Annotated in this window: 51 protein-coding genes, 5 tRNA genes and 1 other RNA gene (1 of these 57 cut by a window edge); 23 read left to right on the top strand and 34 right to left on the bottom strand. The window is 42.6% G+C overall.

All coding sequences use genetic code 11. From position 1 onward, the window contains the following. Positions 1-328 precede the first annotated feature (328 nt). Positions 329-511 carry a hypothetical protein gene (locus BM232_RS03470; RefSeq protein ID WP_007145450.1) on the top strand — a complete coding sequence of 61 codons (183 nt, stop codon included), beginning with the start codon at positions 329-331 and terminating at the stop codon, positions 509-511. Positions 512-539: 28 nt separating this feature from the next. Here BM232_RS03470 and BM232_RS03465 read toward each other — a convergent pair whose 3' ends face one another. The 3 genes from BM232_RS03465 to BM232_RS03455 form a co-directional block, all read right to left on the bottom strand. Beyond that, positions 540-1,064 (bottom strand): hypothetical protein, encoded by a 525-nt coding sequence (locus BM232_RS03465; protein WP_091711791.1) that lies wholly within the window; start codon positions 1,062-1,064, stop codon positions 540-542. 3 nt (positions 1,065-1,067) lie between these two features. Further along, a complete protein-coding gene (locus BM232_RS03460; RefSeq protein ID WP_091711790.1) occupies positions 1,068-4,817 on the bottom strand; it encodes an EAL domain-containing protein in 3,750 nt (1,249 codons plus the stop codon). Positions 4,818-5,206: 389 nt separating this feature from the next. Further along, a complete protein-coding gene (locus tag BM232_RS03455; protein WP_091711789.1) occupies positions 5,207-5,506 on the bottom strand; it encodes a hypothetical protein in 300 nt (99 codons plus the stop codon). A 463-nt stretch (positions 5,507-5,969) separates the two neighbouring features. On the opposite strand from BM232_RS03455, the gene BM232_RS03450 reads away from it, so the two are divergent. From BM232_RS03450 to BM232_RS03440, 3 genes are all read left to right on the top strand, one after another. Next, positions 5,970-7,010: an SIR2 family protein gene (locus BM232_RS03450; RefSeq protein ID WP_091711788.1), complete on the top strand. Its 1,041-nt coding sequence runs from the start codon at positions 5,970-5,972 to the stop codon at positions 7,008-7,010. 21 nt (positions 7,011-7,031) lie between these two features. Further along, complete coding sequence (locus BM232_RS03445; protein WP_091711787.1) at positions 7,032-8,747, top strand: ATP-binding protein; 1,716 nt, start codon at positions 7,032-7,034, stop codon at positions 8,745-8,747. A 120-nt stretch (positions 8,748-8,867) separates the two neighbouring features. After that, positions 8,868-10,151, top strand: a complete 1,284-nt coding sequence (locus BM232_RS03440; protein WP_091711786.1) for a YiiX/YebB-like N1pC/P60 family cysteine hydrolase — start codon at positions 8,868-8,870, stop codon at positions 10,149-10,151. A gap of 142 nt (positions 10,152-10,293) precedes the next feature. Here BM232_RS03440 and BM232_RS03435 read toward each other — a convergent pair whose 3' ends face one another. After that, positions 10,294-10,746: an LAGLIDADG family homing endonuclease gene (locus BM232_RS03435; RefSeq protein ID WP_091711785.1), complete on the bottom strand. Its 453-nt coding sequence runs from the start codon at positions 10,744-10,746 to the stop codon at positions 10,294-10,296. Between the two features lie 99 nt (positions 10,747-10,845). Between BM232_RS03435 and BM232_RS03430 the strand changes: the two genes are divergently transcribed. Beyond that, positions 10,846-11,082, top strand: a complete 237-nt coding sequence (locus BM232_RS03430) for a hypothetical protein (RefSeq protein ID WP_091711784.1) — start codon at positions 10,846-10,848, stop codon at positions 11,080-11,082. Positions 11,083-11,218: 136 nt separating this feature from the next. On the opposite strand, the gene ssrA is transcribed toward BM232_RS03430, so the two are convergent. Continuing rightward, positions 11,219-11,556: a transfer-messenger RNA gene (ssrA, locus tag BM232_RS03425) on the bottom strand. A gap of 63 nt (positions 11,557-11,619) precedes the next feature. Continuing rightward, positions 11,620-12,099: an SsrA-binding protein SmpB gene (smpB, locus tag BM232_RS03420; RefSeq protein WP_091711783.1), complete on the bottom strand. Its 480-nt coding sequence runs from the start codon at positions 12,097-12,099 to the stop codon at positions 11,620-11,622. Between the two features lie 129 nt (positions 12,100-12,228). On the opposite strand from smpB, the gene BM232_RS03415 reads away from it, so the two are divergent. Genes BM232_RS03415 through BM232_RS03405 form a run of 3 tightly spaced genes read left to right on the top strand, consistent with a single transcriptional unit; the run spans position 12,229 to position 14,357 of the window. Beyond that, complete coding sequence (locus BM232_RS03415) at positions 12,229-13,596, top strand: sodium-dependent transporter (RefSeq protein ID WP_091711782.1); 1,368 nt, start codon at positions 12,229-12,231, stop codon at positions 13,594-13,596. A gap of 22 nt (positions 13,597-13,618) precedes the next feature. Further along, positions 13,619-14,059, top strand: a complete 441-nt coding sequence (locus BM232_RS03410) for a type II toxin-antitoxin system RatA family toxin (RefSeq protein WP_091711781.1) — start codon at positions 13,619-13,621, stop codon at positions 14,057-14,059. Further along, entirely contained in the window at positions 14,046-14,357 is a 312-nt protein-coding gene (locus BM232_RS03405) for an RnfH family protein (RefSeq protein WP_091711780.1), read from the top strand. The genes BM232_RS03410 and BM232_RS03405 overlap by 14 nt, the downstream gene beginning before the upstream one ends. Here BM232_RS03405 and BM232_RS03400 read toward each other — a convergent pair whose 3' ends face one another. Next, a complete protein-coding gene (locus BM232_RS03400; protein ID WP_091711779.1) occupies positions 14,358-15,179 on the bottom strand; it encodes a ferritin-like domain-containing protein in 822 nt (273 codons plus the stop codon). Beyond that, positions 15,172-16,152 carry an ABC transporter permease gene (locus tag BM232_RS03395; RefSeq protein WP_091711778.1) on the bottom strand — a complete coding sequence of 327 codons (981 nt, stop codon included), beginning with the start codon at positions 16,150-16,152 and terminating at the stop codon, positions 15,172-15,174. The genes BM232_RS03400 and BM232_RS03395 overlap by 8 nt, the downstream gene beginning before the upstream one ends. Positions 16,153-16,416: 264 nt before the next feature. On the opposite strand from BM232_RS03395, the gene BM232_RS03390 reads away from it, so the two are divergent. The 4 genes from BM232_RS03390 to BM232_RS03375 all read left to right on the top strand — a co-directional run bounded on the left by BM232_RS03390 (position 16,417) and on the right by BM232_RS03375 (position 19,182). After that, a complete protein-coding gene (locus BM232_RS03390) occupies positions 16,417-16,758 on the top strand; it encodes a rhodanese-like domain-containing protein (protein WP_091711777.1) in 342 nt (113 codons plus the stop codon). A gap of 17 nt (positions 16,759-16,775) precedes the next feature. Further along, positions 16,776-17,528 (top strand): hypothetical protein, encoded by a 753-nt coding sequence (locus BM232_RS03385; protein WP_245752804.1) that lies wholly within the window; start codon positions 16,776-16,778, stop codon positions 17,526-17,528. A 63-nt stretch (positions 17,529-17,591) separates the two neighbouring features. Then, complete coding sequence (locus tag BM232_RS03380) at positions 17,592-18,440, top strand: HvfB family MNIO-type RiPP peptide maturase (RefSeq protein ID WP_091711776.1); 849 nt, start codon at positions 17,592-17,594, stop codon at positions 18,438-18,440. Then, positions 18,433-19,182 (top strand): HvfC family RiPP maturation protein, encoded by a 750-nt coding sequence (locus BM232_RS03375; RefSeq protein ID WP_091711775.1) that lies wholly within the window; start codon positions 18,433-18,435, stop codon positions 19,180-19,182. The genes BM232_RS03380 and BM232_RS03375 overlap by 8 nt, the downstream gene beginning before the upstream one ends. Before the next feature lie 49 nt (positions 19,183-19,231). Here the strand turns inward: BM232_RS03375 and BM232_RS03370 are convergent, their stop codons facing one another. Both BM232_RS03370 and edd read right to left on the bottom strand, forming a co-directional pair. Continuing rightward, complete coding sequence (locus tag BM232_RS03370) at positions 19,232-19,864, bottom strand: bifunctional 4-hydroxy-2-oxoglutarate aldolase/2-dehydro-3-deoxy-phosphogluconate aldolase (protein ID WP_091711774.1); 633 nt, start codon at positions 19,862-19,864, stop codon at positions 19,232-19,234. 21 nt (positions 19,865-19,885) lie between these two features. Further along, a complete protein-coding gene (gene edd, locus BM232_RS03365; RefSeq protein WP_091711773.1) occupies positions 19,886-21,709 on the bottom strand; it encodes a phosphogluconate dehydratase in 1,824 nt (607 codons plus the stop codon). 341 nt (positions 21,710-22,050) lie between these two features. Here edd and trmB point away from each other — a divergent pair, with 341 nt between their 5' ends. The 3 genes from trmB to BM232_RS03350 all read left to right on the top strand — a co-directional run bounded on the left by trmB (position 22,051) and on the right by BM232_RS03350 (position 25,860). After that, positions 22,051-22,740: a tRNA (guanosine(46)-N7)-methyltransferase TrmB gene (trmB, locus tag BM232_RS03360; RefSeq protein ID WP_091711772.1), complete on the top strand. Its 690-nt coding sequence runs from the start codon at positions 22,051-22,053 to the stop codon at positions 22,738-22,740. A gap of 81 nt (positions 22,741-22,821) precedes the next feature. Continuing rightward, the gene (locus tag BM232_RS03355; RefSeq protein WP_091711771.1) at positions 22,822-24,054 is read left to right on the top strand and encodes an OmpP1/FadL family transporter; all 1,233 of its coding nucleotides are present in this window, start codon (positions 22,822-22,824) and stop codon (positions 24,052-24,054) included. After that, entirely contained in the window at positions 24,055-25,860 is a 1,806-nt protein-coding gene (locus BM232_RS03350; RefSeq protein ID WP_091711770.1) for an AMP-dependent synthetase/ligase, read from the top strand. A 1-nt stretch (position 25,861) separates the two neighbouring features. Here BM232_RS03350 and folC read toward each other — a convergent pair whose 3' ends face one another. The 14 genes from folC to BM232_RS03280 all read right to left on the bottom strand — a co-directional run bounded on the left by folC (position 25,862) and on the right by BM232_RS03280 (position 41,479). Beyond that, positions 25,862-27,169, bottom strand: a complete 1,308-nt coding sequence (gene folC, locus BM232_RS03345) for a bifunctional tetrahydrofolate synthase/dihydrofolate synthase (RefSeq protein WP_091711769.1) — start codon at positions 27,167-27,169, stop codon at positions 25,862-25,864. A 6-nt stretch (positions 27,170-27,175) separates the two neighbouring features. Further along, complete coding sequence (gene accD / locus BM232_RS03340; RefSeq protein WP_091711768.1) at positions 27,176-28,033, bottom strand: acetyl-CoA carboxylase, carboxyltransferase subunit beta; 858 nt, start codon at positions 28,031-28,033, stop codon at positions 27,176-27,178. Positions 28,034-28,052: 19 nt separating this feature from the next. After that, complete coding sequence (gene trpA / locus BM232_RS03335) at positions 28,053-28,874, bottom strand: tryptophan synthase subunit alpha (RefSeq protein ID WP_091711767.1); 822 nt, start codon at positions 28,872-28,874, stop codon at positions 28,053-28,055. Between the two features lie 10 nt (positions 28,875-28,884). Next, on the bottom strand, positions 28,885-30,105 hold the full coding sequence (gene trpB, locus BM232_RS03330; protein ID WP_177207241.1) for a tryptophan synthase subunit beta: 1,221 nt from the start codon (positions 30,103-30,105) through the stop codon (positions 28,885-28,887). Further along, positions 30,098-30,712 (bottom strand): phosphoribosylanthranilate isomerase, encoded by a 615-nt coding sequence (locus tag BM232_RS03325; protein ID WP_091711766.1) that lies wholly within the window; start codon positions 30,710-30,712, stop codon positions 30,098-30,100. Before BM232_RS03325 ends, trpB begins: the two co-directional genes overlap by 8 nt. A gap of 36 nt (positions 30,713-30,748) precedes the next feature. Further along, positions 30,749-31,528, bottom strand: a complete 780-nt coding sequence (gene truA / locus BM232_RS03320) for a tRNA pseudouridine(38-40) synthase TruA (RefSeq protein WP_091711765.1) — start codon at positions 31,526-31,528, stop codon at positions 30,749-30,751. A gap of 16 nt (positions 31,529-31,544) precedes the next feature. Continuing rightward, complete coding sequence (locus BM232_RS03315) at positions 31,545-34,112, bottom strand: motility hub landmark protein FimV (protein WP_177207240.1); 2,568 nt, start codon at positions 34,110-34,112, stop codon at positions 31,545-31,547. Positions 34,113-34,145: 33 nt separating this feature from the next. After that, positions 34,146-35,168: an aspartate-semialdehyde dehydrogenase gene (locus BM232_RS03310; RefSeq protein WP_091711763.1), complete on the bottom strand. Its 1,023-nt coding sequence runs from the start codon at positions 35,166-35,168 to the stop codon at positions 34,146-34,148. Positions 35,169-35,188: 20 nt separating this feature from the next. Then, entirely contained in the window at positions 35,189-36,259 is a 1,071-nt protein-coding gene (gene leuB / locus BM232_RS03305; protein ID WP_091711762.1) for a 3-isopropylmalate dehydrogenase, read from the bottom strand. Positions 36,260-36,302: 43 nt separating this feature from the next. Beyond that, positions 36,303-36,941, bottom strand: coding sequence for a 3-isopropylmalate dehydratase small subunit (leuD, locus tag BM232_RS03300; RefSeq protein ID WP_091711761.1), 639 nt, complete (start codon positions 36,939-36,941; stop codon positions 36,303-36,305). Between the two features lie 15 nt (positions 36,942-36,956). Beyond that, positions 36,957-37,547 (bottom strand): YceI family protein, encoded by a 591-nt coding sequence (locus BM232_RS03295; RefSeq protein ID WP_091711760.1) that lies wholly within the window; start codon positions 37,545-37,547, stop codon positions 36,957-36,959. Positions 37,548-37,560: 13 nt separating this feature from the next. Beyond that, complete coding sequence (locus BM232_RS03290) at positions 37,561-38,454, bottom strand: flagellar motor protein MotB (RefSeq protein ID WP_091711759.1); 894 nt, start codon at positions 38,452-38,454, stop codon at positions 37,561-37,563. A gap of 20 nt (positions 38,455-38,474) precedes the next feature. Further along, on the bottom strand, positions 38,475-39,239 hold the full coding sequence (gene pomA / locus BM232_RS03285) for a flagellar motor protein PomA (RefSeq protein ID WP_091711758.1): 765 nt from the start codon (positions 39,237-39,239) through the stop codon (positions 38,475-38,477). Between the two features lie 89 nt (positions 39,240-39,328). Further along, the gene (locus BM232_RS03280; protein ID WP_218153286.1) at positions 39,329-41,479 is read right to left on the bottom strand and encodes an ABC transporter substrate-binding protein; all 2,151 of its coding nucleotides are present in this window, start codon (positions 41,477-41,479) and stop codon (positions 39,329-39,331) included. A gap of 128 nt (positions 41,480-41,607) precedes the next feature. Between BM232_RS03280 and BM232_RS03275 the strand changes: the two genes are divergently transcribed. Beyond that, positions 41,608-42,396 (top strand): enoyl-ACP reductase FabI, encoded by a 789-nt coding sequence (locus tag BM232_RS03275; protein ID WP_091711757.1) that lies wholly within the window; start codon positions 41,608-41,610, stop codon positions 42,394-42,396. Between the two features lie 74 nt (positions 42,397-42,470). Beyond that, positions 42,471-43,673, top strand: coding sequence for a dicarboxylate/amino acid:cation symporter (locus BM232_RS03270; RefSeq protein ID WP_091711756.1), 1,203 nt, complete (start codon positions 42,471-42,473; stop codon positions 43,671-43,673). A 47-nt stretch (positions 43,674-43,720) separates the two neighbouring features. Here the strand turns inward: BM232_RS03270 and BM232_RS03265 are convergent, their stop codons facing one another. The 8 genes from BM232_RS03265 to BM232_RS03230 form a co-directional block, all read right to left on the bottom strand. Further along, positions 43,721-45,604 (bottom strand): SurA N-terminal domain-containing protein, encoded by a 1,884-nt coding sequence (locus BM232_RS03265; protein WP_091711755.1) that lies wholly within the window; start codon positions 45,602-45,604, stop codon positions 43,721-43,723. Between the two features lie 93 nt (positions 45,605-45,697). After that, positions 45,698-45,774 (bottom strand) — tRNA-Asp (locus BM232_RS03260). A 9-nt stretch (positions 45,775-45,783) separates the two neighbouring features. Continuing rightward, positions 45,784-45,859 (bottom strand) — tRNA-Val (locus BM232_RS03255). 12 nt (positions 45,860-45,871) lie between these two features. Continuing rightward, entirely contained in the window at positions 45,872-46,144 is a 273-nt protein-coding gene (locus BM232_RS03250) for an HU family DNA-binding protein (protein ID WP_091711754.1), read from the bottom strand. A gap of 207 nt (positions 46,145-46,351) precedes the next feature. Continuing rightward, positions 46,352-47,161 carry a 16S rRNA (adenine(1518)-N(6)/adenine(1519)-N(6))-dimethyltransferase RsmA gene (gene rsmA, locus BM232_RS03245; protein WP_091711753.1) on the bottom strand — a complete coding sequence of 270 codons (810 nt, stop codon included), beginning with the start codon at positions 47,159-47,161 and terminating at the stop codon, positions 46,352-46,354. A 7-nt stretch (positions 47,162-47,168) separates the two neighbouring features. Then, positions 47,169-48,155, bottom strand: coding sequence for a 4-hydroxythreonine-4-phosphate dehydrogenase PdxA (pdxA, locus tag BM232_RS03240; protein WP_091711752.1), 987 nt, complete (start codon positions 48,153-48,155; stop codon positions 47,169-47,171). Further along, complete coding sequence (locus BM232_RS03235) at positions 48,152-49,417, bottom strand: peptidylprolyl isomerase (protein WP_091711751.1); 1,266 nt, start codon at positions 49,415-49,417, stop codon at positions 48,152-48,154. The genes pdxA and BM232_RS03235 overlap by 4 nt, the downstream gene beginning before the upstream one ends. A gap of 88 nt (positions 49,418-49,505) precedes the next feature. Then, on the bottom strand, positions 49,506-51,761 hold the full coding sequence (locus tag BM232_RS03230) for an LPS-assembly protein LptD (RefSeq protein ID WP_091711750.1): 2,256 nt from the start codon (positions 51,759-51,761) through the stop codon (positions 49,506-49,508). A gap of 285 nt (positions 51,762-52,046) precedes the next feature. Between BM232_RS03230 and BM232_RS03225 the strand changes: the two genes are divergently transcribed. The 3 genes from BM232_RS03225 to BM232_RS03215 all read left to right on the top strand — a co-directional run bounded on the left by BM232_RS03225 (position 52,047) and on the right by BM232_RS03215 (position 52,363). Then, positions 52,047-52,122, top strand: a tRNA-Ala gene (locus BM232_RS03225). 23 nt (positions 52,123-52,145) lie between these two features. Continuing rightward, positions 52,146-52,221, top strand: a tRNA-Glu gene (locus BM232_RS03220). A 66-nt stretch (positions 52,222-52,287) separates the two neighbouring features. After that, positions 52,288-52,363: transfer RNA gene (locus BM232_RS03215), tRNA-Glu, on the top strand. A gap of 59 nt (positions 52,364-52,422) precedes the next feature. Here BM232_RS03215 and lptG read toward each other — a convergent pair. After that, positions 52,423-53,487, bottom strand: coding sequence for an LPS export ABC transporter permease LptG (gene lptG / locus BM232_RS03210; protein ID WP_091711749.1), 1,065 nt, complete (start codon positions 53,485-53,487; stop codon positions 52,423-52,425). After that, positions 53,487-54,563, bottom strand: a complete 1,077-nt coding sequence (gene lptF / locus BM232_RS03205; RefSeq protein ID WP_245752803.1) for an LPS export ABC transporter permease LptF — start codon at positions 54,561-54,563, stop codon at positions 53,487-53,489. Before lptF ends, lptG begins: the two co-directional genes overlap by 1 nt. Before the next feature lie 144 nt (positions 54,564-54,707). Between lptF and BM232_RS03200 the strand changes: the two genes are divergently transcribed. From BM232_RS03200 to BM232_RS03190, 3 genes are all read left to right on the top strand, one after another. Next, on the top strand, positions 54,708-56,201 hold the full coding sequence (locus tag BM232_RS03200) for a leucyl aminopeptidase (RefSeq protein ID WP_091711747.1): 1,494 nt from the start codon (positions 54,708-54,710) through the stop codon (positions 56,199-56,201). A gap of 2 nt (positions 56,202-56,203) precedes the next feature. Then, the gene (locus BM232_RS03195) at positions 56,204-56,629 is read left to right on the top strand and encodes a DNA polymerase III subunit chi (RefSeq protein WP_091711746.1); all 426 of its coding nucleotides are present in this window, start codon (positions 56,204-56,206) and stop codon (positions 56,627-56,629) included. 146 nt (positions 56,630-56,775) lie between these two features. Then, a protein-coding gene (locus BM232_RS03190; protein ID WP_091711745.1) for a valine--tRNA ligase crosses the window boundary here: on the top strand, positions 56,776-57,671 show its 5' end (the start). 1,927 nt of this gene lie beyond the right edge of the window; 896 of the gene's 2,823 nt are visible here — the first part of the coding sequence; it begins with the start codon at positions 56,776-56,778; its stop codon lies beyond the right edge, outside the window.

Here is a 57,671-nt window from a genome sequence, read left to right as displayed (position 1 = left end):
TGTTCTCAGACTATACACCGGTTTATAACGGGAAATATGCCCGTTAAGTTATTCTTTCGAAACTATAAAAGTGTTATTCAGCTCATACACTGGTTCTGGTGTTTCTTCAGAGATATTGCTGCCTTTGATGACATAAACTCAGTAAATGATAGAGAATTTTGAGTAAGCTTAGATGGTATTTCTGTTCAGCGAGATTAGCGTCTAACTATGATTAAGCAAATGATTTCTATAGTTCTTCTGTACTATGCCGATATAAGGATTATGTGAACTATTTATCGTAGAAGATAACTAAGGTCATGTAAGATGACCAAAAAGTAGGAGGAAAGAGATGAGTATTTCAGCAACACAAGGCAGTCCAAAAATTAGTATTGATGATTATCTGATGGTTAAAAGTGCCCAGATGAGCAATAACAAAGCGAAACTAGATGGTGCCAATGCGTTAAAACTAATTGAATCTGCTGTCCCTGCCCCTACCGCCACGCAAGGCAATAATCTGAATGTAAAAGTCTGAGTTTTCTCAGACTTTTTTTGCCTGTCATTTAACAAGGCAATTCAATCTCACTGTAAAAATCTTTATATACAATTTCCACCCTCAGCCTGTCGCCTTCTGACATCAACACTTCTGGCTGACTGATTTCTTCTACCCACTGCTCTGCCTGCGACTGTTTTACCAAATTGCAAATATCACCAATCGGCCAGTGAAAATAGACTTCATGCTGTTTTTTTATCGCTAATACATCTTTGTCTGTAGATTCAGGTATCGGTAAATAAGAACTGAATATCTCCAGACCACCTTGTTGCTCAGGATCATGAGCAAAATATTCGACGCTCACATCCCAGCCGCGAACCAGTCCTTGTTGTTCATCACCCCGTTCAACACTAAAACCAAACATCGCTAAGGTACCATCATTAATTTTTGGCAATTTACTCAATACATCCTGTATTGCTAGCAACGCTTTTTTGTCATCAGCCGATAAAGCATCCAGACTTAATAACCATTTAGCTAGTTCTGTCGCTGATTGGATGAGTTTTTTATGTGCTTTATCAAGAAGAATATTGGCCATTAATTACTTACCTTGTTGTTCACTTTCATACTGTTTTATCCAGTCATACACTTCATCAGCAGGCATCGGCTTAGCGATAGCATAACCTTGTGCAATATCGCAGCCCATGTCTAGCAAATACTGGAAGTGCTCAGTAGTCTCCACCCCTTCAGCGATGATATCTCGTTTAAAAACCTGTGCCAGTTCAATGATGCCTTTGACAATGGCCATATCTTCTTCATTTTCCAGCATGTCGCGAACAAAACTCTGGTCAATTTTTAGTGTTTTAACTGGCAATTTTCTAAGGTAGGTCAGAGAAGAATAGCCCGTACCAAAGTCATCCAACGCAAATGGCACGCCAAGATAATCGCTGGCAGCAGCCACGACCTGAGAAGTTTGCACCGTTTCTAATGCCGACGTTTCCAATATCTCAAGTTCAATCGACTCTGGTGCTATCGTTTTATGTTGTTTCAGTAAGGTTTCCAGCTTCGTTAGAAAATCAGGGTGCTGAATTTGTTTCGCGGAAACGTTGATACTGACCTGAATATCAAGCGCCTGTTCTTGCCACTTTTGCAGCTCATGTAACGCTGTTTTTAAAACCCAATCGCCTAACTCAACGTTGAATTCATGCCCTTCAATAATCGGCAAAAATTCCATTGCACCTAAGAGACCTCTTTCCGGATGTTGCCAGCGGATAAGTGCTTCCAGTCCGACTACTCGGCCATGACGAAGGTCCACTTTGGGTTGATAATAAAGACGGAACTCCTCTCCAATTAAAGCCAGATGTAATCGCTCTAACTGGCTGTGATATTCATGCATTTGCTGATCAAGCTTAGCATCGAAAATATGATAGCCGTCTCTACCTGCCTGTTTAGCTTCATACATAGCCAAATCAGCATGACGAATCAATGTATCGCCATCCACATTATCAATAGGATAAATCGCCACACCGATGCTGGCTGTAACATGATGTTTACGATAATTAATCTTAATAGGTTCAGCTATTTTCTGGCTGAGTCGGGTCAAAATCGGTTCAAGCTCATCCAGACTATTAATGTTGCTGATCAAGATAATAAACTCATCGCCCCCCATCCTGGCTGCGGTATCACCTGAACGCGTGACTTGACTCAGTCTTTCAGCGACAGCGACCAGAAGCTTATCACCCGTCTCATGACCAAACTCATCATTAATAGGTTTAAATCCATCTAAATCAAGGAAGCAAACGGCCAGAATTTTCTCAGTACGCCTAGCAATAGAAATAGCCTGCTCAAGGCGATCGGAAAGTAATGTGCGATTAGCCAACTGGGTCAAAGCATCATAGTGAGCCATATTCACTAGCTGACGTTCGGTCTTTTTGATTTCAGTAATATCAACAAATAAGCCAAGGTAGCTGGTGATCTCTCCTTGAGGGTTTTTGATTGCACTAATAGTGAGGATTTCTGCAAAAAATTCTCCGTTTTTCTTACGGTTCCATATTTCACCACGCCAGCGTCCTTCGGTATTAATGCACTCCCACATGTTCTGATAAAAGTCAGCCTGTTGTCGGCCTGAAGCTAAAATTTTAGGGTCTTCACCAATGAGTTCTTCTTCGGTGTATCCGGTAATTTCCGTAAAAGCACGATTGACACTAATAATTCGGTTTTCTTTATCAGTGATAAGAATCCCTTCCCAGGCATCATCAAAAACACTGGCATGCAGACGCAGCGCTTCTTCATTTTTCAAGCGATCGGTAATGTCGTAGAACCAGCCGATATTGCATTCTTCACCAGCATATTGGATGGGTAGATAGGAAGCCAACGTCCATTTCTTACCTTGCCCATCAATATCCAGCTCTGTCAGTTGATTGTAAATTGTCTGACCTTTTGCAACTTGCTCGAGATAGCTTTCATGTACATCGGAGTTCGCATAAAAGTCGGAAGGATTCACCTCGCCCAGTGTATCAACACTCTGATTCACCAGTTCGGTATAGCGCTTATTAGCAAATACAATTTTCTTACTGGCTTTTGTCATAATCCGAACGGCGATCGGGCTGTATTCCAGTAATTCCCTCAGTTTTGAGGTACTGGTGCGTAACTCATCCTGTATTTTTTTGAAATAAGAAATATCGGTCGTAGTACCGATAATTCGTATCGGTTTTAAGTTCTTATCACGCTTGATGATCATGCCGCGAATCATCACCCATTTCCACGAACCATCGCCACATAAGAGACGTAATTCATCGTAATAAGTCGTATATTCACCAGTGATATAACCTTCCAGGCGCGTAACCGAGCGCTCTCTATCCTCTGGGTGAATATAATCTATCGATTCATCTAACGATTCTGGAAATTCATCATCGCCATAACCCAAACTTTTCTTCCAGCGTTCCGAGAAATTCACATGACCGGTTTCAATATTCAAATCCCAGACACCATCACCACTAGATTCCAGAGCTAACTTCCAGCGGCTTTCACTCTCTGCAAGTGTTTTTTTACTCTCAGCAAGGCGTGTCATATACGAATCAATACGCTCAGCCATAGAGTCAAAGGCTCTAGCTGCCGATGTAATTTCATCATTCCCTTGCAGCTGTGCTTCCATTAATACTTTTCGACCAGATTCAAAACGGGTCATTTCTTTAGTCAGACGCGTGATACGTGAAATGACATTTTTATTAACCGCTATAGTAATCAGCCAACCAGAAATGATAGTCACCCCAAACAAGACAATCATCAGAATCACTAACAATCGATTAACAGGCTCAACCAAATCTGCCACAGGAATGAGCTTAAAATAGCGCCATCCAACAGGCTCCACCGACATGGAGATCGCAATATAATGCTTTTTGTTGACGACGATATCTTTTGCAGCCAGTTGCGGTTTATTCTCTATAACCGCGCCTGATAACAACGCATTAAGTGCTTTTTCTTTATCAAGAAAATCTGTGACCTGCTTCTCACCACCCGACTCAAGCTGTTTCTGCCAATGACCGGCGAGAATAAAGTTACCCTGCTTATCCAGCATAAAATGTTCAGTATTGGGATATAACTGTTGCTTACTGAAAGTAAACCCCAGGACATTATTCAACGGCATATCTTCGCCAAGTGACCCCAACCACTGACCATTCACATAGAGTGGATATAGGGCACTCACCATCCAAACCTGATTAACAGGGTCAAACAAAGGTGGTGTGAACGTAAATTGTTTTTCAGGATTGTGAGCGGGTGAAGTGAAACTGACCCATGGCTTTTCTGTGTAATCATTATCAGCAAGCTGATCAAACACAAACTCAGGATAATGAGGATCAAAAATGACCTCACTTCGTAAATCAGGTGACAGATACCACACATTTTCATACAAGCGACTGGCCGACGAGCCAAACACTTGCATCACTTGCTTGATGCGTAAATGCATCACTTTCTGTTTTTCAGTTAATTCAGCAGAGTCAGGTAAGAAAATACCGGCGTTGACGTGCCCATCATATTGGTCTTTTTTATTACGCCAAATGCCATCATTATCGAGCGTCATCGTCTGAGAGAAGTCTTTAATGTCCTCATCCGTGACCGGCTTATTCAGTTCTTCTTGTAATAAGCGAGCCAAACCTTTTAATTTAGGCTCGGCATAACTCAGTTTCTGAGTAGTAATATTGACCTGATTCTGTGTGATGGCCAGTAAGTTATTTATTTCATGATTAAGAAGTTTTTCTTTGGAATATGCACTGACCCAAATAGCAGCGGGTATTGATGTCAGTAAAATACTGACGATGACGATTAAACTAAGTTTTTCTCTAATCTGCATTAAGCATTATCTTTTTTCATTCCCCTCAATAACCAAAATTATCAGGAGTAAAATTCTTGATAGACGCAGTCTACACAACCTTATTCAAGATGTTTAGTCTTGCCAGTTGAAACGATAAAAATGGAAAATAACTCAAATTCTGATTCGTCCAATCCAAAAGTCAGCAAATCCTGGATTCATAAAAAAATAACGCCCTGTTGTTTGTAACAAAACACGGCTAAGTGAATGAAAATAAATCATTATTCATTTCACAAAAACAAATAACCCTATTATTAAAAATTGAGTAGACGCTGTTAAATCTTAATTCTGAAGGTAAAGACTGGTATCAATAAATACATCGACGGGTTGAGCTTAATCAGGATGATGCGACAAGTCTATACAGCGACAATCTATTCACTCTGGCCCTTTAAACACTCATCTTCAATCATTTCAGCAAAGTTATCGATAACAGCTTGCTTCTTACTTTCTTCATCAGCAACCGCTTGATTATAAGCACGCAACATCAAGCCACGAGAATAATTCCCCACCGTCATTTTCAACGCATCATAGATGGGTACATTGTTTTGCCGAACTTCCATAAACTTCGCAGCTTTATTCGACCAACCCTCACAGGTTTGTTCTATCGTCAGTTCATCTGCATGAGCCATTGCGCTAAATAGCATAAAACACACTATCGATACTTTTTTCATCGTTATCACCTCGTAACGCGATTGAGATGAATAGACTATAAATACTTCAAGTAAATCCCTCAGCAAAAAATGAAACTTAGTTGGTTTGGGTAGAGCTGTAGCGAAACCCAATATTTGAGACTTTGAGTGGTGTTTCTTTTGTTGGGTTTTATGTTTCAACCAAACCTACGTCACAGATCGTCAGGCACAAAAAACCACCCGAGGGGTGGTGATTTATATTTGGCGGTGTCAATTCAACAAGAATAATATGTTATTGTTTTTAATCATTATATTAATTATGAATATAAACAGTTGCCCCAAATTGTCAGCATGTTTGAGCTAGCTCGGATTGGAGTCACGTTCATAATTCAAGTATTTGTTCCTGACATATATGGACGGGATGAAGATTATTCAGGTAGTCTCTTAGGCTTAAAAAGAACTCGAACCTATGGACTGAAATACATAAATGGAAATTTAGACTCTAATGAGCTTCTCTCTGTCTCAACTTCTACCCGGCATTGAGACCGGCCTGAATAAGATAGGTTTTTTATTTGGCGCTGGTACTTCTAAAGAAGCTGGGTATCCCTTAATGCCAGACTTAACAAAAGCTGTAGTTGACAACCTTAGCACTGTCAACAAGGCTTTAGTTGAGCAAATCTTGAGCGATAAAGGGTTAAGTTATGATCCGGTTGAGGGAACACCCAATATTGAAGATCTTTCAGATTTAGTAACAGAATACCTTGTCGCAACACATGACTCTAAATATCAAGTTCTTGAAGATGAAATTAGAGACCTAATAGTTGAAAATATTCTCTCTGTCTCTGAGCCTGATCTCGAGTATCACATCCGATTTTTAGAGGCCCTCAAAAAAAGAGCTCAAGGAACTCCCACCACAGTAACCCTCATTACAACAAACTACGATGTTTTATTCGAGCTGGCAGCCGGGTATGTAGGCCTTCGTGTTGAAACAGGTTTTGATGGTCCATTGCGTAGGCTGTTTGACCCATCAGTATTTGAACTCAAGAGAGGTTCAGTTGATAAATCACGATTCTCTGAAAGACCAGAGCTTCATTTAAATATTCTAAAGCTTCATGGCTCCATTTCCTGGCTTTCAGATGGAGATAAAGTGTTTGAAAGCGGTTTAGACTTAAGTAATGCATCTTCCAAAAGGGCTATGATCCTTCCTCGTCGCAGAAAAGTAATAGAAACGCTAGCAGACCCTTTTGATCAATTATTTACTCGCGCTTCCCGCACACTTGGTTTGAACTGTAAATACCTTGTGAGCTGTGGATTTAGCTTTGGTGATAAACACATTAATGACCTACTACTTTTCCCAAAGCTTCAAGCAGGACAAATCAGGCTGGTTGCACTTTGTGGTCAGGAGCCTCAATGCCTCTCAGACTTGATGAAGTTTCCAGCATTCCACGCTGGTTTTCCTGACAAGTGCCTCATAGATGGAAACACAACGAGTTCAGGTACTGATCTGTGGAAATTCAGTTCTCTAGTTGAGCTAATGACACCATAAACACATAAAAGGAATTGAACTATGAGTGATTATCGAATAGGTAAAATAGTAGGTGTCTCAGGTGAGCGAATATATGTGTCGCTAGTTGATTACTCAGATGGGGAAGGTTCTGGGGAGGGTGTCCCGCCAACGATGATAATAAACCTTCCAATGGAACAAGGTCCTACTCCCCTTCTGATTGGACAGCCAGGTACTTTCATATCGGTTGGCTTACCATCAGGTAGACTGCTAACAATGATCACATCCATAGACATGAAGGAGTCCAATCCACTTCAGAGTGAAATAAGAACTGCCAGCGCTGAAGGCCATGCAATAATCGAAGAACACAAACGTGTGGCTTCTGCTGTACCTGTAGGAACTCTCAGTCCTGCTGGTACCTTTGAGCGAGGGACCGATGTTCTGCCCACAGTGAACTCCCCTGCTTTTGCTGTTTCACCATCTACGATAAACAAAATTTACAAACAATATGCCGAGGGAACGTTCTCTCTTGGACATCTTTCTCTAATTCCAAGTCAAGCCGCAAACATTAATCTTGATGCGTTTCTATCAAGACACGCCGCAATTCTTGGTCAAACTGGTGGTGGTAAATCATGGGCAGTTGCATCATTTCTACAAAAGGTAGCTGCATTCCCTCAATCCACTACCGTGCTACTAGATCTTCATGGTGAATACTCGGCTGCATTTGGTGACGAAGCGGACGTCATTTCAGGAAATGATATTGAACTCCCTTACTGGTTGATGAACAGCGAAGAGCTGCTTGGTCTAATGGTTGATCGAAGTGAATCCGCAGCACCAAATCAAATTGCAAAATTCAAAGAGTTACTCCAATCATCGAAGGAGAGTAACGCAGAAAATCAGAAACTCGGGCTAGAAAAAATCACTATTGATACACCTGTTTATTTTGATTTTGATGAAATTTTGCAAGAGTTCAGACGTTTGGACACGCAGATGGTCCTGGGCCACAACAACAAAGAAAAACAAGGTCCGCTCTTTGGCCAATTTACCCGTCTTCTTATGCGGGTTGATTCTCGTCTAAATGACCGCAGGTATGACCTCATATTCCATCCTAAAACTTATGCAACGAGTGCTTCAATGGAAGATCTTTTCAGACGGTTACTTGGTGAGCAATCAAAGAACCGTAAGAAGCTTGTGATCATTGACCTAAGTCCAGTTCCCTTTGATGTCAGGAATTCTGTTATTTCCTTGATTCTGCGTTGTTTGTTTGATTTCTCATATTGGTATAGACGTGTTAACCACTCTTCTTACCCAATAGCAGTTTTTGCTGACGAGGCTCATATTTATCTAAATGAGCATGATGCAAACTCACGACCAGCTCGTGAATCCGCAGAACGAATTGCAAAAGAGGGGAGAAAATACGGCATTAGTTTGACAGTTATTAGTCAAAGACCTCGTGAGGTATCCGCCACGATTCTCTCACAATGTAACTCATTTCTCTGTCTTCGAATATCCAATCCCGATGATCAGGGCTACGTAAAAAATCTGCTTCCTGACTCTGTTCGAGGAGTAACTAGTATGTTTGCAACTCTTAGACGGGGTGAATGTATCTTGTTGGGTGAGTCGGTAATGATGCCAACAAGAATTAAAATCGATCCTCCCGACCCAACACCACATAGCGAGGACACTTCGTTTTACACAGAGTGGAATAAAGAGCATGTGGATATAAATGTAGCAGCGGTACTGGACGCGTGGAGACGCCAAGAAGTCTCGACTGAATAAGTTATCGATGTCTGCTTAAGCTAAATGGGAGTACTAAATGCTTACATAGCTGAATTAAAAACAGCAAGAATAAGCTTTGTGTGCTCTTTAAAATGATTGAACTCGGGAAAAGGCGTTTGTATGAGTACAAGGAATAGCAATGAACAAACATACCTCAAGCGACTAAATGATGATGTGCTTAAGCCAGGTGATATTCTGCTTACAACTACTACAGCAACTGTCAGTAAAGCGATTCGCATAGCGACAAGAAGCGATATCTCACATGCTATGGTGTATGTTCAGAATCGATCTGTTATAGACGCAACAAACGAAGGTGTTCAAGCACGAAATACACAGCGGCTATTTTTCGAAGAAGAATGTTCAATCTACGCCCTACGTCTCCGATCTGGTATATCTGAAGCCAATCTCAACAAAGTCATAAGTTACTTACGCAGACAAATTGGCGCCGAGTACACAACTAAAGAGGCGATACAGACATTAATAGGCGGCACTAAGCAATGGAGCAAGAAACAGTTTTGCTCAAGACTTGTAGCACAAGCCTTTTCGCACGCTAATATTCAATTAGTCACAAACCCGAACTATTGCTCTCCCTCAGAGCTCATGAACAGCTCTCTGCTATCTCCAGTACCTAATGCTTGCGTCAAAGTTGCAGAGGAAGAGATCGAATTTTGGAGTGAGCGTGATGACGTCCCTCAGCTCATGCGAGACGCAATCAATAAATTACTAGATAGCGCCCGTAAAAAAAATTCAGACATTCAGACATTCGAAGATCTCAACAATCATCTATTGAGTCATCCTGAGCAAGACAACTACTTCTGCCAAGTACTAATTGATTCTGGTTATCTCTCAATCTGGAAAATCGAGCTGGATAAGAATCAATGGCAGTATTATCTCAGACTAATGAATGAATTACCCATGAAGGAAATTGAAAAATACTGCTTGGATGTGTTGCAGGATCAGCCAGGTGGCACAAATCGATATATAGTCAGTCGCGCTGGCTATGTAGTTTTGTCAAGACAATATGAGCTCCAATATTTCAGAAAGATGGCTGAGTTGTACGAACATTTGGCTGGACTCCATCAACAACGTGTAAGTGTTGCATCAAGGTGGCTTGAATCAAAGGGACTTCTTACTCGTCCTCAACCTGTTCACCTCGTGCCACACACTGATGAGTGGTTCAGTTCTATGGAACAATGGGACCCACCCAAAGCGATGATGACCCGAGCTATTATCGAAATATATGGTAATACTAATGTCTGTTCGGTTTGCGGTGATGCTCCAGCAATTGATTATTATTTAGACGAAGAAAATCGCCCTATCGCTGGCCCTGACACTCTCAGACTATGTGATGATTGTGTTTCAATTCGTCGAGCAGCCGGAGAGCCTTTCATTTCTCTTCAGTAAGCGAAAAAAGTAGGCTTTCGAGTCAGCTGATAGATAAATGAATCAAGGGGTCAGCAAACTTAATTTTTGTCCAGCTTGTAGTCCCTACAGATTGCCCTAAGAATATTAACTTCATGCTCCAACCAATAATCGCTTAAATGACTTATTTAGTTGTTTTTTTCGCTGGAAGGATATTCAACACTTTTTCCTCAAATTGCTTGCGAGCATTGAGCAATTCTTTGCTGTATTTGCCATTACGTGGAGTGACATTTAGGTAATGTTGCAGAATATACTCTGCGCGATGTCTCTTATATGTTCGAAGGTATGGGGTTATTTGTTTCAGTAAACTCAGAGCCTGGCGGTTATAGATAGCATACGTAAGACTTGGTGTATGGTGGCTTTGGGCTGTTTTCTTTTTAGTGATTTTCCCAACCACTAATTTAGTCAGTACATAATCTAATAACTCTCGCTCTGTGTTGCTAATCGTCACTGACAGTTGTCTGTTTTCATTTTTATGTTTGCGACAAAGGGTGACTGTGCCTTCACCATCTATAAGTCCTGCAATATATGCAGCATCAATAGCTGAGAGTTCAGCTGTAACCTTGTAGAGAGACATTCCATTACCTCGTCTGTTGGGCTATCTGGCATTTAATAAATAGATTTTAAGTTGAGTTGAAGCATAAAACTCAACGAACAACATCATACAAGATATCAAATGTTAGGTTTCGCTATTGCTCTACCTAACTTACGTCACAGATCGATAGGCACAAAAAAACCACCCGAAGGTGGTTGTTTTGTATTTGGTGGAGGCGGCGGGACAGTGATTCCTGAATTTTCATTCAGGCCTGGACTATTCCTTCATCTGATAGCTATCTATCAGATGGAGAGCGTTTGTGAGTATCGGTTTTACCTTCAACCCACCCTAGTATTCCATGAAGACAAGTCTCGTTAGGAACCTATGAGTCTCTAGCCGGCTTACTGGTTTCCCATTCACCGGACGGCGTTGGCATAGGACCCTTGTCCCGTAGCGTTCACCGTATGAGCTCTCTTTTTCCAATAGGGATCACTCCCTATGGCGACCATTTTACTAATCGAACCCGCGTCCGCAGATCCTCCGCCTTCGGATCTACATGCTTATTTCATCTATTGATTTAACTACCTGCTACCCGATGAACAGGGAAAACAAGTAGCGATCTTGTAAGGTTTTAATCTCTTAGTACCAAGCATACCTTGAGACGATCTTGTGAGAGTCGACGCCCGATACCAGACGCACAAGCACGGATCTGGTCGGACGGCATTCACTGGTTATTAAGCAGCTAGTGCGTAGTTGTTATCGTTAGCAACTAATTTATTTCCAGTCTTTTTTACGAGAGAACTGAAGTACTCGGCATGCACCTTAGGTTTTGTAATCCCCGTCGAAGCCAGGTCGCCCCCAAAGTGTTGAACTCGTATATTGTATCGGATTAGGTGTTTTTCAACCAGTGAAAACTTATCTTGCTTTCAGAATTCTGGCTTTATCACGATTCCAGTCGCGATCTTTTTCAGTTGCGCGTTTATCGTGAAGTTGTTTACCTTTGGCCAGCGCAATTTCAATCTTGGCCATGCCTTTTTTCCAGTACATATTTAATGGAATAAGTGTGTAACCTTTGCGTTCTACCGCACCGATAAGTTTGTGTAACTCAGCACGATGCAGTAGTAACTTACGGTCACGTTGTGGCTCTGGTTTGATATGGGTTGATGCGGTTTTTAATGCAGTGATCAGCGCATTGGCTAACCAGGCTTCACCATTGCGAACGTGGACATAGCTTTCGTTGAGCTGCACTTTTCCATCACGCAGGCTTTTAACTTCCCATCCTTCGAGAACCAGTCCTGCTTCAAATCTATCTTCGATGAAAAAGTCATGCCGTGCCTTACGGTTCACTGCGATGGTGTTTTCGCCTACTTTCTTTTTGTTCTTTTTCGCTGCCATCCGCATATTATAGAGTGTTTAAACAGCGGCTTCATTATTTATCATTCACGAAACCAAAATGAGTGCGGTTTGTTGAAAGCCAAACGTTTTGGGTACAATCGAATGAATTTACTTTTTTGAGGCGACCGAATGGCTAGACCAACCAAGTCGATTCACGGCGAGTGGACTTCTCGCTGGGCATTTATTCTTGCAGCAACAGGATCGGCTGTTGGCCTGGGAAACATCTGGAAATTCCCCTACATCACAGGTGAGAACGGTGGCGGTGCCTTTGTTCTAGTCTATCTGCTGTGTATTGCTATTATCGGGGTTCCACTGATGATGGCTGAAATTCTGATTGGTCGACGCGGCCGGCAAAATCCCATTAATAGTTTAAAGTCGATTGCTGAAGAGGAAGGCCGAAGTACAAACTGGCAATGGCTTGGTGGCATGGGCGTACTCACCGGGTTTCTGATTCTTTCTTATTATAGTGTGATTGCCGGTCAAGCTATGGCGTATATCCCCCGCGCCTTCGCTGGCGTATTTGAAGGCGTGACTGCCGATGGTGCAATCAGTATTCACAAAGCCTTAGTGAATGATCCAGAACGTTTACTAGCCTGGCATACGATATTTATGCTGATGACCGTCGGCATTGTGGTTCGGGGTGTCCAACATGGTTTAGAAAAGTCTGTGCGAATTATCATGCCTGCTCTGTTTATCATCATATTGATGTTGGTCGGTTATGGTTACAATACCGGACAATTTTTTGATCAGAGTGTGCAGTTTTTATTTGCCATCGATTTTTCTAAATTAACGCATACTGGTGTACTTATTGCGATGGGTCACGCCTTTTTCACCTTAAGTTTAGGTATGGGCGCCATTATGGTTTATGGCTCTTATTTACCTAAAGATGCTTCTATCTTCAAAGTCTCTCTGACTATTTCTATTATGGATACCATGGTTGCCTTGCTGGCAGGTCTGGCAATCTTTCCACTGGTGTTTGCTAACGGGCTTGAGCCATCGGCTGGACCGGGTTTGATTTTCGACACACTACCGATTGCCTTTGGTCATATGCCCGGTGGGCAGTTCTTTGGCGGTATCTTTTTCATCTTATTATTATTTGCAGCCTGGAGTTCGGGTATTTCACTGGTAGAGCCTATAGTGGCCTGGCTGGTTGAAAATAAAAACATGACCCGGTTAAAAGCAAGTGTGTGTTCAGGTGTCATCATCTGGTTTCTGGGTCTGTTGACGATTTTCTCATTTAACGTTGGTCGGGATTGGCGATTGTTCGGATTGACGATGTTTGAGTTGCTTGACTACCTCACAGCGAATATTATGTTGCCTTTGGGCGGATTACTGATAGCCTTGTTTGCAGGCTGGGTAATGAAGCGGAATAGCTCGATGGATGAGCTGGGATTAGGCGACGGATTGTTGTATTCGACTTGGCGAGTACTTGTACGTTTTATTACACCGATTGCAATTATGATTGTCTTTGCCAATCTTATCGGTCTTCTGAATTAATTAATGACGTAACCGGATTTCAATGACTACCATCACACGAAGCTCTCTGGTCATGTATACACCTGATCAAATGTTTGATTTGGTTAATGATGTTGAAGCCTATCCACGGTTTTTACCTTGGTGCCGCGACAGCAGAATAATCAGTAAAAATGAAGATGTTATCTGCGCCTCACTGGATATAGCCAAAGGCGGCATTCATCATGAATTTTCTACTCGCAATGTCCTCGACCATGGCAATGCCATTCGTATCGAGTTAATTGATGGCCCCTTTCGCCATCTTGAAGGTCACTGGCAGTTCAAACCCATAGGTGAGAATCAAGGTTGCCGAGTTCAACTAGATATGGACTTCGAGTTTTCAACCCGCTTATTAGACTTGGCACTGGGCCCTGTCTTTACACAAATATCAGGTTCATTAGTGGAAGCATTTTGTAAACGCGCACAGGAAATCTATGGAAAACGCTGATTTAATGCACATTGAGGTAGCTTATGCCTTACCTAATGAGCAAATTATTATCCCTATTGAAGTACCAAAAGATTGTCAGGTTGAAGACGCCATTAAACGGTCTGGTATTTTGGAGCGTTTCCCACAGATTGACTTAAGCACAGATAAAGTCGGCATTTTTGGCAAAATGTGCAAACTTAATGCTGAGCTGAATAATAAAGATCGTATTGAAATCTACCGTCAGCTGATTGCTGATCCTAAAGAATCACGTCGGCAAAAAGCTGAGATGGAGAAAAAGAAAAAAGCTGGGGCTGAATAATCAGCCCCGTTTTTTATAAACCGCTTGAGATTCGAGTAATTCCATTTCCTGCTCAGTAAACCCAGCATCTAACCTGGCTTCAGTGTGGAATGGCCCGCGAATTTCCCCGTTAAAATAGGTATTCAGTAAGGTTTTAAATGTCTCGAAAGGATCAACACCGCGTTGCTCACAGAGATAGTTAAACCAACGGGTGCCAATCGTCACATGGCCTATTTCTTCTTGCAGAATCAAAGTCAGAATATCAAAGGCTTTGATATCACCTGAGTTTTTTAACTTATTCATCATCGACGGTGTAACATCAAGCCCTCTCGCCTCTAATACCCGAGGCACCAGTGCCATTCTGGTTAATGGATCATGATGTGTCTTTTGCGCCATTTCCCACATACCATCGTGAGCGGGAAAGTCACCGTAGTGAAAGCCCATGGTTTGTAAATGCTCATCCAATAATAAGAAATGATGCGCCTCTTCGTAGGCAACCTGCATCCAGTCCTGGTAAAAAGCCTCGGGCATCTCAGCAAAACGGGCTGTAGCGTCCAGAGCCAGGTTAATGGCATTAAACTCAATATGGCAGATAGCATGTATCAGTGTGGCATGACCTGTTTGCTGATTATTACGCCGTCTAGGTAGCTCTTTCGGCGGTACTAGATCGGGTTTTTCAGGTCGGCCCGGCACGGTGGGTACATGCAACGGCTGTCGGTTGAGAAGAAAGCCTTCTTTAATGATCTGCTCGTAAAGTGCTTGGGTTTCGTGTGCTTTTTGCCATGGGTCATTCATCAACAAGCAGCTTAAAGCCTGTTGTCGGACATCAATCTTATCAACCATCTAATCTGACTCGTGGATCGACTAAAGTGTATGAAATATCGGTCATCACAAGACCAACGATGTATAAAACCGAGCCCAGAAACACCATTGCCCTGACAATCGCAAAGTCTTGAGCCTGGATAGCATCAATGGTGTAGCTACCTAAGCCCGGAATACCGAAGAAGGATTCGAGGATCAGGCTTCCCATAAATAAGGTGGGTAAGACAACTACAGCCCCAGTCAGAATAGGAATCATCGCATTTTTTAACACGTGAACAAATAACACCCGGACTTCTGATAAACCTTTTGCCCGTGCTGTACGCACATAGTCTTTTGAGACTTCTTCTAGAAATAAAGTGCGATACCAGCGCGAACCAGAGCCAATACCCGAGACAATGCCGATAAACACCGGCAGGATGATAAATTTAAAAGCATCCAATCCCTGAGCATAGCCAGAAATCGGCACCAACTGCATGATTTTACCGACCAGAAACTGACCACCAATAATGTAAAACAGGCCTGAAACCGACATCAGAATAACGCAGAGAATGACACCACTTAAATCAAGATAACTGGCTCTGAAAAACACCATCAACATAGCGAAAGTGACATTCGCTAGCATGCCGATAATAAAAATAGGGACAGCTAAGGCCAAACTGGGCCACATACGTGTATGAATATCTTCGCCGATATCGCGGCCATCGTCTGCCTGCCCAAATTCAAAAGCAAACAAACTTAATGATTTTTCAAAGAAAATAGTGTGTGTGAGTTTATCTAATCCCTGCTCTTTATTATTCCAGAGTAATGCTTTGTCATAGCCTCTTTCTTCTTTCCAGACATTAACGGCTTCCTGGGTGATGTGCTTCTCTCCTAAATGCATACGCGCCATATCATCTGGCGTATTGACCATAAAAAATAAAGCAAAGGTAAGTGCATTGACCCCGATTAAAATGGGAAATGCATAAAGAATCCTTCTGACAATGTAAGCAAACATAGGTTAACCAGGTTGTTTCATAAGTTATGCAGGACTTTATCTATCAAGTCAGCGGTTTATCTGTTTCACATTATGACGCTAAGACACTCATTGAGAAAGAGCTATTACATCTTTGCATACTTCCATTTGGCATGCTTATCGATCAGAGTTTCAAATGTTCATCTAAATGCATCTTTCAAACACTTTTCAAAATTAGCATTTACTAATACACAAATTTTGTTATCGTGTACTGCCTATGATCATAAAACACATAACGAGGTTACTATGAGCTTAACAGCAATGGATTTAGTCAAACAGGCTAAGAGTGAAATTAAAGAAATCAGTTGTGAACAGGCCGCATCGATGCTTGATAATGCCACACTGATAGATGTCAGAGAACCCGCTGAATTTGATGCCGGCCATATCTCCGGTGCCATTCATATTCCCAGGGGAATGTTAGAGTTTTCACTTGATTCTCACCCGTCACTTGCTAATCTCGAAACTCCGGTCATTATCTATTGTAAAACAGGTGGCCGCTCTGCATTAGCAGCTAAGACATTAGAGTCAATGGGTTATAAAGAGGTTTACTCAGTAGCCGGTGGCTATGAAGCCTGGCAGCAGATTTAAATTAAAGGAATATACCAATGAATCTTCGTAAATACGCACTGCTACTCCTCACATCTACCCTCATGCCTATGGTTTCTTATGCAGAACCAACGCAGCTTATGATCAGAGCGATGGCTAATGATGCCAAGTATATTGGCACCAGTGTCGGTGGTGTTCGGGTGACAGTTAAAGATGCCGAAACCGATGAGTTACTTGATGAAGGTTGGATAAATGGTGGCACAGGTGATACTGATCGTTTGATCAAAAACCCCATTCATCGCGGTGAGGTATTAACGGATAAAAACACGGCTGGTTATCTATCTACAGTCGATATTGACGCACCACGTTTAGTAAAAATCACTCTGCTTGGCCCATACGCCTATCGACAATCTCTACAAGAAGCAAGCATCACTACCTGGTTGATTCCCGGTAAAGATCTGCTTGGTGATGGTATTACCATAAAGATGCCGGGCTTTATTGCTGATGGCTGGACACAAGTGTTACAAGGTGGTGTCGTTGAGTTTTATCTGGATGCCTCATTAATGTGTGGCTGCCCAATTAAGAAAAATGGTTTATGGGATCCTAAAAACTACGAAGCAAAAGCCATTTTGATGCAGGACGAGAAAAAGATTGATGAAATTCCTCTTAGCTTTACCGGACCTATTGGAATTTTCTCTGCAAAAACCCAATTGAAAGAGAGTGGCCATTACAAGGCAATTCTTTATGTGATTGACAGCAAAACTGGTAATGTCGGCTTGGACAGAACCATGTTTGAGATTAATTTAGACTAACAGCTGTAACAATCGCAGCATGAAACCGTCTTCTCTTAAGACAACATTCTGCAGGAGAATAAAATGGCGCTTCCATCATGTCCGGTCTCAGGAACAGGCCTTGGACTACGCCGACAATTTATTGATGAGCTGTTAAACTCGGCCAATCCTGATATCGACTTTATGGAAGTGGCTCCAGAGAACTGGATGGGGCTGGGAGGCAAGTATGCCAAGCATTTCCGAGCCGCTTGCGAACGCTTTCCCATGTTATGTCATGGTTTATCACTGTCTATCGGTAGCCCTGCACCACTAGATATCGATTTTCTAAAACAGTTAAAGCAGTTTTTTGATAAGCATCAAATCGTCAGCTATAGCGAACATTTGAGCTTTTGTAGTGATGATGGTCACCTCTATGATTTAATGCCGATTCCGTTCACTGAGGAATCGGTTCATTATGTTTCTGAACGCATTAAACAGGTCCAGGACATTCTCGAACGAAAACTCATCATAGAAAATGTGTCTTACTACGCCGCTCCCGGTCAGGAAATCAGTGAAATTGATTTTACCCGTCAGATATTAGAAGAAGCTGACTGTGATCTGTTATTGGATGTGAATAATGTCTATGTGAACAGTATTAATCATGGTTATGATGCCCAAACCTTTATCAATGCTATGCCAACTGATCGCATTGCGTATTTGCATATAGCTGGTCATTACAATGAAGCAGATGATTTGATTGTTGATACTCATGGTGCCGATATTGTGGATCCTGTCTGGCAACTACTGAGTCACACATATAACACTCATGGCGTCATTCCCACCCTGCTGGAGCGGGATTTTAATATTCCGTCGTTGTCACATTTATTTGATGAAATGGCCATCATCAGACAATACCAACAACAGCCTCAAACTATACAGGCTCAGCATGGCTAATCATTTTCAACAAACACAGTATCAGTTTGCTGCTTATATTCGTGATCCTGAACATCAGGCTATTCCAGATCAACTGGAAAGCCGTCGGATGGCAATTTACCGCGACTTATTTTTTAATAACATCAACAACACCTTATCCAGTGCTTTTCCTGTTATACGGCAGCTGATGCCGGAAAATCACTGGCAGGCACTGGTCAGATCGTTCATGAAAGATCATTTTTGCCAGTCACCACGCTTTGTTGATGTTTCAAAAGAGTTTATTGATTATTTAAACCAGCAATATGATGTTGATGGCGCCATGCCTTTTTTACATGAACTTGCTCATTATGAATGGGTTGAATTGGCATTGAGTATTGCTGAGGAAGAATGGCAGTGCAGTGAAATTGATGAACAAGCCAATTTGCTGGCAATGTCTTATCAGGGCTCTCCCCTCGCCTGGTTATTGAGTTTTGATTTTCCCGTGCATCAAATCAGTGATGACTTTCAGCCAACATCCGCTTCTGAAGCACCCCATTTTCTGTTGGTATATCGCAATCAAACAGATGAAGTGAAATTTATTGAGCTTAATGGTTTAAGTGCACATCTATTTGAACGAATCACGACAGGTGAGAACGTTGAGTCTGTTATCGATTCCATCGTTGAAGCAATGCCACAACTTGACCCTCAGCTAATAAAAAATGGGGCCATAGATTTAATGGCTGATTGGTTATCAAAAGGCATTTTGCAGTTGAGACAGGCATAAAAAAGCCGGGATGATAATCCCGGCTTTTTATTCTTAGCTTGAATTGCGTTTAAGCAGTTGCTAATTCAATCGCTTCTGCAGAAAGACGGGTAATTTCATCCCAGTTTTCAGCATCGACTAAATTTGCCGCACACATCCATGAACCACCGACACAACCGACATTAGACAGACTGTAATAGTCTTTCACATTTTTCTGGTTAACACCGCCAGTTGGGCAGAAGGTAATTTGTGGAATCGGCGCACCGATTGATTTCAGCATTGGCACACCACCCGCTGCTTCAGCAGGGAAGAATTTCATGGCTGTGATGCCTTTTTCCAGCAGTGCCATTGCCTGGCTTGGGTCGGCAACACCAGGTAGTAATGGCACGCCAGTTTTTAATGCAGCATCAATCAATTTTTCTGTGGTGCCTGGGCTGACGATAAACTCAGCGCCAGCGTCAATCGCCGCATTTAATGTTTCAATATTAATGATAGTACCAGCACCAACGATGGCATCAGGTACTTCAGCTTTAATACGACGAATAGATTCAAGTGCTGCATCTGTTCTCAGAGTAATTTCCAGAACTTTTAAACCACCTTTAACCAAAGCTTTAGCTAAAGGCACAGCATGTTCAACATTATTGATAACCATCACCGGTACAATCGGTGATACTTTCATGATCTCTTGAATTGTTTTAGACATTGATTAATTTATTCCAAATAATTATTCGACATTAAACATGTTGATAGCACCGGTTTCAGCAGTTGAAACGCCCTGGCGGAAACTGTCAAACAGTTCACGGCCCATGCCATAATGATGTTCAGTATTTGCCAATACACAGGCCATACGTGAGTTCAGTTCTTCTTCATCAACCAACACGTTTAATTCACCGCGTTGAGTATCAAGACGGATCATATCGCCATCGCGAATTTTGGTCAGGATACTACCATCCGCACATTCAGGACATAGGTGAATAGCTGAAGGCACTTTACCAGAGGCACCAGACATACGACCATCAGTAACAAGTGCTACTTTGAAGCCTTTATCTTGTAATACGCCTAATGGTGGTGTCAGTTTGTGCAACTCAGGCATACCATTTGATTTTGGTCCCTGGAAACGCAGAACAACAATCACGTCTTTGTTCATTTCGCCACGTTTAAAGGCTTCAACAACATCATCCTGATGATCAAACACCATTGCAGGCGCTTCAACAACCTGATGTTTCGGATCAACGGCTGAAATCTTAGACATACCACGGCCAAGATTACCTTTGATTAAGTGTAAACCGCCGCTTGTTGCAAAAGGTGCTGAAATACTACCGATAACATCAGTATCCAGAGAAGCTTCTGGTCCTTCTTCCCAAGTCAGTGTGCCTTCTTTTAGTGTCGGCTCTTTAGTGTACTGTTCCATACCTTTTTCATCACCGATGGTAATGATGTCAGTATGCATTAAGCCATTTTTAGACAGTTCACCAATTAATACACCCATACCACCAGCTGCCTGGAAGTGATTCACATCAGCTGTACCGTTAGGGTAAATACGTGTCACTAATGGAATAATTTTTGACAGACGGTCAAAGTCATCCCAGTTAATGATAATACCTGCTGCACGTGCAATCGCGATCAGATGGATAGTGTGGTTAGTTGAACCACCTGTCGCTAATAAACCGACCAGAGCGTTCAAAATCGCTTTCTCATCGATCAGATGACCAACTGGGCGATAATCATCACCTAATGCAGTAAATTTCAGTGCTTGTTCAGTTGCACGTTTTGTTAATGCATCACGCAATGGTGTGTTTGGATTGATAAATGAGCTACCAGGTAGGTGTAAGCCCATCATTTCAACCATCATTTGGTTGCTGTTCGCTGTACCGTAGAAAGTACATGTGCCCGGGCTATGATAAGACTCAGATTCTGCTTTTAATAACTCATCACGACCGACTTTGCCTTCAGCATAAAGCTGACGAATACGGACTTTTTCTTTATTAGGCAAACCGCTTGGCATAGGACCTGCTGGTACGAAAACAGCTGGTAAGTGACCAAAGCTCAATGCACCAATTAATAAACCCGGCACAATTTTGTCACAGACGCCGAGATACATAGCGGCATCAAACATATTATGGCTAAGGCCAATGGCAGTTGCCATAGCAATAACATCACGGCTGAAAAGTGATAGTTCCATACCTGGCTGGCCTTGTGTAATACCATCACACATGGCAGGAACACCACCAGCAAACTGAGCAACACCACCCGCTTCTGTTGCGGCTTGTTTGATGATTGCAGGGAAATCTTTAAACGGCTCATGCGCCGATAACATATCGTTGTATGAAGAAATAATCGCGATATTGGCTTTTTTATCACCTGCTAAGTCTGATTTTTCTGACATGGAACAGGCAGCAAATCCATGAGCTAAATTACCGCAGCCCAATACAGCACGATGAGGACCTTTTTGCATCGCCTCATCAATACGGGCGAGGTAGATTTCACGTGTTTTTTTGCTTCTCTCGATTACGTCATTGGTGACGGCTTCTAAAACTGGATGAACCATACTTTCCTTCTCTCTTAAATGCTTTGCCTGATTATATGCAAAGATAATTGCGGGGCTAGGAGTACCCTTAAGATTCTACGTAAAGACCGGAGATTATAACTCTAATAGTCTTTTTTAGCACGCTGTTATCAAAAACTTACACCGTAAACGCTTTAGGGAAAAGAGGTATTTTTTATTGTTTTTAAATTCCCATACTACGTAATTACGCGTAAATACTGGTTGTAATATCGATCACATTATCCTTTCAATAATATTGTATGAGTATAAAAAATTTTGCTTGCCGTGTTATCCAGTAGCGCTTCAGGTATCATATCCGCCTTTAAATTTTTACCGATACGACTATGACAACTGAAACAAAAACCTTGCGACAAATCCGCAGTTTTGTTCGCCGTGAAGGCCGACTGACACCAGGTCAACAACGCGCCCTTGATAATCACTGGCCTGTCTTTGGTATTGATGATGATACAGATTTGTCGGATCTCAACGCACTGTTCGGTCGCGAAGCACCAAAAGTCATAGAAATCGGTTTCGGTAATGGTGCCTCTCTGATTGAAATGGCAAAAAACCACCCGGACCACGACTATATTGGCGTTGAAGTACATCGTCCAGGTGTTGGCCAACTTCTAAAAGCTATTGACGACGAACAGTTAAGCAACGTCAGAGTGGCATGTACAGATGCCGTACAGCTTATTAAGCATCGCATTAAAAATCAGGCATTGGCACGTGTTCAGATCTACTTTCCTGATCCGTGGCATAAAAAACGTCATAACAAACGACGCATTATCCAACCTGAATTTGTAAACGTTTTAGCAGATAAACTTGTGCACGGCGGACATTTGCACCTTGCGACAGACTGGCAGGATTATGCTGAACAAATGTTAGCCGATGTATCCTCAAATACACGCTTTCAAAATACCAGTCATGACAATACCTATATTGAAAGGCCAAGTTATCGCCCGCTGACAAAATTTGAACAACGTGGACATAGGCTGGGTCATGGGGTTTGGGACTTGGTATTTAAACGAGTTTAATCCTTGGAGAAAAGCTTGCACGCCATTAGCGCTTAGGATACTTTGTTCTCTTGTTCAAAAAACCGCTGCAAGCGATTGACTATGAAATTAAATATCCTAAAAGCTCCTACTTTTCTACTTCTTGGCACAATGAGCAGTGCCAGCTTTGGTGCAGGCTTTGCTATTGTTGAGCAAAGTGTGACAGGACTAGGTAGAGCCTTTGCAGGAAGTGCTGCCTCCGCTGAGGACGCGAGTACGATTTTCTTCAATCCTGCCGGTTTGGTTTATTTAAAACAGTCTGAACTGGATTTAGCGATTAACTATGTTGCACCGAATAGCGAATTCAACAACGATGGAACATCTTCACCTTCTAACGGTGGCGACTATGGTGATGCAGCAAAAAATGCCGTCGTTCCTAATTTTTATTATGCCAAACCACTCAATGAAAAATTGGCTTTTGGCTTGGGTATTACCGCCCCTTTTGGTCTAGTCACTGAATATAACGAAAGTTGGGTAGGTCGTTATTTTGCTGTTAAATCTGATCTTAAAACCATTAACTTCAATCCCAGTCTTGCCTACAAGGCGACAGATAAATTATCGATTGGGTTTGGCGTCAGTGCTGAATATATCGATCTGACTTTGAGCCAGATGGCGAATTTAGGCACCTCAGATGGCAAAGTAAAACTGGAAGCGGATGACTGGGGTTATGGATATAATCTGGGGCTGATGTATCAAGCGACACCAGACACTCGACTGGCACTGGCTTATCGCTCAAAAATTTCACATACCTTAAAAGGTGACGGTACTCTGACCACAGCGAATGGTACTGTTTTAGCTGATCAAAACATCCAGGGCGATGTTGATTTACCGGAAACCATCTCGCTGGCTATTCATCACCAAATCAATCCAAAATGGTCTGTGATGGCTGACGCTACCATGACCCGATGGAGCCGTTTTCAGGAGCTGGCTATTGAATCCGATGGCGGTGCTTTTACTAGCACGAAACCTGAAGATTGGGATAATAGTATGCGTTACGGCTTGGGCGTAAATTATCGTTATAGCGATAAATGGCAACTCCGTTCAGGGATTGCTTATGATGAAACTCCCGTTCCAAGTGCACAACGAAGAACGGCCCGAATACCGGATAACAACAGAAAATGGTTAGCAGTTGGTGCCACCTACCACTATTCCGATAATCTGATTATTGATGCGGGTTATGCTCATTTATTTGCCAGTAATCCTTCAATAAAAGAATCTGATGGCACTAATCATCTTAATGGTGATTACGATGTCAGCGTTGACTTATTAGGAGTTCAGCTTCGTTGGTTAATGTAAATGTCCGAAGATATAACAGATTACATCTCGGCCAGTGCCGCTCAGACGTTATATGGCTTATTCAGAGAGCGACTCAATAAAACGCCAGATTCGACAGCCTATCTTAATTACTGTGAGAAGACTCAACAGTGGCAAACAATAAGCTGGTCAAATGCTGCTCAGCAAATAGCGTACTGGCAACAAGCACTAAAATCTGAAGGTTTATTGCCTGGAGATCGGGTTGCCTTAAACCTGAAAAACTGTCCCGAATGGGTATTTTTTGATCAGGCAGCATTAAGCTTGGGACTGATTACCGTACCCCTCTATCCCGACGATCGGCCTGACAGTCTTGCTTTTATATTGCAGGATGCTGATGTCAAATTTTTGCTATTACAAAATCACCATCAATGGAATCGTCTTAAGCCTTCTCTTTCAGACGAACATCAGCTCAAACGCGTCATTATTAAAAGTACAGATAAATTAACGCTTGATGCACCCGCTATGTATTTAGATGAGTGGTTAAAAAAAGATATCTCCTATCCGCTGCTTGACTGGCAAACGGAGACAGATCAGTTAGCGACCATCATTTATACCTCAGGTACGACCGGAAAACCCAAGGGTGTTATGCTCAGTCACTACAATATTTTGTCGGTGGCCAGTGCCTCGCTCGAACACTTTAAAATTAAATCTAATGATTTATTTCTTTCCTTTCTTCCCTTGTCTCATACCTTAGAACGAACTGCAGGCTATTATTTGCCAATGATGACTGGGTCGAAAGTCGCTTTTTCCAGAGGCATTCCACAATTAGCGAATGATCTTCAACAACTAAAACCCTCAGCATTAATTGCTGTACCCAGAATATTCGAACGCATTTATCAACGTGTGCGTAGCAATGTGTCATCTCAGCCTTGGTATAAACGGTTTTTATTCCTGCTCACACATAAAATCGGCTGGTGTTATTTCCTCCATAAACAGCAGCGCCGTCAGTGGTCACCCAGTTTTCTGCTGATGCCAGTATTAGACAAGTTAGTGGCAAAAAACATACAGGCTTTATTTGGTGGTCAACTAAGAGTCGCCGTCAGTGGTGGAGCAGCTATTCCACATCACGTTGCTGAGTTCTTTATTGGTATGGGCGTCAATCTGTTACAAGGCTATGGTTTAACTGAAACAAGCCCGGTTATCAGCGTCAACACTCTCAGTGACAATAAACCATATAGTGTTGGCCAGCCCATCCCTACAGTTAAAGTAAAAATCGCTGAGAATTCAGAACTGTTAGTGAACAGTCCAGGCAATATGCTGGGTTACTGGAACAATCATAAAGCTACGGCAAAAACTATCGACGCTGAGGGTTGGCTACATACCGGAGATCAAGCTGAAATAGCTGACACTGGTCATATATTTATCACCGGACGTATTAAAGATATTCTGGTTCTGAGTAATGGTGAAAAGGTCTCGCCTGCTGATATGGAAATGGCAATCACCAGCGATGAACTATTTGAGCAAGCCTTGGTTGTAGGTGAAGGCAAACCCTTTCTGTCTGCGTTGATTGTGTTAAATGCTGAGCAATGGCTTTTACTAGCCCAAAAGCTAAAACTGGATGCGATGGATAAAAATAGTCTCCAGAATAAACCCTTACAACAACACGTTATCCAACAATTTAGACGTTTATTACATGAATTCCCAGCTTACGCTAAAATTCGTCGGGTGAATCTGAGTTTGTCGCCTTGGACGGTGGAAAATGGCATGCTTACGCCAACGCTAAAAATAAAACGCTCCAAACTTATTGAAGAGAATCAGCATATCATTGCTGAGTTTTATCAAGACTGAATTATTCAGCAGTCATTGTGAGTGTGTTTTGAAACTCAGGTAATAGCCTCATCACCGCTTCGACGGTATGAAATGAACCGAAAACCAGAACTCTGTCACCTGCATGCGCCTGTAGTAAGGCCTGTTGATAGGCCTCAGTCACTGTGGTGTAACAACTGTAGTTTTCCTGTTCGGAAGCTTGCATCGTTTTAGCAGCCAAAGAGTCAGCATCCATACCGCGGTTACCATCCAGGCCAGCAAAAAACCAATGAACAATGTCTTTTTCCAGAATTTTTGTCACCGCCCGACAATCTTTATCTTTTAACATCGCTAAAACAGCATAGGTTTTACCCGTGTTATTTCGCTCTGATAATAAGCGATGAAGGTTTTCTGCACCTTGCTGATTGTGAGTAACGTCAAGAATTACGGTGATGTTTTCGTGTTTGATTTCTTGAAAACGTCCTGCCAAAACAACATTCTTCAGTCCATCTTTAATGGCAAAAGCATCAATCAACATACCTTGTTCACGTAACAGGTGACAAACCTGGACCACAGCTGCAGCATTCTGTAGCTGATAATCACCAACTAAGGCTGGATGCGGAAGCAGCATTGCTTCGGTGTCATTTGACTGCCATGACCATGTATCTTCGGTAAGTGGCGAATAGCGATAGGCCATACCCGCCTTATATATAGGTGCCTGCAGCGAATTTGCATAATCAATCAGCGTATATGGCGGTTCAGACTCAGAACAAACAACCGGCGTCTGAGATCGGATAATGCCTGCTTTTTCATAGGCGATTTTTTCTCGTGTATCACCTAGCCAGGCAGTATGGTCTAAGCCAATCGGTGTAATAAGTGCAACATCAGCATCAAATAGATTAACTGCATCTAAACGCCCGCCCATGCCAACTTCCAATACAGCGATATCAATCTCTTGCTGACGGAAAATATCAGCTGCGGCTAAGGTGGCAAACTCAAAATAAGTTAGTGAAATATCACCGCGTGCCTCATCTATTCGGGCAAAAGCAGCACATATCTGTTCGTCTGAACATGGCATACCGTTAATGGCAATGCGTTCGTTATAAGCGAGTAAATGTGGTGATGTATACGTGCCTGTCCGATAACCAGCAGCCATAAGAATACTGCTGGTCATGGCCACCGATGACCCTTTACCATTTGTGCCGGCAATTGTCACAACCTTGAATGGTAGTTGTGTCTGCCCTTGCATTTTTTCCCATACCTGACCAATACGTGCCAGACCAGGATCGATTTCAGTAAAGTGTAACTTTTCTTGCCACTCTAACCATTGTGGCAATGTGCTAAACCGCATACAGTGCTAGGCTATGGCACGATGCTGAAGCATGCTGAGAATATTAGATAATCTATCTCGCATTTGACGACGGTCGATAATCATATCAATGGCACCATGTTCAAGCAGGAACTCAGCGCGTTGAAAACCTTCCGGTAATGTTTCACGAACTGTTTGTTCAATAACACGCGGACCAGCAAAACCAATCAAGGCATTGGGTTCAGCAACGTTGATATCACCAAGCATCGCTAAACTTGCAGAAACACCACCCATGGTTGGATCAGTCATCACCGATACAAAAGGAATGCCTGCATTACTTAGCTGAGTCAGGATGGCACTGGTTTTTGCCATCTGCATTAAGGACAGTAAGCCTTCCTGCATACGTGCGCCACCACTGGCAGAAAAACAGACCAATGGAATATTATTTTTTAGAGCAACTTTGGCAGCGCGAACGAATTTTTCACCCACGACAGATCCCATTGAACCGGCCATAAAGTTAAAATCAAAACTGACAGCAACTAATGGCAGACCATTTACTCTACCCTGCATTGCCAATAAAGCGTCATTTTCACCTGTTATACGTTGCGCTTGCGTAAGACGGTCTTTATAGCGCTTACTATCTTTGAACTTAAGTGTATCAACAGGTTTTACTTCGACAGCAATTTCTTTACGCTCTCCCTCATCCAGGAAGCTTTCCAAGCGTGTTCTGGCATTCATGCGTTGATGATGATCGCACTTAGGACAAACCATCAAATTGCGTTCAAGCTCAGCGCGATAAAGTACATTGTCACAACTAGGACATTTACACCAGACACCTTCTGGTACTGAACGACTGCGTACTGTCGTGCGAATTTTTGAGGGAAGTAATCTTTCAAACCAGCTCATCTTGTCACCTTCGTTATGTTTATGCTTTTGCTAAATCACGCGCATTAATAGCGTGTCGCATTTCGGCTAATAAGCCAGCTACCGCTACAGGTAACTCTTCAAGTCGTTGTGCATGTTCTTCGATACATTTGACGAGAGTACTTCCCACAACAACGGCATCAGCAATTTCAGCCACTGCTGCAGCCGATTTACCATCACGAATACCAAAGCCAACACCTAACGGTAAATCTGTTCTTTCCCGTAATAATGCCAGTTTTTCATTTACTTCGGTGATGTCAAGTGAAGCAGAGCCTGTTACCCCTTTTATGGAAACATAATAAATGAATCCGCGAGCATAGCTGGCAATCATTGACATACGTTCATTGGATGTTGTTGGCGCAACAAGATAAATCGTATCGATTTCATGCTCATCCATGATCTGACGGAAGTCATCTGACTCTTCAGGTGGAACATCTACGGTTAATACACCATCAACGCCTGCTTCTTTAGCTAGTTTAGCAAAGGTAGGATAGCCAATGGCTTCAATTGGGTTAGCGTAGCCCATTAATACGATGGGTGTTTCAGAATTTTTTTCACGAAACTTCTTCACCATCTCTAAAACAGACTTCACGCTCACATCATTCTTTAATGCCCTTTCACAGGCTTTTTGGATCACCGGACCATCACTCATGGGATCCGAAAAAGGGATACCCAATTCAATGATATCAGCACCAGCATCGACGAGTGCATGCAGTAACGGCACAGTTACCCAAGGCTCAGGATCCCCTGCTGTAACATAGGGAATAAGAGCTGTCTGCCCATCTGCTTTCAGTTTTTTAAAACACTGACTTATACGACTCATTGTTACTTCCTTAGAATTTTAATCCAGCCATTGCTGCGACTGTATGCATGTCTTTATCACCACGGCCCGATAAATTAACAATCAATGTTTGTTCTGGGGACATCGTTGGCGCTAATTTTTTCACATAGGCCAGTGCATGACTCGACTCAAGTGCTGGAATAATTCCTTCTGTACGGGTTAAATCATGAAAGGCTGTTAAAGCTTCTTCATCCGTCACTGATACATAATTTGCCCGGCCAATATCTTTCAACCATGCATGTTCAGGACCTACACCAGGATAATCCAACCCTGCCGAAATAGAATGAGTTTCAATGATTTCACCATAATCATCTTGCATAAGATAGGTACGGTTACCATGTAATACACCTGGTCTGCCCGCACTCAATGGGGCTGAATGCTGTCCTGTTTCAATGCCATGTCCGGCACCTTCCACACCATACATAGCCACAGATTCATCTTCAATAAATGGATGAAACAAACCGATAGCATTGGAACCACCACCAATACACGCCACCAGCGCATCCGGTAGCTTACCGTTAATATCAAACATTTGCTGTTTTGCTTCGCGACCAATGATAGATTGGAAATCTCTCACCATCGCCGGATACGGATGTGGTCCAGCCACAGTACCGATGATATAGAAGGTATCATCAACATTGGTTACCCAGTCACGTAAAGCTTCATTCAAAGCATCTTTTAGCGTACGTGAACCTGATTCAACAGGCACAACTTGCGCGCCTAATAACTTCATCCGATAGACGTTCTGGGCTTGGCGCTCAACATCTTCAGCACCCATGTAGACAATACATTCCAGCCCCATCCGCGCAGCCACTGTAGCGGTAGCAACACCATGCTGACCAGCACCTGTTTCAGCAATAATTCGGGTTTTGCCCATTCGTTTGGCTAATAAAGCCTGACCAATAGTGTTATTAACTTTGTGCGCGCCGGTGTGATTAAGATCTTCACGTTTTAAATAAATCTGTGCGCCGCCTAGTTTCTTTGTCCAATTCTCAGCCAGATAGAGAGGTGATGGACGGCCAACAAAAGTGCTTAGGTCTTTGTCCATTTCTGCCAAAAAATCAGGATGGTTACGATACTGTTCATAAGCATCTTGTAACTCGTAAATCGCTCCCATAAGCGTTTCGCCAACGAAACGGCCACCATAAGGCCCGAAATGTCCGCGCTCATCAGGAAATGATTTGTAATAATCGTGAATATGCTCTTTAAGCATTTGCCACCTCTCTCATAAAAGTGCTGATCTTGTCATGACTTTTTATCCCCTTATCACTCTCAACGCCACCACTGACATCAACCGCATAAGGCTGCACTTGATGGATGGCCTCTCTGACATTCGTCATATCAAGACCACCCGCTAAAATAATGGGTTTATTTATACGACGGATCAAAGACCAGTCGAAGGTTTTGCCGGTACCGCCAGGTATTCCGGGCTGGTATGTATCTAACAGTAAAGCTGAAGCTGACGAATAACGTGCTGCAATTTCAGACAAATCTGTATCTTCTCTCATTCTCACTGCTTTGAGGTACGGTAAATTGAATTGCTGACAAAACTCAGGGGTCTCATTACCATGAAACTGAATTATATCAACCGATACATCGTCAAGGCAGCGTGAAACCAGATCTTTATCTGGGTCAACGAACAGCGCAACTTTTGAAACAAAAGGAGATAAATTAGCGGTAATCGTCTTTGCCTGCGCAAAAGATATTACACGCGGACTCGGAGGATAAAACACTAAACCAATAGCATCCGCACCTGATTCTGCAGCAAAATCAGCATCTTGCTGACGTGTTATGCCGCATATTTTTACTCGGGTTCTCATCTGTTTCGCTAGATACTCTCAAATAGAGCTGTTACTTTACCAGAGCACCGGAAAAGCTGACACTGTCGGTATTGAATATTGTTCTGGATATTTCACATCGACCAGATATAAACCTTCTGCGGGAGCTGTAATGCCTCCCTGACTTCTATCTACACTACGTAAAACCTGGCCAGCCCACTCAACAGGCTCGCTGCCATCACCAATGGCTGCCATTACACCTACCAGATTTCTTACCATATGATGTAAAAAAGACAGTGCTTCAACATCAATTGCAATGCAGTCCTGTTGCTGACTAACCTGAATTTTATCCAGTGTTTTTATTGGACTTTTTGCCTGGCATTCGCTGGCCCTGAATGCTGAAAAATCATGTCGTCCAACTAATTGATCTGCTGCCGCCTGCATTTTTTCAATATCTAATGGAGGATAGTGCCACCACATCCGGTGCTGATGAACTGAGGAGCGGCTGAGACGATTTAAAATTAAATAACGATAACTACGCTTAATAGCAGAAAACCGTGCATGGAAATCGTCATCGACAAACTGAACCCAAGTGACATTCACATCTTTTGGCAGATTAGCATTGATGCCTAAAAGCCAGCCTCGTTTTTCCCTAATTGAATCAGTATCAAAATGCACAACTTGATTTAAACCATGTACACCGGTATCAGTTCGTCCGGCAGCATAGACTTCAACAGAATGGTTCGCCACAATGGAAACCGCTTTCTGTAACTCACCCTGAACTGTTCTGGAATGTGACTGTATTTGCCATCCACAAAAATGTGTGCCGGCATATTCTATGCCGAGTGCTATTCTCACTACTTCCTCTCTCTAATTATTCTGATAATGAGTCGAGGATAGTTTGGGCTCGAGCTTTCTGCTCTTCGTTACCTTCGGCTAGAACTTCATTAAGAATACTTCTTGCCCCTTCAGTATCATCCATTTCGATATAAGCTGAAGCCAGGTCCAGCTTCGTTTCAGCCTCATCAATCTCATCGATATCACCGATATCAAATTCAATATCAGGTTCATCGTCAGCATCCATATCAAATGGTGCTATATCAACCCGTTTCGGATCTAATGAGGAAGATGCGCCAGGCTCAAACGGAAGTAGAGAGTCATGTTCAATCTCACTTTCATCCTCTTTATCTTCTTCAACTGTTCCAAAAGTAGTTCCGGTATCAAACGACAACAGATCATCATCAATATGATTATCTTCTGTCGTATCATTTTTCTCTGACAATATTTCCTCTGATGAGATATCTGTATGGATGACATTCTCTTCATCATCAGTTGGCGATGAAATATCTACTGTGTCGAACTCCAGTGGAGCATCATGATTGTCTTCTGAAAGATCAATAGAAACTGGAACATTATCCGTCTCATCCTGAGCACTGAAATCTAACTCTTTATCGTCAGCTTCATCATCAATTACAGGAATCGATTCCTCATGATCATCTGTTGCAATATCAGTCTCAACTGATTCATCAGCAGCAAATAAGGCATGATCAGGAGCCAGTTGTGCTCCCCATTGCTTTATTTCATCCCACTCAATACTGTCTTCATCAAAATTAGTGGCTTCAGCAAGTGCAACAAAATCATCTACTTGTTTTTGTTTATAAAGTACAAACAATAACTTATATGCCACAAGTGTATTATCAGGCTCTCTTGCTTTAGCTTGCTCCAAAGCCACTTTTGCTTGGGCATAATCGGCATAGCCAACAAACATATCTGCTTGCTCAACCAGTTCCATCACACTTTTCTGTGGGTCTTGTTGCTCGCTGACTGGCTCATCATCTACATGCTCATCTTCATCGTGATTTTCAGGCACCTTATCAACGTGCATTTCTGGTGAATACTGCTTATCGTCTTCTGTTGGGCTAAGAGCTTCAAAATCTGCCACCTCAGTATATGAGGTATCTTCATTATTTTTTCTTCTGGCAAGTAATAACAACAAAAGCAGTACAACTAGTAATGCTCCTCCTAGCTGTAATTTATATTCAGCAAGGAAAGCCTTAATAGTATCGACAAGATTATCAGGCACAAAATCATCTGCTGGAGGTAACTCTTCAACAACCGTTTCTTCTATTTCTGCTGGTGCTGACACTTCAGCTTCAAGTGAAGAAGAATCAGACTCATCAACACTGCTGGCATCTGCTTCTGTCTCTGGTGTTGACTCGGTATCAGAGACATCATCCATTGCTTCAGCTGAGGTATTAGCCTGATCTTTTTCCTCTAGTAAGTCTTGTAATCTGGCGAGATCAGCATCCTTCAACGAGATTAATCGACGCATGGTTTCTAACTGCTCTTCCATGGCATCCATTCTTGCTTTGAAGTCGATATTTTCCTGAGCTTGCGCTTCTATTGTTTCTTGAGCGAGAGTCAATTGCTCTGTCAGGGCATTGATTTTTTCATTGCCAGCCAGATTAGGTGAAGCATCTTCTTGTGTGGTTTTACTTTGCTCTGGTGCTACCAGTTTCAGATGTGCTTCTTCATCTGCGTTACTCTCTGTTGTAGAGCTAGCTTGTGTATTCTCAGTTGTTGAATTTTCAGCATCAGTTTGAACCGCATCAGTTTCAGTCGATGCTGTCTGAGGCTGCTGTACAACTGCAGGCGTTGACTTAACTACCGTTTTATCACGCTGACGCCATTGTGCATTTTGATTTTTAAATAATCGATACGCTTCAGCCTGAGATTTTGACAATATTGCAGCTTGATCTGGAATAGTGAGGGTATAGCCTGCTTTTAGTCCATTAATATTATTATCGACAAAAGCTTCAGGATTAGCCTCAACCAGCGCCATCATCATTTGCTGAACTGAAACAGAGGCATCGGGACGTGTTGTCAGAGCAATGTTCCATAAAGTATCAGCCTTGGCAACAGGTCCGTACTTCTGACCACTGGACCATAATGTATTAGATTGACTACTTTCTGGCTCTATTGATACCGAGCTACTTACGCTCGGTGCTGAGCGGGTTTTCGCTGTTGATGAGGTCATCAATACTTCAGGAGGATCAAGTAGAACAGTATATTCCCTGATAAGTCTGCCACCACCAGCAGAGGCCGTTAATAAGAAATCCAGAAAAGGTTCTTTAATTGCTTGTTGAGAACTAATTAAAACCCGTGATTTTCCTTGCTGTTCAACAACGTCAAACTTCAGTTGTGTCAAGATATAGCTTCGATCCAGTCCTGCTTTCTCAAACTCCTCATTTGACGCTATTCTGATTTCAAAACTTTCTTTTTCTTCTGCAGGTAATGCGTTGATATCTATGCTTGCTTTGAAGGGCTCATTCAAAGCAGACATCACTTTAATTTCGCCCAAACCAAAAGCATAACTGGTTAAGGGAGTGAAAAAACCTATCGTTGATGCGACAGCGATACTGGCAAAAAGCTGTTTCTTCATTTTCATCCCCTTAACTTCCTTATCTAGCTTAATTTAAAGGTACTTTTCAACCAATACTTCAGCAATCTGAACACTATTAAGTGCTGCACCTTTACGCACGTTATCTGCTACTACCCATAAATCTAATCCTTTTTCATGGGAAATGTCTTCACGAATGCGTCCGACAAACACAGGATCCTGGCCTGAAGACTCAGTTACAGCAGTTGGATACCCACCATCTTTACGCTCATCAAGCAATACGATGCCATCTGCCTTTTCATATAAGGCTTTGCATTGTTCTGCAGTGATCTTGTCACGAGTTTCAATATGAATCGCTTCTGAGTGACCAAAAAACACCGGTACACGAACCGCTGTTGGATTCACTTGGATTGACTCATCACCCATAATTTTACGAGTTTCCCACACCATTTTCATTTCTTCTTTGGTGTAGCCGTTGTCCATAAATACATCAATTTGTGGCAACACATTAAACGCGATTTGTTTTGGATAGACTTCTGCTTTTACTGGACGTCCGTTTAATAAATCGGCTGTCTGCTTAGCAAGTTCATCCATTGCAGGCTTACCAGAACCAGACACTGCTTGGTATGTACAAACATTGATACGTGTAATACCAACTGCATCATAGATAGGTTTCAGAGCAACCATCATTTGGATCGTTGAGCAATTAGGATTAGCAATAATGCCACGATTCTTGTAATCAGCTACGGCTTCAGGATTAACTTCAGGCACGACCAGTGGAATATCATCGTCATAGCGGAACTGTGACGTATTATCAATAACCACACAACCTGCTGCCGCTGCTTTAGGCGCATACTCTGCAGAGACACTGGCTCCTGGTGAGAATAAGCCCACTTGTACTTTGGAGAAGTCGAACTCAGCGAGATCTTCAACAATGATGGACTTATTACCAAAGCTTACTGTAGAACCTGCACTTCTTTCACTTGCCAGCGCATACACTTTACCTACTGGAAACTGACGTTGGTGCAAAATTTCCAACATGGCCTCACCTACGGCCCCTGTAGCACCTACAACTGCAACATCTACTTTTTTATTCACAATACACCTTTTGTTTTAATTTATAACGCTGCGAGTACCGCATCACCCATTTCTGAGGTTGAAACCTTGGTCATACCAGTAGAGTAGATATCAGCAGTACGAAGACCATCGTCTAACACCTTGCTCACAGCTTTTTCAATTCGATCCGCCATAGAGGCTTCATCGAGTGTGTAACGTAACATCATAGCAGCTGACAAAATTGTCGCCAGTGGATTAGCAATATTCTGCCCAGCAATATCAGGTGCTGAACCATGAATAGGCTCATACATACCTTTACTGTTTTCATCGAGTGAAGCCGAAGGCAACATACCAATCGATCCGGTCAGCATAGAGGCACAATCCGATAAAATATCACCAAACATATTAGTGGTGACCATGACATCAAATTGTTTTGGTGCTCTCACCAACTGCATGGCTGCGTTATCAACATACATATGACTCAATTCAATGTCCGGATATGATTTTGATAATGTTGTCATAGTTTCACGCCACAATTCTGTGCTTTCCAGCACATTTGCTTTATCTACAGAGCAAACTCTGCCTTGGCGCTTAGCAGCGATATCAAAAGCGACCTTACCGATTCGATTGATTTCACTCTCACGATAAACAAGTGTATTAAACCCTTGTTTTTCACCATTATCCAATGTTCTGATACCACGAGGCTGGCCAAAATAGATCCCCCCAGTCAGCTCACGCACAATCATTAAATCCAGGCCAGCAACAACTTCAGCTTTCAGGGTAGAAGCATCAGCTAACTGAGGATATAAAATAGCCGGACGTAAATTAGCAAATAAATTCAATTCAGAACGTATACCTAAGAGCCCTTTTTCCGGTCTCACGCTAATGTCCAATGACTCCCATTTATAACCACCAACAGCACCAAGCAAAATAGCGTCAGCCTGTTTTGATATTTCTAAGGTTTCTGCAGGCAGTGGCGTGCCTGTTTCATCATAGGCCGCACCGCCAATTAAGCCGTACTCAAGGTTGATATCTAAACCTTCTTCACGAAATTTTTCCAGAATTTTGACTGCTTCAGCAACGATTTCAGGACCAATGCCATCACCAGGCAAAACTACAATTTTTTTTGTCATTTTTTATATCTTTAAAATAATTTACTAAATTTAGATGGTTGTCTTATGAGAATAACCAAGGCGCTTCTTGTTTACGCTTTTCTTCATAAGACTTGATATCAGCTGTGTGTTGTAATGTCAGACCGATATCATCAAGTCCTTCGATTAAACAATGTTTTTTGAAAGCATCGACATCAAATGCTATTGATTCGCCATCAGGAAGAGTGATTTTCTGCTCAGGCAAATCAACTGTCAGTTGGTATCCGGGCATCGCTTGAACTTGTTCAAAGAGTTTATCTATCAAAGACTCTTCTAAAGTAATTGCCAAAATACCATTTTTGCTAGAGTTACTGAAAAAGATATCGGCAAAGCTAGGTGCGATAATAACGCGAATACCGAAGTCGTCCAGCGCCCAAACGGCGTGTTCACGGCTTGAACCACAACCAAAGTTTTCACGGGCAAGTAAGATCGTACCGTTTTTGTAGCGAGCTTGGTTAAGCTCAAAATCAGGATTCAAAGGTCGATGGCTATTATCTTGACCTGGCTCACCATGGTCAAGATAACGCCATTCATCAAATAAGTTCGGCCCGAAGCCTGTTCGCTTAATTGATTTCAAAAACTGCTTGGGAATAATCGCATCGGTATCCACATTGGGACGATCCAATGGGATAACGATGCCAGTTTCAACTGAAAATTTTTGCATTGCGAGGAATACCTCTTAGTTCGTCGCGTTCAACGTTAGATAAAAGCTCACAGGTACAGCATGACTAATGCTAGGCAAGTTAGCCAATTCACGTAATTTTTCTATACCTTTAGCCAGTTTATAATTATCGGCATTTAAAATCACCGGGTGAGCAGATACCACCAATAACTCATTCGCTGTGACTTTAGTAACCAAAACTTCAAAGGTCATTTCTTGTTTTTGACCATGCAGTTCAAGCATGCCATCCACAGACAAGGGTTTTGTCTGTCCAACTTCAAGTTGAGCAATTTCGTTAGGAGGTAACTTGGCAGAAATCACTGCTTTCGGAAAGTCAGCAATATTGAACAAAAATTCTTTCATACGACTATCACGAATTTCGACACCGGTATCAACAGATGCCAAATCAATCGCTACGGAGAATTCACCATTGTCAGCCAGACTTCCCGCTATTTTGTCGAATTGATGTACTTCAGCAATATTGGTTTTCTTTGTCGAAATAAAATTGATTTGTGATTCGTTATTGTTGATCTGCCATTGCGTCGCAGAAGCTGCTGAACTCACCAATAAAAAACCCAGAGTCGATAACCATACATTCATTTTTTTCATTCTTATTCCCTCATTATTCGTAAACAGTAGTAACGGAACCATCAACTGATTCGTGCTCTTTCATGAGCTCATCAATTGAACGGGTTAAACCTTCCTCAACCGGGGATTTCAGAACAATGATCTCTACACGTCTATTAATCGCCCGATTTTCGGGTGAATTGTTTGGCACTAGTGGATGTGTATCCGCATACCCTTCCAGAACAAAGCGTTCTGGTTTCATATCACCGGGTGCCAACAACTCATGTACTACAGACGTTGCTCTAGAGGTAGATAGTTCCCAATTTGATCGATATCTTGGTGTATTTATTGGTACATCGTCGGTATGCCCTGCCACAGCTATTTGTCCCGCTGTGCCAACCAAGACATCATGAATTTTTTTGAGAATAGGTTTAAAACTGGGATTCAGCCTGGCATCGCCGGACGGAAATGAACCATTTTCTCTTATACGAATGACGATACGGCTAAATTGACTTTCAACCTCAATCAAACCTTCTTTAATTTCTTTATCGAGTGCTTCACGGAATTTTTGGGTTTCTTCAGCAACTTCCTTAGCCTGTTGCTGAGCCACTTCCTCGGCATCCATCGTCACCTTAATTTTTTCACGGGTATCATCAACTGTTTCTTGTCTGACAACTTTCAGTGGTGTCGGCTTAGGATCACCCGGACTGTATTCCTGAGCAATAATACTGGTACCCACAGGGACGGCATCGGCAATAACTTCGCGCTGAACCCCAAAGGCATTATCAAGGGATTTAACGACCATCTTATATTTCAACGCATCCATTTCTGCAAAGGATAGTAACAAGACAAAGAAGCACATCAGCAATGACATTAAGTCAGCAAATGTGCCCATATAGGCCGGTAGGCCTTCATCTTGCTTTTTAGGTCTAGGGCTGTCTTCACTCATTATAATCTGACCAACATTAGTTACTCTGCTGGTTCATCTGAGTCGCGTTTAGATGCAGGTAAGAAATTTTGTAATAACTCACCCAGCACTTTTGGATTTTGACCTTCCTGAATGCCCATCACACTCTCGATGATAATACTTTTATTCATCAGTTCTTCACTACTACGCAAAGCAAGTTTATCGGACACTGGCAGAGCAAACATATTTGCTAACATCGCACCATAAAGTGTTGTCAGCAATGCGACTGCCATTGCAGGGCCAATCGACTTAGGATCCGACATATTGGATAACATCTGTACAAGACCAACTAAGGTACCAATCATACCCATCGCCGGACCTGCGTCCCCCATCGTTTTAAAAATTTGCTGGCCGATGGAGTGTCGGTTAACAGTTTCATTCATTTCGGTAACCAGTGCTTTTTTGACTACCGCTGGCTCATGACCATCGACCAGCATTCGGATACCTTTCGCTAAAACAGGATTGGTTATTTCTTGTTTTTCCAGAGCAAGTAAACCTTCTTTTCTTGCAATGGTTGCCAGCTCAATAACTGATTGAATAATTTCTTGTGGTGATTCCGATTTATATAAAAACGCTTTCATGGCTGTTTTGATAGAGCCAATAAACTGTCCTAATGTAAATCGCATCAGCACAACGGCAAACGAACCGCCGAGTACAATGGCTAATGAAGGCATATTGATGAAAACACCAGCTGCTGCACCAAGCGCAATGGTTGCTATAATCAGGCCCCAAGCCGTAATAAAACCTAGCAGTGTAGCTAAATCCACTCAATTACTCCCTAAACACTAGAAACTCATCAATGAAATGCCGAAGCACTGGCAGTGCATTCTACCTAATCGCATAGTAAAAATCTCCTCTATGTCGATGGAAAATGATGCTTTTTATACTTCTTCGAGCGGTAAATCAAAACCGCTGGCAGGACCATCATCATAATCACAAATATTACAATGCCTAATGGCCAGAGTATCGGCTGATTCCATTGAGACTGAAGTTTTTCACGCAGGCCGGTGTCAATACGTCGGTATTTCAGTGTGTTATTAGCCATTAGATTAGGCTTAACATTATGATTCCATTTGTGATATAGCGAAAATTGTTTAGGGTGAAAGCCCCATATCCAGGGAGTATCTTTCCTGGCGATATTAACCATCTGTTTGATTATCGCCAATCGCTCCGGTGTATTTGACATGGTGCGCATCTTTTCAAAAAGTTTATCAAAATCTTTGTTTTTATAGTTTGCTGTATTTTCACCACCAAACTCTGCACGACCATTAGGACCATAGAGCAAAAACAGGAAATTTTCCGGATCAGGATAATCAGCATTCCAGCCCCATTGGAACATTTGTACTTGTCCACGGCGGATTTTATCCTGGAACCGGTTATAGTCACTGCTACGAAGCACAAGTTGGATTTTCAGTTTTCTAAATTGCTTACGCATCCAATCCAGATCCGCTTTACTATCAGGACCACTTGCCGTGATATCCATATAGAGCACAAGTGGTTCACCCGTTTTTTTATTCCTGCCGTTGGGATATCCCGCCTCAGCCAGAAGTTGTTTTGCTGTTTCTATGGATTTACGCTCAGCCTGCCCATTCTCCCATTTATACATGTAGGGATTAATTCCTAACTTACCGTCACTGTAACCAAAGATGCCAGGAGGAATAGGTCCTTGAGCAGGAATACCGCGGCCATTAGCAAATATGGAAATATATTCTTCCTGATCGATAGCAATAGAAATAGCTTGTCGGAGTTTTCTGGCTCGCTCGCTATCACCACCGACCACCGGATCTAACATGTTAAACCCCGTATAAAAAATAGTCGCGGCAATAGCTGTTTCCAGTTTTATTCCCTTATCTTTCATCGCATCACTTAAGCCAAATTCGCCAGATGCTGAAATATTTACTGCTTGCTCGAAGCTATCTGAACTAATGCCACTAACATCATAATAGCCCTGCATGAATTTACCCCAGTAAGACGTATTTTCTTTCTCGAGAGTAAAAACAATCTTATCAATCATAGGCAGCGGCTTACCTGCATCGGCTAATAAACCATTTTGTTTATCAGCTTCTTCTCCTTCAGAGGGATAACGTTCGCCATGAAAGTTAGGGTTTTTAGTCAAAACCATACGGCGGTTTGGATCATTCTCCGTCATATAAAAAGGACCGGTGCCAACCGGGTACCAGTCCAAAGTGATATTTTTATTAATCAGTCCGGGCTGAGAATAAAATTCTTCTGCCTCCCAAGGGATAGGTGCAAAAAAAGGCATTGCGAGCCAATAATCCAGTTGGGGATATTTTCCATATACCTTTATTTGATAGTGATAATCATCAATAGTCTTTACGCCACTAATTTCATGTTGACGAAGATCGACTGTCCCCTGCTCTTTTCTAATGCCTCTTAATTGCTCAGCGTACTCTTTAAGCCCAACAATATGTTCCGCCATCACGCCAAGAATAGGTGAATGAATTTCAGGATGCGCCAGACGCTTGATCTGATATACAAAATCAGCCGCTACTAGCTGTCGTGTGCCTGTTTTTTCAAAGTCCGCTAAATCTTCTATATTTGCGATTTGTTCTTCTGTTAAATGATGGTAGAGCCAATTGCCATTTTCATCCTTAGCAAAGGCAGGATGAGGCTGGTAAAAAATATCGTGTTTGATAGGAATGGTATAGACAGAAAAAGCAATATTGCTGGCGTTGGATTTAACCGGATTATTATGTTTATCCAAATAAATCACTTCGGGCATCGCTGATGCAGATAATGGCTCAAGCTGATAAGGACGTTTTAGATAATGATACTGATAAGGTGGCTCGTATACCTGGCCGGTAATGATCGCTTCATTCGCACTATAGGACCTTGCAGGATCCAAATGTTTAGGACGAAGTGAAAAAGCGGTATAGAGAATAGATTCATCGCTGGACGCTTCTGGATAAGGTGAGTTTATCGCTCTCATATCACATGCTGTTAATAACAACAGCACACTGCTAAGCAACCAATATTTCAATCTCATATAACCTCATTTCACTGCATTAGGTATTGTTTGCATGATACCAGTAGAAGATTACTGCATGCTTGCTCTTTCCGTCATCCCTAAAATCAGGTAAGTTATCCGGCTTTATATGTAGTTAGGAGAGACACATGGGTTTTCTGCAAGGCAAACGCGCATTAATTGTGGGTGTCGCCAGCCCCCGCTCAATTGCATCTGGTATTGCTCATGCTATGGCACGCGAAGGTGCTGAATTGGCTTTCACGTATCAAAATGAGAAATTAAAATCACGCGTTGAAAAAATCGCTGAAGAATGTGGCGCCAACCCAGCGCTGGTCTTTCCTTGTGATGTAAGCAGTGATGATGAAATCAACGGTGTATTTGAATCATTAGGTCAACATTGGGATGGACTTGATACTATCGTTCACTCTGTTGCATTTGCTCCTCGTGAACAATTGCAGGGTGGTTTTGTTGATAGTGTGACCCGTGAAGGCTTTGCAATGGCCAACGACATCAGTGCATACAGTTTTGCTGCTTTAGCCAAAGCGGGCAAAAATATGATGGCCGGTCGCAATGGTTCTTTATTAACGTTGAGTTACCTCGGCGCGGAAAAAGCGATTGATAACTACAATGTCATGGGTGTAGCGAAAGCGGCTTTGGAAGCGACTGTCCGCTATATGGCCTACTCACTAGGTGAAGAAGGTATCCGTGTTAACGCTGTATCCGCCGGTCCAATCAAAACACTTGCTGCCGCTGGTATCGGTGATTTTGGCAAAATGCTGGCTTATGGTGAACGTAACTCACCATTAAGAAGAAATGTCACCATTGAAGAAGTAGGTAATGTGGCTGCATTCCTGTGTTCTGATTTAGCCTCTGGTGTTACAGGTGAAATTACCTATGTTGATGCTGGTTATAACATTGTCGGCATTGGTGATAAGTAAACCGCTTATTTTTGCTGGTATTCTAAAAGGGCATTTATAAATGCCCTTTTTTTTGATCAAAATATGGAGGCCATATGTCTCATAAACATGCCATGATTTTGTTGGCCTTCATCGTACTGGGGGCAGCGAGTGGCGTTTTACTAGGCTGGTATAACCCAGCTCTGGCCGTCAGTTTTAGCTGGCTTGGAACACTTTTTCTCAATGCGCTAAAAATGACCATTATTCCTCTGGTGATTGCTTCCATCATCAGTGGTATAGGTTCATTAGGTGATTTGAAAAAGCTGGGTAAGATGGGCGGTTTTACCCTGCTCTATTACACACTGTCTACAGCGGTTGCGGTATTAATAGGACTAATAGTCGTCAATTGGATCCAACCCGGCGCTGGTATGCAATGGAGCCAAGCAGGAGTGCCTGACTATATTCTGGAAAAACAGGATACCGGTGCCAGCGATATTATCTTGTCTCTCGTCTCTCCCAATCTCATTTCATCCGCAGCCCAAACCCAACTTCTTCCTTTGATTGTCTTTGCTATTTTATTCTCCATGGCCTTAAGCACCTTAGGTGAAAAAGGAAGGCCGGTATTCCAGCTGTTTGATGGCATTAACGAAGCAATGATGAAATTAGTTGTCTGGGTAATGCATCTAGCCCCAATAGGTATTTTTGCATTAATCGCTGCCAGACTAGGTAATGCAGGTGGCGGCGAACAATTTCTCAGCGAAATGAAAGCCGTTGGTTGGCACGTGGTGACTGTGTTAACCGGACTTTCTATTCATGGAGTCCTGTTATTACTGGTTCTTTTTTTGATGACAAGACGAGGAATCCCCTATCTAGTTGGTATGGCTCGCGCGCTAGTCACGGCATTTGGTACGGCCAGCTCCTCGGCGACACTTCCGTTAACAATGGAATGTGTCAGAGAGAATGGCGTTAGCCACAAAGTCAGTAAATTTGTTTTACCGCTTGGAGCAACTATTAATATGGATGGCACTGCGCTCTATGAAGCAGCGGCTGTCATGTTCATTGCCCAGGCATACGGCATTGATTTAAGCCTGACTCAACAAGCTATTGTGTTTGTCACTGCGACATTAGCGGCTATTGGTGCTGCTGGTATACCCGAAGCCGGACTTGTCACCATGGTGATTGTTCTGAGTGCTGTGGGCTTACCGTTGGATGGTATCGCCTTATTACTCTCTGTTGATTGGTTCCTTGACCGATTCAGAACTTCTATCAACGTATGGAGTGATAGCGTAGGTAGTGCCATCGTTGATCGCTTCACATAAAAAAAGGCGCCCTAAGGCGCCTTTAACAAACAGCAATAAACAATATTTTATTTCAATGCATCCTGATGAATATCAATATCTGCATCATTACGTAATTGTGCAATAAAAGCTTCAACCTCGGCTGCCGCATAGATGCCAGTTAATTGTTTTTGCAAGGCTTGCTTCTGTTCTTCTGTCACATCATCAATGTTGCCGTTTTTAACTGCTGTTAGTTTAATAACAACGTAGTTTCCATTATCTGCTGAGAATCCTTGATACTCAGGCGAAGATAGTGGTTTTGGCATTGTGAATGCACGCTGAAGAATTTGAACACTGACTTTCTCTGCATCACGACCATAAAACTGAGCAGCTTGCCAGTTAGTTAATAATGACTCAGGGTTATCGCCAGATTTCACTTTCTCTAATACAGTCTCACCTTCATCCTGTGCCAGTTTTTTGGCTTTATCAAACACTAACTGTTGTTTGATCGCTGGTGAAACAGCCTCAAAAGGTAAAACCGTTTCTGCTATATATTTATTTTTGTGAATTACAACAAGATCATTATCAGATAACTCGATTACTGCACTGTTCAGATCATTTTTCAGCACATCTTCACTGAATGCAGCGTCAATAACTTTCTTGTTGCTGGTGATTCCAGCTTCAGTACCGCTACGGGTAAAGCTCTCGGTTGTTTTGATATCTAAGCCAAGTGATTCAGCTGCAACATCTAAACTATCTGGATTCTCAAAACTCAAATTAGCTAGCTGTTCCGCTTTGTCATAAAAAATAGATTCGGCTTGCTGACGACGATACATTTTCTCGACTTCAGCACGTACTTGATCAAATGTTTTACCTTCAGGCTTTTGAATACCTGTTAGTTTAATCAAGTGATAGCCAAACTCTGTCTTAACAGGCTCACTGACATCGCCAACATTTTTCAAAGCAAACGCAGCTTGTTCGAATGCTGGATCCATGACATCTTTGCCAAAGAAACCAAGATCACCACCTTTTTCTGCTGACCCAGTATCCTCTGAAGTTTCTTTTGCCAATGCAGCAAAATCTTCACCATTTTTTAAACGAGTTTGGATAGCTTTAATTTTTTCTAAAGCGGCGTCATCATCACCTTCGATTAAAATATGGCTTGCACGACGCTGTTCTGGTCCAACAAACTGATTTTGATTATCAGCATAGAACTTTTTCAATTCCTCTTCATTGACCTGAACCCCTTTTGCCAACTGATCCACTGATAACTCAATATAGTTCAGTTTAATTTGTTCTGGGGCTGTGTAAGCCGCTACATTATCATCGTAAGATTGCTTCACTTCAGCATCATCGACGCTCACTTTATCAACAAAGTGCTTAACAGGGACAACACCATAAGCCAGCTCACGTTGTTGTCTCTCTAATCTTAATGCTTCATTAAGTAGCTTGACACTGGCAATTGATGAATTCTGAATATTAGTGGTGAGTTCTTGAGATAATAAATCCGCTCTTAATTGAGCTTCATATTGAGTAGGTGTATATCCTACCCGCGCCAAAACCATAGCGTAATAATCTGAATCAAACTTACCGTCACGCTGGAAGGCTGGTGTAGAACGAATGAACTGAGATACTGCAGCATCGCTGATACGTTGCTTTAAGGTTTGATTCGCATCGCGTAATAAACGCTGATCAATAAGCCCATCTAATACGTCTTTTTTTACACTGGCACTATCAAACATCGCAGGGTCGAATTGATCACCCATCATACTACGCATACGGTCACGGTATTGCTGCAGCGACGTTTGTAATTCTGTTTGAGTGATTGGTGAGCCATTTACTTCTGCCACAACAACTGCTGAAGCACCAGATAGATACGAATTTATGCCCCACAGAGCAAATGGAATACTAATTAAACCAACGATGAACCAGGCAATCCATCCCTGGGCGTGATTACGTATGAAATTCAACATATGAAGAGAACCTTCCCGAAATGTTGTTAAAAACGGCTATTCTAATACAATAGGCAAAAAAAAAGGCGCATAAGATGCGCCTTTCCTCTTTTTTGGCGGAGCGGACGGGACTCGAACCCGCGACCCCCGGCGTGACAGGCCGGTATTCTAACCAACTGAACTACCGCTCCGTATATTCTTGGTGGGTGCTGAGGGGTTCGAACCCCCGACCCTCGCCTTGTAAGGGCGATGCTCTCCCAGCTGAGCTAAGCACCCCAAGAAAAAAAACTAGTTTACAGCATCTTTTAATGCTTTGCCAGCTTTAAATGCAGGAATTTTTGCAGCGGCAATTTTGATTTCTTCACCAGTACGTGGGTTACGGCCAGTACGTGCTGCACGTTCACGAACAGAGAATGTACCGAAGCCAACTAATGTGACTTGATCGCCACTGCTTAGAGCTTTAGTTACGGCAGATGTCATGCCATCAACAGCTTGTGCAGCTTTTGCTTTTGAAATGTCCGCAGCTGCAGCAACTGCATCGATGAGTTCAGATTTATTCACAGCTTAATTCCTCATATCATTATTTATTTATGTCGTCCAAGTCCCAATAGCGACGTTAAGTTATGCTTCTGAGTCCCATTGGTTCTGAGTATCTAACTACAGCAAAATCGGCGTGTCAAGACAGTTCATTTGTGTTGTTAGCAAGATTTTATCTAGCTTGAGCGAATATGCTATCCGTTACAAACTAATTTAAACAATCTGGCATGATTATTGAGATTCAGCCAATGTAGCAAGATAACAGCGTGTCAATCTAACAAAAGATTCGACCGTAATCGTTTCAGGACGTTGTGTAGGATCAATATCAGCAGCTTGAAACATATCTATAGAAATCAATTTTTTCAATGTGTTAGCAATAGTTTTTCGGCGTTGACTGAAGGCCTGAGTCACAATATGACTCAATGTGGCCATATCGACATCACCACCGAGACGCTCTTTACGTGGCTGTAAATAAATGATGGCAGATTCAACTTTAGGCGCTGGTTCAAATGCTTCAGGAGGGACAATAAATAACATATCAGCCTCGCACTGATACTGAATCATGATACTCAATCGACCGTACTGCTTTGTTCCAGGCTGCGCACAGATGCGCTCCACAACCTCTTTTTGTAACATAAAACACATATCGGTAATGTGCTGAGAATAGTCAAGTAAATGGAACAATAATGGTGTCGTAATGTTATATGGCAGATTACCTATTATTCTCAAAGGCTCGTTATTACTGACTAGTTGATCATAGTCATAACGTAATGCATCTGCTTCATGAATCTCCAGCTGTTCATAGTCAGAAAACTGGGTTCTCAATAGTGGTACCAAATCCCGGTCAAGCTCTATCACATCAAGCTGAGTACAGCGTTCTAATAAAGGCTTTGTTAAAGCGCCTCGTCCTGGACCTATTTCAACCAGATGCTGGCCTGCTTCTGGGCTGATGGCTTCAACAATTGAATTAATAACGGCTTGATCATGCAGAAAGTTTTGTCCGAAACGCTTTCTTGCACGAGGAAAAGAAGATTGGGTCATGATTTACTCAATGTGTGTTAGCCATTGTAATGGCCATCGATAAGGCAGCATATAAACTACTTGGATTAGCCTGGCCGCTTGCAGCTAAATCAAGTGCAGTTCCGTGGTCAACTGAGGTTCTAATAAAGGGCAAACCTAATGTGACATTAACAGCTTTACCAAAGCCATGATGTTTCAAAACAGGCAGCCCTTGATCATGAAACATCGCTAGAACAACATCATAGTTCCGTAGTTTATCCTGATTAAATATCGTATCTGCAGGCCATGCTCCTGAGATAGCATAACCCTTATTAATATAATTATTAATCACAGGCTGGATAATATCGATTTCTTCACGTCCAAGATGGCCATCCTCACCCGCATGAGGATTTAAACCACAGACAGCTATTCTTGGATTGACCAAACCAAAGTGTTGTTGCATCGACTGATGGATAATTTCAATTACTTGACTCAGTTCATCACGATTAATTGCGTCAGCGACTTCACGGAGGGGTAAGTGCGTTGTAGCCAGTGCCACTTTTAACGATTCCGTAGCCAGCATCATGACCACTTTTTCCACACCAGCACCATCAGCAAAAAATTCCGTATGCCCTGTAAAAGCGGCACCAGCATCATTGATAATACCTTTATGAACAGGGGCCGTGACCACCGCATCAAATTCATGGGATAAACAGCCTTCTAATGCTGTTTGCAGCGTTTCCAGTACATAAAGGCTGTTTTGCTTATCCAATTGCCCAGCAACAACCGGCGCTTTTAAATGATGAGGCATAACATATAGTTCACCTGCCTCAGCACTTTGACGTGGCGCTAGCATATCAACTTCAATCAGTTTAATCGGAAGGCTTAGCAGCTCGGCACGCTCAGCGAGTAATACAGGATCAGCAAGGGCGATGATTTGAGCCTGATGTTTTTGCTGCGCTAAAGTCAGCACCAAATCAGGCCCGATACCAGCTGGTTCACCTGGGGTTATTGCAATTCGCTTTGGCTCACTCAAGGATTACGGTACTCAACATAAGCTTCATCACGCATCGAACGTAACCATGTTTCCATTTCTTCATCAATTTTACGCTGGCGAATTTGCTCACGTGCTTTACTACGCTGATATTCTTCCGCCATATTTTCTTCACGACGGTCAAAGACTTTAATCAAATGCCAACCAAAACGACTTTTAAAGACATCGCTCATTTCACCCACAGCCAAAGAATTCATCTTTTCTTCAAACTCAGGCACCATGACACCAGGACTTACCCAACCTAAACTCCCACCATCAATAGCCGAGCCGGTATCATCTGAATTAGCACGCGCTAACTCGGCAAAGTCTTCACCGTTAACAATACGTTCTCTTAACTTTTCCAATCGTTGCTTAGCTTGTTCATCGGTAGTTAGCTCATTGGTTTTTATTAAGATATGACTGGCTAATGTTTGCTTGACCAGGTGAACGTCTTCACTTTTTTTCTCTTTCACTCTAACTAAGTGAAAACCACTACCACTACGTAATGATTGGCTGACTTCACCGACAGCAAGTGTTGGCACAACGTCCGCAAACAGTGATGGTAGTTCACCTTGTTTGCGCCAGCCTAATTCACCACCTTCTAATGCATTTTGACCATCAGAATACCCAGCTGCAATCTGAGCAAAGTCGCCCCCTTCTTTCAATAAAGCCTGAACTTTTTCCAATTTTTCTTGTGCAGCTTGCACTTGTTCGGGTGAAGCAGCTTCAGGCAGACTGATAAGAATATGTTGTAAGTCATATTCTACTTGCCCGCCATCTTGAATTTTTTGGGTAGCCAGAAAATTGTCGACTTCTCGATCTGAAACAACAACGCGGTCTTCAACCTGACTCTTGCGTAGGCGAGCGATAATCATTTCATCACGAATCGTTTCACGGAATTGGCTAAAGTCGTAGCCATCTTTCTCTAAAACGTCTCTGAACTGTCTCAATGTCATCTGATTTTTATCAGCAATCTGTTTTAGAGCAGCATTAAGTGCATCGTCACCTACACGGATTCCTACTTTATCTGCTTCCTGAATCTGCAGACGTTGCATAATCAATCTTTCCAGTACTTGTTTACGCAATACATCGCTTGGAGGCATAGCAGCATCACGCTGACGGATTTGTTGACGAATTGTTTGCTCCATATCCTGTAAATCACTCTCAAGAATGACTTCATCGTTTACAACTGCCACAATCTTATCCAAAGACTGAGCCCATACATTGGTTGCCAGTAACAAACCGACAATCAGATACTTAATCATTAAATTCTATTACTCCAACATTATGTTTCAAATTCGTTTACGTTAAAGCAGGGTTACCCGCAATGGACTGTTTCACAGTCCCACAAGTTCACTCTGCCTCGAAACCACGAATACTGCGTTCTAATAAACTATCAGATTTCTGTCCGAAGCTACCCAGTCCTTTTAGTTCAATTTGCAGATAAATCGCTTTGTTACGTTCTTGATCGGAGACATCATTAACGTAATCACGCATAACTAAACGTGTTGCCCAGCAACAACTGTCATATTGCAAGCCAGCAATTTTTTCCAGTGTTATATCCTGATCAATTGCATGATACCAGCGACCGAAGAATTTCCAGCGTTCCGAGAGTGGAATTTGGGTAGACACATCTACCTGTTCTAAGGATTCCTGTATACCGTTATTCGGTGTTGGATCATCACGACGATAACGATGTGAAATATTAAAGATGCCACCATTATCATTTTTATAACGTAATCCCACTGAAGACATATTAGATTTCAAACCACTGGGATCCCACTGGAATTCACTATTCAAAGACCATTCGTCGCCAATATATGCAACAGCTTCAGCTACCATATCAGAGGTGGAATCGCGCTCTGCAATCGTCCCATCCAACGTCACACGTTGATCGGTAAAGTATCGAATCTGGCCAACGGTCAGTTTAAGATTTTCTTTGCCAGACTCTTCATCAATAATCCGTGTTGTCATTGCAAGGGTTAGCTGGTTAGCATCACCGATTCGATCCCGCCCGATAAAGCGATTGTAAGAAAATAATCTAAGAGAATTGAATGTTGTCAGGCTCGTATCAAAGTCTGGAATATCAGATTGATCGCGTTCCGGAACATAGAGATAAAACGCACGCGGTTCAAGTGTTTGAATATAATTATTGCCCCACGCAGTCATTTGTCTGTCAAAGAATAACCCGCTATCTAAACTTGCTATCGGTAAAGTTCTTGTCGCACTGTCATCATAGGTATTTGTTTTGTCATTTTTAAGATTGTACTGGGTATGATTAATGGCTAAGCGTGGCGTAACAAAAAATGCGGACGTACCCATCGGCATACTGATTGCCGGTTCGATATTGATACGCTGACCATCCACTTTTTCACCATGATCAAACTCAACATATTCGCTGTCTAGTTCATAGTTCAGACCCAGTGCCTGATCAGGGAGATAACCATTAAGTAATAATTGCGGTAAACGTTTATATTGCTCTTCAACATCACCCAAGGTTTGGTAACCCTGTGCTCGCGCAGTGAAATTCCAAACATCACCGGTATAACCGGTTTCAACATTTCTATTCAAATAAGTCCGGCTGGACAGACTCAGACCTGAGCCAAAGTCTTCAAAGTACTGATCATCGGATACATAGTTGAAATCAACCAGGGCACGCCAGCGATTATCAAAATAGCTTTTATGCTGCCATGAGAATAGCTTTCTCGCTTCCTGATAATGGGGGTTGGTATCTTCGCCATTACTTTTCAGGTCATCGGAGTTCAGATAAGTCGCTTCAACCTCACCTTCGCCCGATTCAAACAAATATCTGAATTGTCCGCCTAGCATCAAGCCCCGATCCGACATATAACGTGGTGTTAATGTGGCATCCAGATTCGGCGCTATATTCCAATAGTAGGGTGTAAGCACATCAAACCCGGTTTTATCACTATTACCAACAGACGGTACCAAGAAACCTGATTTACGTTTGTCATTCAAAGGAAAGTTAATATATGGCGTATAAAAAACAGGCCAGCCGCCCATTCTGATCACCACATTTTTTGCCTCACCAACAGCTGTTTCATGATCTAAATGTACTTTATCGGCTTTTAATTGCCAGGCATCACTGCCTTCAGGACAGGTTGTGTAGGTCGCATCATCAAGATCGGTCGTATTCTGACCTTTTCTAAGAATATATGCGGCCTCACCACGCGCATGCATCTGACGGGTGTGATACTGCGCATTTAACATCTGACCTTGGTCATTTGCCACTGACCACTCAGCCTGCTCAGACTCAATGACCATTTCACTATCGCGAACGCTGACATTGCCATTCGCCCTAACATCTCCACTATGGCGATTGTAGGTAGCCCTGTCTGCACTGAGTAATTGATTATCACGAAAAATATCAACATTTCCGGAAAAGATGGATGTGCCATTTTGTAATAGCTGGACTTTATTTGCTTTTACATCGACCGGAGATTCATTCTCGGATTTTGTTTCAGTGGAGATAGGTAAAAACTGATCTTCGTAGCCAAAGTGACAAGTTAATCCTCGCTCTTGTTGCGCAGATGCGACGCCAGCTGATAAGGATAGTAACAAAGTTGATAATAGCTTCTTTTTGCGCATGTTCATCCTCAAGCTGCAGCTCTAGCCATGATCGACGTCCTGACCTAATGATAAATAACTCACAATTTATCGCATATTAATGATGAATCAGCAAATTGAAGAGCGTCACTATTAAACCAAAAATCAGTTATTCTAAATTAGCTCAAGTACTTAGTCTGATACTTTATCTGTTACTATAAATTCATTCTGACTTAGATTCCGTTCATAGGCTGCAGTGATTGAAATTAATTCGTCATGAAATGTTGACAGTATCAAACTCAGTCCCTATGATATGCGCTTCCTTTCGGGGCTATAGCTCAGCTGGGAGAGCGCTTGCATGGCATGCAAGAGGTCGGCGGTTCGATCCCGCCTAGCTCCACCATAAACCGAAAGAAAAAGTTTTAGGTCCCCTTCGTCTAGAGGCCTAGGACACCGCCCTTTCACGGCGGTAACAGGGGTTCGAACCCCCTAGGGGACGCCAACATGAAAACGGGTTGTTAAAACCCGTTTTTATTTTTAAGTAGTAGAAAAAATATAAAGTTACTGGGTCCCCTTCGTCTAGAGGCCTAGGACACCGCCCTTTCACGGCGGTAACAGGGGTTCGAACCCCCTAGGGGACGCCATCTTTATCTGTTATTTCATAACAGATTCTTCTGGCATAATTTCATTAGTTCATAACAAGCTATTTCACTCGCTTGTTCATCCACCACGCTAAGCCTGCAAACAGCAATGTAGGTAATGAAGCAGCCAACCATGGCAATATCCCAAACACTAATCCAATATGCTGAAAGCTTTGGTTAAACAAGTAAAAGCCTAAGCCGATCATCACTCCCGCCAGAATCCTGCCGCCAATAGGCGTTGAACGCAATGGCCCAAAGATAAATGGCACAGCCAGCAGCACCATCACAGCGGTACTTAAAGGCATCATCACTTTACTCCAGAACGCTAGCTCATACTGAGCGACAGATTGATGATTACTTTTCAGGAAGGAAATATAGTCCAGCAAATTCCATACAGCCAGAAATTCTGGCGGCACAATAACAATGTTTAACATGCCCGGATTTAATTGTGATTTCCAGCGGGCATGTGTTGTTGAATTGACTTTAACGCCATGCTCATCGATGGTGCTTTGCACAACATCATTTAATATCCAGCCATCACCTTCATATTTAGCACTTTTTGCTTTAGTAAGGGCGCGTAAGCGATTCCCGGCATCAAACTCATAAATTGCTATATTGGTAAACGTGCCATCGCTATTGATACGTTCAATATGGTTAAAGTGATTACCATCGCGTGTCCAGAATCCATATTCAGAGCGTGTACCTACCGTTCCGGTTTGCGCCACAGACTGCATTTCTCTTGCATGCTCTTCCGTAATCGGTCTAATCACCTCACCCACTACAATCGCCAGCAATACTAAAATAGCTGCCACGATCATCACCGACTTATTAATATCTTTTATAGAAATACCTGCCGCTCGCATGGCCACAAGCTCACTTTGACTAGCTAGGTTACCTAAGCCAATCACACTGCCTAACAAAGCGACCACTGGCAGCAGTTCGTAGATGCGTTTAGGCATGGTAAGCGCAAGATAAGTCACAATATCGAGCAGTTGATATTGACCTTTACCGAGATCATCAAGCTCAGCGACAAAATCCATAAAGGTATAGAGTCCAAGAAGCACCAACAACACGATAAAAGTGCTGGACAGAATATGGGAAGCGATATATCTGGAAAGAATTTTCATTATTGCGGGCGTCTTCGTTTTTGTTGCGATAATAATCGCTGTATTTTTTGTCTATTCATCAGAAATAACATCGTCATCACCATCAATAGATGTACCCATACCATGCCTACACCTATGCTGATACTGCCTTTCTCAATCCACGCTTGATTCACGCCAAGCAAATTGCTGTAGATGATATACAGCAAAACAGCAGGCACAAATCCGGCGTAACGGCCTTGTCTGGGACCGGCATTCGATAATGGAATAGCAGATAAACAAAGCACTATCGTCATAATGGCTGATGAAATTCGCCACTGAATCTCAGCGATATCTTCAAGACCGCCCCGCTGTAATAAGACGCTGGTAGGAAGCGCTTTATGTCTTTCGCGGACTTGTCCGTCATCGCCTTTTTCTACCAGCAAACTATGTGTCTTAAATTCGGCGATGGTAAAATCCTGTTCTCCTGCTTTACCTTCGTAGCGATAGCCGTCATTCAATACCAGAAATTTATCACCGGTATCGACATCCACTTCAAAATGACCTGTATCTGAACGGAAAATTAACGGCTTATTTTTACGATGAATTTCAATAAACACATTTTCCATCAATTGCTTATCACTACTGAGTTTTTCAGAATAGAATGTCCAGTCACCATTACGGCTTTCCTTAAAACTGCCTGCAACAAGCCCTGTCGTATTCGCAGACATTTTTGCTTTTTGCTCCAGCTGATAACGATCAGCTAATACACTGGGGACAACGGTGAGTGATAAATAGGCCACAACCGTTGCTACCACACCAGCAAATATCAGCACATTTCTGATGATGCGTTTGCGTGATATCCCGCAGGCTGCCATCACAGTAAGCTCATTATCTGAACTCATTCTGCCAAGTGACAACATCACGCCAAGGAAGGCAGCGATAGGTAATAAGATGGATAATGCACCGAGTGAACTGAAACCAAGCAGACTAAAAATAACATCCGCCGGCATATTGCCCACTGCCGCTTCAGCCAGATAGCGCGCAAATCGTGTCGAAATATAAATTAACCAGAGTACCCCTGTAATCGCGGTCAGGTTAATCACAAATTCCTTGAGCATGTAACGGTCAATGACCCAGAGCCAGGAAAAAATCTGTTGTGGAACGTTGCGCATGTATTAAGAGTCTTGGTTAGAATAGATCGGTATTATCTGACACACTAAAATAACGAAGTCTAAACCAAATTGACCTTACAGGAGAAATCCATGCAGTATTTTGTCACTAGTGATGCACTCGCATCTCAGCAAACCGATTGTATTGCCGTCGGCATATATAACGAAGGCGAACTCAGCCCAACCGCCCAGCAACTCGATGAGGCTTCACAAGGTCAGATCAAACGCATCACTGATAATGGTGACTTTAGCGCTAATCCGGGACAAACCTTATTTCTCCACAATCTCGCGGGTATAAACAGCCCTCGTGTATTACTCGTAGGTTTTGGCAAAAAAACAAAAACCTCTGAAAACGATTTTAATACTGCCACAGCAGCGGCGATTGTTGCGCTGAATGAAAGTGGTGCTGAAAAAGCCTTATGCTGTTTTACTGATATTGGAGTAAACGAACGCACTCCGGCCTGGAAAATTCGCCAAACAGCATGTAATGCCGAAACCGCGTTATACAAATACTCACAAACGAAATCAGAAGCTAAAGCTGTCAAGAAACCACTTTTGGAATGCGCACTTTTTGCTGATAAGAATACTGATGCTGACTTACAAAAAGCAGCAGAACAAGGTGCAGCTATCGGTGCTGGTATGAATCTGGCTCGTGAACTGGGTAATCTGCCTGGTAATATTTGCACACCGACGTATCTGGCTGATCAAGCTGTTGCTTTAGGTGAAAAATATACTGCAATCACCACAACCGTGCTTGAAGAAGCCGATATGGAAGCCCTGGGTATGGGCTCTCTGCTTTCCGTATCTCGTGGTAGCCGTCAGCCAGCCAAGCTGATCACAATGGAATACAAAGGCGCTGGTGACAGCAAGCCAGTCGTATTTGTAGGTAAAGGACTTACTTTTGATGCCGGTGGTATTTCACTAAAACCATCTCAAGGCATGGATGAGATGAAATATGATATGTGCGGTTCCGCCAGTGTGCTTGGAACATTGCAGGCTGTTGCAGAGTTAAACCTGCCAATCAATGTAGTCGGTGTCGTACCAAGTTCAGAAAACATGCCTGATGGTGATGCAAATAAACCAGGTGATATTGTCACCAGCATGGCCGGTAAAACCATCGAAATTCTTAACACCGATGCTGAAGGCCGCTTAATTTTGTGTGATGCCCTAACCTACAGCGAACGCTTCGATCCTGAAATCGTCATTGATATTGCTACCTTAACAGGCGCCATCATTGTCGCTTTGGGCAGCACGACCACCGGATTAATGGCAAATAACCAACAACTGGCTGATGATTTATTAAAAGCGGGTAATGATAGTTTTGACCGCGCCTGGCAGTTGCCTTTATGGGATGACTATCAACCATTGCTGGACAGCAATTTTGCTGATATCGCCAATATCGGCGGCAAAGAAGCGGGAAGTGTCACCGCCGCCTGTTTCTTATCCCGCTTTACAGAAAAATATACCTGGGCGCATCTGGATATTGCCGGAACAGCCTGGAATAGTGGAAAAAATAAAGGGGCAACCGGCCGCCCAGTCCCTATGTTAGTTCAATATTTGCTGAATCGTATCGACGCCAATCAATAACCATGACTCGAATCAGCTTCTATATTTTAAAATCAAGCAAGCTAGATAAGCGGCAGGCATTTGCCTGCCGTCTTGCTGAGAAAGCCTACCATCAGGGACATCAAATCTATATCCACACTGCTTCAGAACAGCATAGTCAGTCAGTCGATACAGCATTATGGGCTATACGACCAGAAAGCTTTGTACCGCATGAAATCACTGATAGTTCAGATAACCAGAGTCCTGTACTTATCGGTTATGAAGATAAAAAACCTCCCAGACTAATGGATGTACTGATTAATATCACAGAAGAACAACCTATGTTCTTTAGTCAATTTGAACGCGTAGCTGAAGTCATTGCCGATAATGAATCAAGCAAACAAGCAGGTCGTCAACGTTTCCAATTTTATAAACAACGTGGCTACGAAATAGACACTTTTCACGTTTAAATCAAGCTAGCAAACCAATAAAAATACGAAATCTGTATTGCCCCTGAACAGATGTTGTCGCAGCAGGTATAATGCGTCGTTTATTTATAGCGTATACATACGAAATTCGTATATCCCGAACACCGACCAGACATACAAGACATCACATGGAAAAAACATACAACCCTGACGCAATTGAGCAACGCTGGTACCAGAAATGGGAACAGACTGGTGAGTTTAAACCGACAGGCGAAGGGTCGCCTTACGCGATAATGCTGCCACCTCCCAATGTCACCGGTAGCCTGCATATGGGCCATGGCTTTAATAACACCATCATGGATACCTTGACTCGTTATCACCGTATGAAAGGTGATAATACCTTATGGCAACCGGGTACTGATCATGCGGGTATCGCTACACAAATGGTGGTAGAACGCCAGCTTAATGCCGAAGGAAAAACCCGACACGATCTTGGACGTGTGGACTTCACCAAACGTATCTGGGAATGGAAAGAAGAATCCGGCGGTAATATCACCCGTCAGTTACGTCGCCTGGGTTCATCACTGGATTGGTCACGTAATCGCTTTACCATGGATGAAGATCTGTCTGAAGCGGTTAAATATGTCTTCGTCAAACTGTATAAAGAAGGTCTGATCTACCGCGGCAAACGTCTGGTTAACTGGGATCCAAAACTCCACACTGCTATATCTGATCTGGAAGTGGAAAACCGTGAACAAAAAGGTCATATGTGGCATCTGCGCTATCCGCTTGCAGATGGTCTGACAACCAGTGAAGGCAAAGATTATATTGTTGTCGCGACAACCCGTCCTGAAACCATGTTAGGTGATACGGGTGTTGCTGTTAACCCGGAAGATCCACGTTATAAAGATCTGATTGGTAAAGAAATTATTTTGCCTTTAGTTAATCGACGTATTCCAATTGTTGGCGATGAACATGCCGATATGGAAAAAGGTACAGGGGCAGTAAAAGTGACACCAGCCCATGACTTTAATGACTATGAAGTCGGCAAACGTTGTGGCCTGCCCATGATCAATATATTCAC

Source organism: Methylophaga sulfidovorans (assembly GCF_900114205.1).
Lineage (GTDB): Bacteria > Pseudomonadota > Gammaproteobacteria > Nitrosococcales > Methylophagaceae > Methylophaga > Methylophaga sulfidovorans.
Note: the sequence above shows the minus strand (reverse complement) of the source record. Positions and strands in the feature narration are given on the sequence as shown.

Coding starts and splice junctions, on each gene's coding strand:
- BM232_RS03470 (WP_007145450.1), top strand. CDS start 329: ATGAGTATTTCAGCAACACAAGGCAGTCCAAAAATTAGTATTGATGAT.
- BM232_RS03465 (WP_091711791.1), bottom strand. CDS start 1,064: ATGGCCAATATTCTTCTTGATAAAGCACATAAAAAACTCATCCAATCA.
- BM232_RS03460 (WP_091711790.1), bottom strand. CDS start 4,817: ATGCAGATTAGAGAAAAACTTAGTTTAATCGTCATCGTCAGTATTTTA.
- BM232_RS03455 (WP_091711789.1), bottom strand. CDS start 5,506: ATGAAAAAAGTATCGATAGTGTGTTTTATGCTATTTAGCGCAATGGCT.
- BM232_RS03450 (WP_091711788.1), top strand. CDS start 5,970: ATGAGCTTCTCTCTGTCTCAACTTCTACCCGGCATTGAGACCGGCCTG.
- BM232_RS03445 (WP_091711787.1), top strand. CDS start 7,032: ATGAGTGATTATCGAATAGGTAAAATAGTAGGTGTCTCAGGTGAGCGA.
- BM232_RS03440 (WP_091711786.1), top strand. CDS start 8,868: ATGAGTACAAGGAATAGCAATGAACAAACATACCTCAAGCGACTAAAT.
- BM232_RS03435 (WP_091711785.1), bottom strand. CDS start 10,746: ATGTCTCTCTACAAGGTTACAGCTGAACTCTCAGCTATTGATGCTGCA.
- BM232_RS03430 (WP_091711784.1), top strand. CDS start 10,846: ATGTTAGGTTTCGCTATTGCTCTACCTAACTTACGTCACAGATCGATA.
- smpB (WP_091711783.1), bottom strand. CDS start 12,099: ATGGCAGCGAAAAAGAACAAAAAGAAAGTAGGCGAAAACACCATCGCA.
- BM232_RS03415 (WP_091711782.1), top strand. CDS start 12,229: ATGGCTAGACCAACCAAGTCGATTCACGGCGAGTGGACTTCTCGCTGG.
- BM232_RS03410 (WP_091711781.1), top strand. CDS start 13,619: ATGACTACCATCACACGAAGCTCTCTGGTCATGTATACACCTGATCAA.
- BM232_RS03405 (WP_091711780.1), top strand. CDS start 14,046: ATGGAAAACGCTGATTTAATGCACATTGAGGTAGCTTATGCCTTACCT.
- BM232_RS03400 (WP_091711779.1), bottom strand. CDS start 15,179: ATGGTTGATAAGATTGATGTCCGACAACAGGCTTTAAGCTGCTTGTTG.
- BM232_RS03395 (WP_091711778.1), bottom strand. CDS start 16,152: ATGTTTGCTTACATTGTCAGAAGGATTCTTTATGCATTTCCCATTTTA.
- BM232_RS03390 (WP_091711777.1), top strand. CDS start 16,417: ATGAGCTTAACAGCAATGGATTTAGTCAAACAGGCTAAGAGTGAAATT.
- BM232_RS03385 (WP_245752804.1), top strand. CDS start 16,776: ATGAATCTTCGTAAATACGCACTGCTACTCCTCACATCTACCCTCATG.
- BM232_RS03380 (WP_091711776.1), top strand. CDS start 17,592: ATGGCGCTTCCATCATGTCCGGTCTCAGGAACAGGCCTTGGACTACGC.
- BM232_RS03375 (WP_091711775.1), top strand. CDS start 18,433: ATGGCTAATCATTTTCAACAAACACAGTATCAGTTTGCTGCTTATATT.
- BM232_RS03370 (WP_091711774.1), bottom strand. CDS start 19,864: ATGTCTAAAACAATTCAAGAGATCATGAAAGTATCACCGATTGTACCG.
- edd (WP_091711773.1), bottom strand. CDS start 21,709: ATGGTTCATCCAGTTTTAGAAGCCGTCACCAATGACGTAATCGAGAGA.
- trmB (WP_091711772.1), top strand. CDS start 22,051: ATGACAACTGAAACAAAAACCTTGCGACAAATCCGCAGTTTTGTTCGC.
- BM232_RS03355 (WP_091711771.1), top strand. CDS start 22,822: ATGAAATTAAATATCCTAAAAGCTCCTACTTTTCTACTTCTTGGCACA.
- BM232_RS03350 (WP_091711770.1), top strand. CDS start 24,055: ATGTCCGAAGATATAACAGATTACATCTCGGCCAGTGCCGCTCAGACG.
- folC (WP_091711769.1), bottom strand. CDS start 27,169: ATGCGGTTTAGCACATTGCCACAATGGTTAGAGTGGCAAGAAAAGTTA.
- accD (WP_091711768.1), bottom strand. CDS start 28,033: ATGAGCTGGTTTGAAAGATTACTTCCCTCAAAAATTCGCACGACAGTA.
- trpA (WP_091711767.1), bottom strand. CDS start 28,874: ATGAGTCGTATAAGTCAGTGTTTTAAAAAACTGAAAGCAGATGGGCAG.
- trpB (WP_177207241.1), bottom strand. CDS start 30,105: ATGCTTAAAGAGCATATTCACGATTATTACAAATCATTTCCTGATGAG.
- BM232_RS03325 (WP_091711766.1), bottom strand. CDS start 30,712: ATGAGAACCCGAGTAAAAATATGCGGCATAACACGTCAGCAAGATGCT.
- BM232_RS03315 (WP_177207240.1), bottom strand. CDS start 34,112: ATGAAGAAACAGCTTTTTGCCAGTATCGCTGTCGCATCAACGATAGGT.
- leuB (WP_091711762.1), bottom strand. CDS start 36,259: ATGACAAAAAAAATTGTAGTTTTGCCTGGTGATGGCATTGGTCCTGAA.
- leuD (WP_091711761.1), bottom strand. CDS start 36,941: ATGCAAAAATTTTCAGTTGAAACTGGCATCGTTATCCCATTGGATCGT.
- BM232_RS03295 (WP_091711760.1), bottom strand. CDS start 37,547: ATGAAAAAAATGAATGTATGGTTATCGACTCTGGGTTTTTTATTGGTG.
- BM232_RS03290 (WP_091711759.1), bottom strand. CDS start 38,454: ATGAGTGAAGACAGCCCTAGACCTAAAAAGCAAGATGAAGGCCTACCG.
- BM232_RS03280 (WP_218153286.1), bottom strand. CDS start 41,479: ATGAGATTGAAATATTGGTTGCTTAGCAGTGTGCTGTTGTTATTAACA.
- BM232_RS03275 (WP_091711757.1), top strand. CDS start 41,608: ATGGGTTTTCTGCAAGGCAAACGCGCATTAATTGTGGGTGTCGCCAGC.
- BM232_RS03270 (WP_091711756.1), top strand. CDS start 42,471: ATGTCTCATAAACATGCCATGATTTTGTTGGCCTTCATCGTACTGGGG.
- BM232_RS03265 (WP_091711755.1), bottom strand. CDS start 45,604: ATGTTGAATTTCATACGTAATCACGCCCAGGGATGGATTGCCTGGTTC.
- rsmA (WP_091711753.1), bottom strand. CDS start 47,161: ATGACCCAATCTTCTTTTCCTCGTGCAAGAAAGCGTTTCGGACAAAAC.
- BM232_RS03235 (WP_091711751.1), bottom strand. CDS start 49,417: ATGATTAAGTATCTGATTGTCGGTTTGTTACTGGCAACCAATGTATGG.
- BM232_RS03230 (WP_091711750.1), bottom strand. CDS start 51,761: ATGCGCAAAAAGAAGCTATTATCAACTTTGTTACTATCCTTATCAGCT.
- lptG (WP_091711749.1), bottom strand. CDS start 53,487: ATGAAAATTCTTTCCAGATATATCGCTTCCCATATTCTGTCCAGCACT.
- lptF (WP_245752803.1), bottom strand. CDS start 54,563: ATGCTCAAGGAATTTGTGATTAACCTGACCGCGATTACAGGGGTACTC.
- BM232_RS03200 (WP_091711747.1), top strand. CDS start 54,708: ATGCAGTATTTTGTCACTAGTGATGCACTCGCATCTCAGCAAACCGAT.
- BM232_RS03195 (WP_091711746.1), top strand. CDS start 56,204: ATGACTCGAATCAGCTTCTATATTTTAAAATCAAGCAAGCTAGATAAG.